The sequence below is a fragment of the Streptomyces sp. HUAS TT11 genome (genome assembly GCF_051553595.1).
Classification (GTDB): domain Bacteria; phylum Actinomycetota; class Actinomycetes; order Streptomycetales; family Streptomycetaceae; genus Streptomyces.
Genome location: NZ_CP196184.1, coordinates 7,521,493 through 7,576,161 on the forward strand (window position 1 = coordinate 7,521,493; position 54,669 = coordinate 7,576,161).

Annotated in this window: 59 protein-coding genes (2 of these 59 cut by a window edge); 34 read left to right on the forward strand and 25 right to left on the reverse strand. The window is 71.7% G+C overall.

The window, feature by feature from the left end:
• Both ACSHXN_RS33660 and ACSHXN_RS33665 read left to right on the forward strand, forming a co-directional pair.
• A protein-coding gene (locus ACSHXN_RS33660; protein WP_355132958.1) for an EamA family transporter crosses the window boundary here: on the forward strand, positions 1-1,002 show its 3' portion. It extends 6 nt beyond the left edge of the window; 1,002 of the gene's 1,008 nt are visible here — the last part of the coding sequence; its start codon lies off the left edge, out of view; it ends in the stop codon at positions 1,000-1,002.
• 179 nt (positions 1,003-1,181) lie between these two features.
• Positions 1,182-2,132: a DMT family transporter gene (locus ACSHXN_RS33665; protein WP_355132956.1), complete on the forward strand. Its 951-nt coding sequence runs from the start codon at positions 1,182-1,184 to the stop codon at positions 2,130-2,132.
• A gap of 41 nt (positions 2,133-2,173) precedes the next feature.
• On the opposite strand, the gene ACSHXN_RS33670 is transcribed toward ACSHXN_RS33665, so the two are convergent.
• Together ACSHXN_RS33670 and ACSHXN_RS33675 are read right to left on the reverse strand one after the other, a co-directional pair.
• The gene (locus ACSHXN_RS33670; RefSeq protein ID WP_355132954.1) at positions 2,174-2,806 is read right to left on the reverse strand and encodes an FMN-binding negative transcriptional regulator; all 633 of its coding nucleotides are present in this window, start codon (positions 2,804-2,806) and stop codon (positions 2,174-2,176) included.
• Positions 2,806-3,492 (reverse strand): pyridoxamine 5'-phosphate oxidase family protein, encoded by a 687-nt coding sequence (locus tag ACSHXN_RS33675; protein WP_356111102.1) that lies wholly within the window; start codon positions 3,490-3,492, stop codon positions 2,806-2,808. The genes ACSHXN_RS33670 and ACSHXN_RS33675 overlap by 1 nt, the downstream gene beginning before the upstream one ends.
• 36 nt (positions 3,493-3,528) lie before the next feature.
• Between ACSHXN_RS33675 and ACSHXN_RS33680 the strand changes: the two genes are divergently transcribed.
• Positions 3,529-4,860 carry an aminotransferase class I/II-fold pyridoxal phosphate-dependent enzyme gene (locus ACSHXN_RS33680; RefSeq protein ID WP_438304799.1) on the forward strand — a complete coding sequence of 444 codons (1,332 nt, stop codon included), beginning with the start codon at positions 3,529-3,531 and terminating at the stop codon, positions 4,858-4,860.
• Positions 4,861-4,899: 39 nt separating this feature from the next.
• On the opposite strand, the gene ACSHXN_RS33685 is transcribed toward ACSHXN_RS33680, so the two are convergent.
• Positions 4,900-5,886 (reverse strand): DMT family transporter, encoded by a 987-nt coding sequence (locus tag ACSHXN_RS33685; protein WP_361249871.1) that lies wholly within the window; start codon positions 5,884-5,886, stop codon positions 4,900-4,902.
• Positions 5,887-5,959: 73 nt separating this feature from the next.
• Between ACSHXN_RS33685 and ACSHXN_RS33690 the strand changes: the two genes are divergently transcribed.
• Positions 5,960-6,868 (forward strand): LysR family transcriptional regulator, encoded by a 909-nt coding sequence (locus ACSHXN_RS33690; protein WP_355132946.1) that lies wholly within the window; start codon positions 5,960-5,962, stop codon positions 6,866-6,868.
• Between the two features lie 42 nt (positions 6,869-6,910).
• Here the strand turns inward: ACSHXN_RS33690 and ACSHXN_RS33695 are convergent, their stop codons facing one another.
• On the reverse strand, positions 6,911-7,378 hold the full coding sequence (locus ACSHXN_RS33695) for a pyridoxamine 5'-phosphate oxidase family protein (RefSeq protein WP_356111108.1): 468 nt from the start codon (positions 7,376-7,378) through the stop codon (positions 6,911-6,913).
• 162 nt (positions 7,379-7,540) lie between these two features.
• Here ACSHXN_RS33695 and ACSHXN_RS33700 point away from each other — a divergent pair, with 162 nt between their 5' ends.
• Complete coding sequence (locus tag ACSHXN_RS33700) at positions 7,541-8,209, forward strand: cysteine hydrolase (protein ID WP_355132942.1); 669 nt, start codon at positions 7,541-7,543, stop codon at positions 8,207-8,209.
• Here the strand turns inward: ACSHXN_RS33700 and ACSHXN_RS33705 are convergent.
• Positions 8,202-8,690 carry a Rieske (2Fe-2S) protein gene (locus ACSHXN_RS33705; RefSeq protein ID WP_355132940.1) on the reverse strand — a complete coding sequence of 163 codons (489 nt, stop codon included), beginning with the start codon at positions 8,688-8,690 and terminating at the stop codon, positions 8,202-8,204. The two genes, ACSHXN_RS33700 and ACSHXN_RS33705, sit on opposite strands and share 8 nt — an antisense overlap.
• A 399-nt stretch (positions 8,691-9,089) precedes the next feature.
• Positions 9,090-10,901 (reverse strand): pectate lyase, encoded by a 1,812-nt coding sequence (locus ACSHXN_RS33710; protein ID WP_438304803.1) that lies wholly within the window; start codon positions 10,899-10,901, stop codon positions 9,090-9,092.
• A gap of 361 nt (positions 10,902-11,262) precedes the next feature.
• Between ACSHXN_RS33710 and ACSHXN_RS33715 the strand changes: the two genes are divergently transcribed.
• From ACSHXN_RS33715 to ACSHXN_RS33750, 8 genes are all read left to right on the forward strand, one after another.
• Positions 11,263-13,095, forward strand: a complete 1,833-nt coding sequence (locus tag ACSHXN_RS33715; protein ID WP_361159476.1) for a serine hydrolase — start codon at positions 11,263-11,265, stop codon at positions 13,093-13,095.
• 119 nt (positions 13,096-13,214) lie between these two features.
• The gene (locus ACSHXN_RS33720; protein ID WP_355132934.1) at positions 13,215-13,991 is read left to right on the forward strand and encodes a HipA family kinase; all 777 of its coding nucleotides are present in this window, start codon (positions 13,215-13,217) and stop codon (positions 13,989-13,991) included.
• Entirely contained in the window at positions 13,988-14,371 is a 384-nt protein-coding gene (locus ACSHXN_RS33725; protein ID WP_355132932.1) for a DUF3037 domain-containing protein, read from the forward strand. Before ACSHXN_RS33720 ends, ACSHXN_RS33725 begins: the two co-directional genes overlap by 4 nt.
• A 160-nt stretch (positions 14,372-14,531) precedes the next feature.
• The gene (fabG, locus tag ACSHXN_RS33730; RefSeq protein ID WP_355132930.1) at positions 14,532-15,293 is read left to right on the forward strand and encodes a 3-oxoacyl-ACP reductase FabG; all 762 of its coding nucleotides are present in this window, start codon (positions 14,532-14,534) and stop codon (positions 15,291-15,293) included.
• A 19-nt stretch (positions 15,294-15,312) separates the two neighbouring features.
• Positions 15,313-16,074, forward strand: a complete 762-nt coding sequence (locus ACSHXN_RS33735) for an SDR family oxidoreductase (RefSeq protein WP_355132928.1) — start codon at positions 15,313-15,315, stop codon at positions 16,072-16,074.
• 262 nt (positions 16,075-16,336) lie between these two features.
• Positions 16,337-17,917, forward strand: a complete 1,581-nt coding sequence (locus ACSHXN_RS33740; RefSeq protein WP_356111121.1) for an ABC transporter substrate-binding protein — start codon at positions 16,337-16,339, stop codon at positions 17,915-17,917.
• 85 nt (positions 17,918-18,002) lie between these two features.
• Positions 18,003-18,686, forward strand: coding sequence for a uracil-DNA glycosylase (gene ung, locus ACSHXN_RS33745; RefSeq protein ID WP_355802757.1), 684 nt, complete (start codon positions 18,003-18,005; stop codon positions 18,684-18,686).
• Between the two features lie 162 nt (positions 18,687-18,848).
• The gene (locus ACSHXN_RS33750; protein ID WP_355132922.1) at positions 18,849-19,406 is read left to right on the forward strand and encodes a hypothetical protein; all 558 of its coding nucleotides are present in this window, start codon (positions 18,849-18,851) and stop codon (positions 19,404-19,406) included.
• A 783-nt stretch (positions 19,407-20,189) separates the two neighbouring features.
• Here ACSHXN_RS33750 and ACSHXN_RS33755 read toward each other — a convergent pair.
• Positions 20,190-20,780, reverse strand: coding sequence for a TetR/AcrR family transcriptional regulator (locus tag ACSHXN_RS33755; protein ID WP_355132920.1), 591 nt, complete (start codon positions 20,778-20,780; stop codon positions 20,190-20,192).
• 95 nt (positions 20,781-20,875) lie between these two features.
• Here ACSHXN_RS33755 and ACSHXN_RS33760 point away from each other — a divergent pair, with 95 nt between their 5' ends.
• The gene (locus tag ACSHXN_RS33760) at positions 20,876-22,060 is read left to right on the forward strand and encodes an FAD-dependent monooxygenase (protein ID WP_438304807.1); all 1,185 of its coding nucleotides are present in this window, start codon (positions 20,876-20,878) and stop codon (positions 22,058-22,060) included.
• 10 nt (positions 22,061-22,070) lie between these two features.
• Positions 22,071-22,982, forward strand: coding sequence for a Gfo/Idh/MocA family protein (locus ACSHXN_RS33765; protein ID WP_355132916.1), 912 nt, complete (start codon positions 22,071-22,073; stop codon positions 22,980-22,982).
• Here ACSHXN_RS33765 and lnt read toward each other — a convergent pair.
• The 3 genes from lnt to ACSHXN_RS33780 all read right to left on the reverse strand — a co-directional run bounded on the left by lnt (position 22,900) and on the right by ACSHXN_RS33780 (position 25,979).
• Positions 22,900-24,474: an apolipoprotein N-acyltransferase gene (gene lnt / locus ACSHXN_RS33770; protein ID WP_355132914.1), complete on the reverse strand. Its 1,575-nt coding sequence runs from the start codon at positions 24,472-24,474 to the stop codon at positions 22,900-22,902. The two genes, ACSHXN_RS33765 and lnt, sit on opposite strands and share 83 nt — an antisense overlap.
• A 90-nt stretch (positions 24,475-24,564) precedes the next feature.
• On the reverse strand, positions 24,565-25,050 hold the full coding sequence (locus ACSHXN_RS33775; RefSeq protein ID WP_355132912.1) for a nuclear transport factor 2 family protein: 486 nt from the start codon (positions 25,048-25,050) through the stop codon (positions 24,565-24,567).
• A gap of 173 nt (positions 25,051-25,223) precedes the next feature.
• Positions 25,224-25,979, reverse strand: a complete 756-nt coding sequence (locus ACSHXN_RS33780) for a hypothetical protein (protein WP_438304810.1) — start codon at positions 25,977-25,979, stop codon at positions 25,224-25,226.
• A 321-nt stretch (positions 25,980-26,300) separates the two neighbouring features.
• Between ACSHXN_RS33780 and ACSHXN_RS33785 the strand changes: the two genes are divergently transcribed.
• Positions 26,301-27,041 (forward strand): glucose 1-dehydrogenase, encoded by a 741-nt coding sequence (locus tag ACSHXN_RS33785; RefSeq protein WP_355132908.1) that lies wholly within the window; start codon positions 26,301-26,303, stop codon positions 27,039-27,041.
• Positions 27,042-27,100: 59 nt separating this feature from the next.
• On the opposite strand, the gene ACSHXN_RS33790 is transcribed toward ACSHXN_RS33785, so the two are convergent.
• The 4 genes from ACSHXN_RS33790 to ACSHXN_RS33805 all read right to left on the reverse strand — a co-directional run bounded on the left by ACSHXN_RS33790 (position 27,101) and on the right by ACSHXN_RS33805 (position 29,896).
• Positions 27,101-27,280, reverse strand: coding sequence for a hypothetical protein (locus ACSHXN_RS33790; protein ID WP_059126633.1), 180 nt, complete (start codon positions 27,278-27,280; stop codon positions 27,101-27,103).
• 193 nt (positions 27,281-27,473) lie between these two features.
• Positions 27,474-28,046, reverse strand: a complete 573-nt coding sequence (locus ACSHXN_RS33795; protein ID WP_355132906.1) for a HEAT repeat domain-containing protein — start codon at positions 28,044-28,046, stop codon at positions 27,474-27,476.
• Between the two features lie 353 nt (positions 28,047-28,399).
• On the reverse strand, positions 28,400-28,663 hold the full coding sequence (locus ACSHXN_RS33800; protein WP_355132904.1) for a hypothetical protein: 264 nt from the start codon (positions 28,661-28,663) through the stop codon (positions 28,400-28,402).
• Between the two features lie 357 nt (positions 28,664-29,020).
• Complete coding sequence (locus tag ACSHXN_RS33805) at positions 29,021-29,896, reverse strand: undecaprenyl-diphosphate phosphatase (RefSeq protein WP_355132902.1); 876 nt, start codon at positions 29,894-29,896, stop codon at positions 29,021-29,023.
• Between the two features lie 345 nt (positions 29,897-30,241).
• On the opposite strand from ACSHXN_RS33805, the gene ACSHXN_RS33810 reads away from it, so the two are divergent.
• Genes ACSHXN_RS33810 through ACSHXN_RS33820 form a run of 3 tightly spaced genes read left to right on the forward strand, consistent with a single transcriptional unit; the run spans position 30,242 to position 33,155 of the window.
• Positions 30,242-31,513, forward strand: coding sequence for a Gfo/Idh/MocA family protein (locus ACSHXN_RS33810; protein ID WP_438304815.1), 1,272 nt, complete (start codon positions 30,242-30,244; stop codon positions 31,511-31,513).
• Entirely contained in the window at positions 31,510-32,439 is a 930-nt protein-coding gene (locus ACSHXN_RS33815) for a PmoA family protein (RefSeq protein WP_356295441.1), read from the forward strand. The genes ACSHXN_RS33810 and ACSHXN_RS33815 overlap by 4 nt, the downstream gene beginning before the upstream one ends.
• Positions 32,433-33,155 carry a cupin domain-containing protein gene (locus ACSHXN_RS33820; RefSeq protein WP_355132896.1) on the forward strand — a complete coding sequence of 241 codons (723 nt, stop codon included), beginning with the start codon at positions 32,433-32,435 and terminating at the stop codon, positions 33,153-33,155. The genes ACSHXN_RS33815 and ACSHXN_RS33820 overlap by 7 nt, the downstream gene beginning before the upstream one ends.
• Positions 33,156-33,161: 6 nt before the next feature.
• On the opposite strand, the gene ACSHXN_RS33825 is transcribed toward ACSHXN_RS33820, so the two are convergent.
• A complete protein-coding gene (locus ACSHXN_RS33825; RefSeq protein ID WP_355132894.1) occupies positions 33,162-33,632 on the reverse strand; it encodes a winged helix-turn-helix transcriptional regulator in 471 nt (156 codons plus the stop codon).
• Between the two features lie 115 nt (positions 33,633-33,747).
• On the opposite strand from ACSHXN_RS33825, the gene ACSHXN_RS33830 reads away from it, so the two are divergent.
• Positions 33,748-34,917 carry a thiolase family protein gene (locus ACSHXN_RS33830; protein WP_355132892.1) on the forward strand — a complete coding sequence of 390 codons (1,170 nt, stop codon included), beginning with the start codon at positions 33,748-33,750 and terminating at the stop codon, positions 34,915-34,917.
• Positions 34,918-34,921: 4 nt separating this feature from the next.
• Here the strand turns inward: ACSHXN_RS33830 and ACSHXN_RS33835 are convergent, their stop codons facing one another.
• A complete protein-coding gene (locus ACSHXN_RS33835; RefSeq protein WP_355132890.1) occupies positions 34,922-35,731 on the reverse strand; it encodes a TVP38/TMEM64 family protein in 810 nt (269 codons plus the stop codon).
• A 390-nt stretch (positions 35,732-36,121) separates the two neighbouring features.
• Here ACSHXN_RS33835 and tuf point away from each other — a divergent pair, with 390 nt between their 5' ends.
• Together tuf and ACSHXN_RS33845 are read left to right on the forward strand one after the other, a co-directional pair.
• Positions 36,122-37,291 (forward strand): elongation factor Tu, encoded by a 1,170-nt coding sequence (tuf, locus tag ACSHXN_RS33840; protein ID WP_355132888.1) that lies wholly within the window; start codon positions 36,122-36,124, stop codon positions 37,289-37,291.
• Positions 37,292-37,408: 117 nt separating this feature from the next.
• Entirely contained in the window at positions 37,409-38,254 is an 846-nt protein-coding gene (locus ACSHXN_RS33845; protein WP_355132886.1) for a spermidine synthase, read from the forward strand.
• A gap of 55 nt (positions 38,255-38,309) precedes the next feature.
• Here ACSHXN_RS33845 and ACSHXN_RS33850 read toward each other — a convergent pair whose 3' ends face one another.
• Entirely contained in the window at positions 38,310-39,311 is a 1,002-nt protein-coding gene (locus ACSHXN_RS33850) for a hypothetical protein (protein ID WP_355132884.1), read from the reverse strand.
• Between the two features lie 247 nt (positions 39,312-39,558).
• On the opposite strand from ACSHXN_RS33850, the gene ACSHXN_RS33855 reads away from it, so the two are divergent.
• Entirely contained in the window at positions 39,559-40,011 is a 453-nt protein-coding gene (locus ACSHXN_RS33855) for a DUF4442 domain-containing protein (protein WP_438304818.1), read from the forward strand.
• Positions 40,012-40,302: 291 nt separating this feature from the next.
• Positions 40,303-41,427, forward strand: coding sequence for a VanZ family protein (locus ACSHXN_RS33860; protein WP_355802791.1), 1,125 nt, complete (start codon positions 40,303-40,305; stop codon positions 41,425-41,427).
• A gap of 177 nt (positions 41,428-41,604) precedes the next feature.
• On the opposite strand, the gene ACSHXN_RS33865 is transcribed toward ACSHXN_RS33860, so the two are convergent.
• A complete protein-coding gene (locus ACSHXN_RS33865) occupies positions 41,605-42,075 on the reverse strand; it encodes a GNAT family N-acetyltransferase (protein WP_355132878.1) in 471 nt (156 codons plus the stop codon).
• Between the two features lie 329 nt (positions 42,076-42,404).
• On the opposite strand from ACSHXN_RS33865, the gene ACSHXN_RS33870 reads away from it, so the two are divergent.
• Positions 42,405-43,055, forward strand: coding sequence for a DedA family protein (locus ACSHXN_RS33870; RefSeq protein WP_355133011.1), 651 nt, complete (start codon positions 42,405-42,407; stop codon positions 43,053-43,055).
• Between the two features lie 3 nt (positions 43,056-43,058).
• Here the strand turns inward: ACSHXN_RS33870 and ACSHXN_RS33875 are convergent, their stop codons facing one another.
• Complete coding sequence (locus ACSHXN_RS33875) at positions 43,059-43,592, reverse strand: gamma carbonic anhydrase family protein (protein WP_438304820.1); 534 nt, start codon at positions 43,590-43,592, stop codon at positions 43,059-43,061.
• A gap of 105 nt (positions 43,593-43,697) precedes the next feature.
• On the opposite strand from ACSHXN_RS33875, the gene ACSHXN_RS33880 reads away from it, so the two are divergent.
• The gene (locus ACSHXN_RS33880; RefSeq protein ID WP_355132874.1) at positions 43,698-44,462 is read left to right on the forward strand and encodes an acyltransferase; all 765 of its coding nucleotides are present in this window, start codon (positions 43,698-43,700) and stop codon (positions 44,460-44,462) included.
• A gap of 1 nt (position 44,463) precedes the next feature.
• Here ACSHXN_RS33880 and ACSHXN_RS33885 read toward each other — a convergent pair whose 3' ends face one another.
• Complete coding sequence (locus ACSHXN_RS33885; RefSeq protein WP_355132872.1) at positions 44,464-45,321, reverse strand: DMT family transporter; 858 nt, start codon at positions 45,319-45,321, stop codon at positions 44,464-44,466.
• 93 nt (positions 45,322-45,414) lie between these two features.
• Here ACSHXN_RS33885 and ACSHXN_RS33890 point away from each other — a divergent pair, with 93 nt between their 5' ends.
• Positions 45,415-45,987, forward strand: a complete 573-nt coding sequence (locus ACSHXN_RS33890; protein ID WP_355132870.1) for a helix-turn-helix domain-containing protein — start codon at positions 45,415-45,417, stop codon at positions 45,985-45,987.
• Positions 45,988-46,030: 43 nt separating this feature from the next.
• Positions 46,031-46,585, forward strand: coding sequence for a YbaK/EbsC family protein (locus ACSHXN_RS33895; protein ID WP_355802794.1), 555 nt, complete (start codon positions 46,031-46,033; stop codon positions 46,583-46,585).
• Between the two features lie 40 nt (positions 46,586-46,625).
• Here ACSHXN_RS33895 and ACSHXN_RS33900 read toward each other — a convergent pair whose 3' ends face one another.
• Complete coding sequence (locus tag ACSHXN_RS33900) at positions 46,626-47,711, reverse strand: cation diffusion facilitator family transporter (protein ID WP_438304823.1); 1,086 nt, start codon at positions 47,709-47,711, stop codon at positions 46,626-46,628.
• Positions 47,712-47,770: 59 nt separating this feature from the next.
• Between ACSHXN_RS33900 and ACSHXN_RS33905 the strand changes: the two genes are divergently transcribed.
• Positions 47,771-48,160, forward strand: coding sequence for an ArsR/SmtB family transcription factor (locus ACSHXN_RS33905; RefSeq protein WP_355132864.1), 390 nt, complete (start codon positions 47,771-47,773; stop codon positions 48,158-48,160).
• Between the two features lie 212 nt (positions 48,161-48,372).
• Here the strand turns inward: ACSHXN_RS33905 and ppk2 are convergent, their stop codons facing one another.
• The 4 genes from ppk2 to ACSHXN_RS33925 form a co-directional block, all read right to left on the reverse strand.
• The gene (gene ppk2 / locus ACSHXN_RS33910) at positions 48,373-49,260 is read right to left on the reverse strand and encodes a polyphosphate kinase 2 (RefSeq protein ID WP_355132862.1); all 888 of its coding nucleotides are present in this window, start codon (positions 49,258-49,260) and stop codon (positions 48,373-48,375) included.
• Between the two features lie 19 nt (positions 49,261-49,279).
• A complete protein-coding gene (locus ACSHXN_RS33915; protein WP_331268184.1) occupies positions 49,280-49,513 on the reverse strand; it encodes a hypothetical protein in 234 nt (77 codons plus the stop codon).
• Positions 49,514-49,532: 19 nt separating this feature from the next.
• A complete protein-coding gene (locus tag ACSHXN_RS33920) occupies positions 49,533-50,687 on the reverse strand; it encodes an inorganic phosphate transporter (protein ID WP_355132860.1) in 1,155 nt (384 codons plus the stop codon).
• 288 nt (positions 50,688-50,975) lie between these two features.
• Positions 50,976-51,533, reverse strand: coding sequence for an NAD(P)H-dependent oxidoreductase (locus ACSHXN_RS33925; RefSeq protein WP_355132858.1), 558 nt, complete (start codon positions 51,531-51,533; stop codon positions 50,976-50,978).
• Positions 51,534-51,703: 170 nt separating this feature from the next.
• On the opposite strand from ACSHXN_RS33925, the gene ACSHXN_RS33930 reads away from it, so the two are divergent.
• The 5 genes from ACSHXN_RS33930 to ACSHXN_RS33950 form a co-directional block, all read left to right on the forward strand.
• Complete coding sequence (locus ACSHXN_RS33930; protein WP_355132856.1) at positions 51,704-52,363, forward strand: TetR/AcrR family transcriptional regulator; 660 nt, start codon at positions 51,704-51,706, stop codon at positions 52,361-52,363.
• Between the two features lie 19 nt (positions 52,364-52,382).
• Positions 52,383-52,943, forward strand: coding sequence for a DinB family protein (locus tag ACSHXN_RS33935; RefSeq protein ID WP_438306518.1), 561 nt, complete (start codon positions 52,383-52,385; stop codon positions 52,941-52,943).
• 150 nt (positions 52,944-53,093) lie between these two features.
• A complete protein-coding gene (locus ACSHXN_RS33940) occupies positions 53,094-54,104 on the forward strand; it encodes a cation diffusion facilitator family transporter (protein WP_438304827.1) in 1,011 nt (336 codons plus the stop codon).
• Positions 54,105-54,183: 79 nt separating this feature from the next.
• Entirely contained in the window at positions 54,184-54,639 is a 456-nt protein-coding gene (locus tag ACSHXN_RS33945; RefSeq protein ID WP_355132852.1) for a MarR family winged helix-turn-helix transcriptional regulator, read from the forward strand.
• Positions 54,636-54,669: the 5' end (the start) of an ABC transporter ATP-binding protein gene (locus ACSHXN_RS33950; RefSeq protein ID WP_355132850.1), read on the forward strand. The gene runs 821 nt beyond the window's last position; only the first 34 of its 855 coding nucleotides appear in the window; its start codon is at positions 54,636-54,638; its stop codon lies off the right edge, out of view. Before ACSHXN_RS33945 ends, ACSHXN_RS33950 begins: the two co-directional genes overlap by 4 nt.

The following is a 54,669-nucleotide window of genomic DNA, read 5'->3' on the forward strand; positions in this document are numbered from 1 at the left end:
GTGCATACGTCTCAGGGGACTCAGGGCGGCCGCGGCAGGGGAGTCGGGCTCGGACTCGCCGTCGTGTCGGCGATCGCCTTCGGTGGATCGGGTGTCGCGGCCAAACCACTGATCGAGGCGGGGCTCGACCCGCTCCACGTGGTGTGGCTACGGGTCACGGGCGCCGCGCTCGTGATGCTGCCCCTCGCCCTGCGCCATCGCGCCCTGGTGCGTACGCGTCCCGCGCTGCTCGCCGGGTTCGGTCTGCTGGCCGTGGCCGGTGTCCAGGCCTGCTACTTCGCCGCGCTCTCCCGCATACCCGTCGGTGTCGCCCTGCTCATCGAGTACCTCGCGCCCGCCCTCGTCCTCGGCTGGGTGCGCTTCGTGCAGCGGCGGCCGGTGACGCGTGCCGCGGCCGTCGGCGTGGTTCTCGCGGTCGGCGGACTCGCCTGCGTCGTGGAGGTGTGGTCGGGTCTCGGCTTCGACCTTCTCGGGCTGCTCCTCGCCCTGGGCGCCGCCTGCTGCCAGGTCGGCTACTTCGTCCTGTCCGACCCGGGCGCCGAGGGCGGTGAGGAGGCTCCCGACCCGCTCGGAGTGATCGCATACGGCCTGATCGTCGGGGCCGCCCTGCTCACCGTCGTCGCCCGTCCCTGGAGCATGCGCTGGTCCGTCCTGACGGGTACGGCGGACATGAACGGCACCTCGGTGCCTGCCGTGCTGCTGCTGGCATGGATCGTCCTGATCGCCACGGTCCTCGCGTACGTCACCGGGGTGGTGTCCGTGCGCCGGCTCTCGCCCCAGGTGGCCGGGGTGGTCGCCTGCCTCGAAGCGGTCATCGCGACCGTGCTCGCCTGGGTGCTGCTCGGCGAGCACCTCTCGGCACCGCAGATCATCGGCGGCGTGGTCGTCCTGGTCGGAGCGTTCACGGCCCAGTCGTCCGCGCCCGTGAAGGCATCGGCCGAGCCTGTGACGGGCGCAGGCGGCGCCGAAAGGGAGTTGTCGGCGCGCGGAACGGCCGCATAGGGTGCCGGTCATGCATTCCGACGCACTCGTTCTTCCGCCTCCGGCCGCCTGAGGCGGGCTCTCCGGAATCGTGCCCGGCGGATCGCCCGGGCGGAACGGTGCTGCCCGCAGAAGAAGTCCACGGACCCCGACGCTCCGGGGTCCCTTCCCGAACTTCTGCACCTCTGCGGAGAGAACTCGTGTCGCATCCTGCCTCCGGCCTGCCCGTCGGGCGAGGCCTTGTGTATCTGATCGTCGCCGGTGCCGCCTGGGGCACCGCGGGCGCTGCCGCCTCACTGGTCTACCGGACCAGTGACATGGGGCCGGTCGCCCTCTCCTTCTGGCGCTGTGCCACCGGGCTCGTCCTGCTGGCCGCCGTCCGCCTCGTACGCCCGCGCACCCGTGCGGCCGCGTCCGAACCGCTGCGCCGCAAGGCGCTGCGGGCCGGTGCCACCGGGGCCGGGCTCGCCGTCTTCCAGACCGCCTACTTCGGGGCCGTCTCGGCCACCGGTCTCGCCGTGGCGACCGTCGTCACCCTCGGCGCCGGTCCGGTGCTCATCGCCCTCGGCGCCCGGCTCACCATGGGGGAGCGGCTCGGCCGCGGCGGGACGACCGCCGTCGCCGGGGCGCTCGCCGGGCTCGGGGTGCTGGTGCTGGGCGGCGGGGGTACGACCGTCCGACCGTGGGGCGTGCTGCTCGCGCTCGTGTCGGCGGCCGGGTACTCCGCCATGACGCTGCTGACCCGCTGGTGGGGCCGGGACGGCGGGGTCGACGTCTTCGGCACGACCGTCTCGGCGTTCGCGGTCACCAGCCTGTGCCTGCTGCCGTTCGCCCTGATCGAGGGTCTGGTGCCGCACACCGGGCAACCGGGCGCCCTCGTCTGCCTGGTGGGGTACATCGCCGCGGTGCCCACGGCACTCGCCTACGCCCTGTATTTCGCCGGCGCGTCCGTCGTACGGTCCGCGACCGTGTCCGTGATCATGCTTCTCGAGCCGGTCAGTGCGGCGGTCCTCGCCGTCGTCCTCCTGGGTGAACGGCTCACGGCGGCCACCCTCGTCGGCACCGCGCTGATGCTCGGCTCGGTGGCGGGGCTCGCGACGGCGGAGGCACGTCGGGCACGGGCGCCGGGGGAGGAGCCCGTCCTCGTATGACGGGAGGGTGCGGGGTCCGGCACCGGACCCCGCACCCCGACTCACCCTTCGCGCCTGCGCAGCAGATGCTCGCGCGCGACCCGGTCGCGTGGACCGTTGCGCGTCGCCAGCCCGTCCGCGATGCGGTCCTGGATCTCTTCGGGCTTCCGCCCGGCGTACTTGAACTTGGCCCGCACACCCGTCACTTCGAGCCGCAGGCCGCGGATGCCGGGCAGCATGCGACCGTAGGGCGCCGCACCCGCCGCCGCCCGGGCGGACCCGCCGTCCGGCTGGAAATGGCGCGTCTGGCGGTTCAGCAGTTCGGCCTTCTCGGCGGGATCGTCCACGACATGTGCGGTGCACCGCAGTTGGACCGCGGCGTAGAAGCTGGTGGGCACACCGTGCTCGGACGGGCCGTCCGGCGGGGCCTGCCAGGGACCGGGCACGAACACATAGTCGTCGACCACGCTCAGCAGCACCTCCGGGTCCGCCTCCAGGGCGGCCCACAGCGGGTTCGGACGGGCCAGATGGCCCACCACCTCACCGCGGTCCGGGTCGTAGACGAAATGCAGCGGCTGGACGTACGGCGGTTCGCCGGGCGGGCCGTTCACGGCGAGCTGGCCGAAGTCGCGGCCGACGAGCCAGCGCTGCCACTCGCCGTCGTCCTGCGGAGCGTCCCACGGATGGATCAGCATCACAGCACCGCCAGATAGTCCGGAAGGGCGGTGCCGGGTGCCAGGCCCGCGTCGGGAACCGGGGCGCCGTACTCGGTGCGCACCGGGACCACGCCGGCCCAGTGGGGGAGCGCGAGGTCCTCGGGCTCGTCGCTGATGCCGCCGGTGCGCACCTTGGCGGAGACCTCGTCCAGATCAAGGCGGATCACTGCGGTGGCGGCAAGCTCCTTCTTGTTGGCGGGCCGTGAGTCCCCCGAGCGGCCGGGCACGACGTGGTCCACGATCACATCCAGGGCGACCCGCTTCTCCTCGGAGTCGTCGACCTGGCGGGCGATGCCGTGCACCACCACGGACCGGTAGTTGATCGAGTGGTGGAACGCCGAGCGCGCCAGGACCAGCCCGTCGACGTGCGTCACCGTCAGGCACACGGCGAGCCCCGGGTCGGCCCCGCCCGTCATCCGCAGGGGCCGCGAGCCGGTCGAGCCGTGGACGTAGAGGCGTTCGCCGAGGCGGCCGTACAGCGTGGGCAGGACGACCGGCGCACCCTCGCGCACGAAGCCGAGGTGGCACACATAGCCCTCGTCGAGTATCGCGTGCACCAGCTCCGTGTCGTACGACGCCCGGTCCGCGGAGCGCGTGGGGACGGTGCGATCCGTGGGTGCATAGGCGGTGGCGCGCGACGACGCCGGATCGTGGGTCCCGTGCATTTGCGCTCCCTGTTGCACTAGTGCAAAATCTACTTTGTGCTAGGAGGATATCCGATCCAGGGGCGGCGTGCAGCCGAGATCGCGGCCAGCGTCGAGCGTGCGGTGGGTGCGGGGGAGTTGGAGCCGGGCCGGCTCCTGCCGCCGCTGCGCGAGGTGGCCGTCGAGCTGGGTGTGAACCCCAACACCGTCGCGGCCGCGTACCGCATCCTGCGCGAGCGGGGGGTCATCGAGACCGCCGGGCGCCGGGGGAGCCGGGTGCGGTCCGCCCCCGCCACGACGGGGCGGGACCACATTCGTGTGGATGTGCCCGCGGGCGTGCGCGACGTCTCCAGCGGCAATCCCGATCCGGTGCTGCTGCCGCCGCTGGCGCCGGCCTTCGCTGCGGCCGCGGCCCGGGGCGACCGGGAGCCGGTCCTCTACGGCGACGTCGCCGTGGATCCGGAACTCGCCCGCATCGCCCGGGCGGACCTGGACGCCGACGGGGTGCCGGACGGCCCGCCGGTCGTCGTCTCGGGATCGCTCGACGCCGTCGAGCGCGTGCTCACCGCTCATCTCAAGCCCGGGGACACCGTCGCCGTCGAGGACCCCGGTTGGGGCAGGACCCTCGACCTCGTCCCGGCGCTGGGGCTGCGCACGGTTCCGGTCGGCGTCGACGACGATGGGCCGCTCCCCGACGATGTGCGCAGTGTCCTGGAGGCCGGCGCGCGTGCCGTCATCGTCACGGACCGGGCGCAGAACCCGACCGGCGCCGCGGTGAGCGCGCGGCGGGCCCGTGCCCTGAGGTCCGTGCTGCGGGAGCATCCGCGGACCCTGCTCATCGAGGACGACCACGGTCATGGGATCGTCGACGTCCCCCTTCACCCGCTCGCCGGAGTCACCCGGCACTGGGCGTTCGTGCGCTCGGTCGCCAAGGCGTACGGGCCCGATCTCCGCCTGGCCGTGCTCACCGGGGACGGCGTCACCGTCGACCGGGTCCGGGGAAGGCAGCGGCTGGGGCCGGGCTGGGTCAGCCTGCTGCTGCAACGGGCGGTCGCGCGGCTGTGGGCCGACGGTGCGGTGGACCCGCGGGCCGTGGCGGCGGCGTACGGAGGACGGCGTGACGCGCTGATCGACGCGCTGGCGCGGCGCGGTGTCGCGGCCCACGGGCGCAGCGGGATGAATGTGTGGGTTCCCGTGCCGGACGAGACGGGTGCGGTCGCCCGACTGCTGCACGCGGGCTGGGCCGTCGCCCCGGGTGCGCGCTTCCGGATGAGCGCGGCGCCCGGTATCAGGATCACCGTCTCGACGCTGACCGCGGAGGAGACCGGGCACCTTGCGGACGCCGTGGCCGCCGCCCTCGGGCCCGCCCCCGTCCGAAGCTACGTGTAGTCGGGGGCGGTGCCGCAGTCCTTCCCGCGGCCGGGCGACTTACGGCGTCGTCCGCTCCGTCGCACCCGGCGGCTGTGCCCGGTCCCGCACGGTGGACTTCGACCGGGCCTGGGTCAGTGCCGCACCCGCCAGCACGACGACCGCCCCGACCGGGGTCGACCAGGTCAGCGACTCGTCGAGGATCGCGACCCCTGCCGCGGCCGCGATGACGGGGATGAAGTACGTGACCATCTGCGCCGTCGTCGGGCCGACCTCGGCGACCAGGCCGTACTGGATGAGCACCGCGAGACCGGTGCCCAGCGCGCCGAGCGCCGCGACCGCGAGCAGCGGCACGACCGGCAGGCGGCTCGGAAGGGTGGTGAACAGCGGGGTGACCAGGGCGAGTTGGACGGTCGCCAGCAACAACTGCGCCCCGGTCAAGGACAGGTGGGAGTGGCCGGTGCCCGCCAGGGTGCGGCGGACGTAGATCCAGCCGACCGGGTAGCTGAGCGAGGCCAGCAGGGCCATCACCGTGCCTGTCACGTCCAGCCCCTGGAATCCCTGCCAGGCGCCGAGCACCGTCAGCACGCCGAGGAAGCCGAGGCCGAGGCCCGCGACCCGGCGCCGGGTGGGCCGGTCCTCGGAGAGCGCCACCAGCGAGAGGACCATGCCCCACAGGGGCGAGGTCGCGTTGCAGATGCCCGCGAGCGTCGACGGGATCGTCAGCTCCGCGTAGGCGAACAGCGAGAACGGCAGCGCGTTCAGGAGGAACGCCGCCACGGTGAGGTGGCCCCAGGTGCGGGCGCCGCGTGGCAGTCGCTCGCGTTTGACGGCCATCGCCGCCGCGAGCACCGCCGTGCCGAACAGCAGTCGGCCGAACGTCACCTGGAAGGGGGCGTACCCCTGCGTGCCGACCTTGATGAACAGGAAGCTGAAGCCCCAGATCAGGGAGAGGACGGCGAAACGGATCCGCCAGTCGAGGGCCGCCCGGCGACCCGGGGGGACGGTGGTCGCGGTGTCGGCGGGTCGGGTCGCGGCGATGCTCATGACGTCACCTTGGCGCATGCCACCTCGTAGCACAATCGAGAATTCGCTGGAGGAATCTCGTAGCATTGCTTATATGTTGAACCTCGAGCGCCTGCGCACCCTCGACGCCCTCGCCCGGCACGGATCGGTCAGCGGCGCGGCCGAAGGGCTGCACGTGACGACCTCGGCCGTCTCCCAGCAGCTCGCCAAGCTCGAGCGGGAGGTGGGACAGCAGCTCCTGGCGAAGAACGGGCGAGGGGTAAGGCTCACGGACGCGGGCCGGCTGCTCGCCGATCACGCGGCGCGCATCCTCTCCCAGGTCGAACTCGCCCAGTCCGATCTGGAGGCGCAGCGCGGTCAGGTGGCCGGCGAACTGCGGGTGTCGGCCTTTCCGACCGCCGCGCGCGGGCTGTTCCCGGCCGCGCTGGCCACGCTGCGGGCCGGCCATCCGGCACTGCGGCTGCGCTCGTGCGAGCTCGAGCCGGAGGCCGGGGTGGCCGGCGTGGTCCGGGGTGATCTCGACCTCGCGGTCGTCCTCGACTGGTACAACAAGCCGATGCCGGTCCCCGACGGACTGGTGAAGGCGGCGATCCTCGACGATCCGGCCGACGTGGCGATGCCCGTGGGCCATCGGCTCGCGGACCGGACCGAGGTGGATCTCGAGGATTTCGCCGACGACGAGTGGATCACCTGGGGCGAGGGGGAGTTCTGCCACGAGTGGCTGATGTTCACCCTGCGCTCCAAGGGCGTAGAACCGCGCATCGGACACCGTGCCGGCGAGACGCACACACAGCTCGGGCTGGTCGCCGCCGGGCTCGGTGTGTGCATCGCGCCGCTGCTCGGGCGCGATCCGATGCCGGCCGGGGTCGTCACCGTGCCGGTGCGGCAGCGGGTGCGGCGGCACGTCTACGTGGTGTGGCGGGCCGACGCCGACCGCCGCCCCTCGATCCGCGCGGCGGTGCAGGCGCTGCGGACCGCGGCGCAGGCCGTGTCGGCGGGGTGAGCGGCCCGGGAAGGCCCGGCCACCGAGGACCCCACCGGACCGCTACACGGGACCCAGCTTGCGGAAGTCCCAGGAGACGATCTTCTGCGGCGTCAGCCGGATCCACGCGTGGCGGCCGTCGTACGGCATGTCCTCGATGCCGAAGTTCTTTCGTGCGAACAGGGTCTCCGGCACATCGAGCTCGGCACACAGGTCCCCGGTACGCGGGACCTCGCCCACGAACTCCGCGACGCCGGACAGCTCCGCGCCCCTGAGCTGCCCGTACTCCTCACCCGTGTCGACCACGACGGCGATCCGCGGGTCGCGGCGCAGTTCGGCCCAGCGCTTGCTGCGCACCACGGAGTACAGCCACAGCGAGGTGCCGTCCCAGGCGAACCACAGGGCGCTCACATGCGGGGTGCCGTCGGCCGACACGGTCGCCACCCGGCAGGTGCGCTGGGCGGTGAGGAAGTCGTCCAGCTCACCGCGCGTCATCATGATCTTCCGGCCCCGGCGCTGCGTGTCGGTCATGCGCTCTCCCTCTTCTTCTCCCACGTCGTGCCAGAGGCGTCATCTGACATCACGTCAGAAAAGAATGGGACGTACTCCGCCCACCCGCAATGGTGCTTCTTCCGTCCGCACGCGGCGATCGCTACGCTCGCCGCCCGACCGCCGACGACAAGGGGAGCCACGGTGCCGTACCGACAGCTCAGCCAGGTCCTCGATCCCCGGACCACCGTGCTGCTCACCGTGGAGTGCCAGCAGGGTGTCGTGGGCCCGGACAGCGCACTGCCCGAACTCGCCGAGCAGGCGCGCTCCTCCGGCGCGCTCGTCAACGTGGCCCGGCTGGTCGCCGCCGCGCACGAAGGCGGGGTGCAGGTGATCCACGCGATCGCCGAGCGGCGCCCGGACGGCCGGGGAGCGAATCACAACGCCCGCCTCTTCCACGCGGCCGGGCGACTTCCGGTCCAGCAGCTCTCCGGCACCACGGCCGTGCGGGTCGCGGCGCCCATCGAGGTGCGGGAGGAGGACTTCGTCGTCCACCGGCTGCACGGCCTGTCGCCCATCGAGGGCACCGAGGTCGACTCCCTGCTGCGCAACCTGGGTTGCCGCACCCTGGTCGTCACCGGTGTGTCGGCCAATGTGGCGATCCCGAACGCCGTCTTCGACGCCGTCAACCGCGGCTACACGGCCGTCGTGCCCGCGGACGCCATCGCGGGGGTGCCCTCCGACTACACCCCCGCGATGGTCCGCAACACACTCGCGTTGGTCGCCACGGTCGCGACCACGGACGAGGTACTGGCCTGTCTCAGTCCGCGGCGGTGTGCGTCGCGGGCCGGAGAGGACCGCGGCGTCACGTGAGCTTGATCTCGTCCCCGGACACGGAGATGTTCGCGGCGGCCAGCGGCTGGGTCGCGGGCCCCTTCTGCACACTTCCGTCGGTCGCCGAGAAGTGGCTGCCGTGACACGGGCAGACGATCACGCCGTTCGAGATGTCGTTCACCGCGCAGCCCTGGTGGGTGCACTTGGAGGAGAACGCCTTGAACGTGCCTGCCGCCGGCTGTGTCACCACCACTCCCTGGTCGGCGAACACCTTGCCGCCGCCCTCGGGGATGTCGGCGGTCTTCGCGAGGACGGTGCCGTCGGTGCCGGCCGCGGCGTTCTCGCCCCCGCCCGAGGTGCCGCTGCTCGCGGTGCTGTCACTCTGCGACGTACTCGGGGCCGAGCTGTCGCCGGAGTCACCGCACGCGGTCAGCGCCGCGGCGAGCCCCGTCACACCGACCGCCGCCATGACGGTCCGGCGGGCGGGTGCCGAGCCGGGCTGAAGCGCTTCGCTGGTCATGCTGACGTTCCCTTCCACGGATGTTTCGTACCTCTGGACGGAGGTACGGCCTTCGAACAATGACCGTTCAGCCACCGTCCAGATCTTGACCGCTTCGAGATCAGGCGGGCGTGAGGCACGGCTGCGGTACCGCTGTCAGAGGGACGGCGAGCCCACGTCCGGGGGTGGTTCGTGACCGCGCGCGGCGCGGGTCTCCGAGGGTTCAGGACCGGCTCGGGCCGTGAGACCACCGCCCGGGCGGGGCCTCCGGATCGAGGGGAGCGCGGGCACCTGGCCTGTCGCGACCGGCGGGTACGCCCCCGCGACGTCTCCGCACGGAAACGTCCACCCCGCTCGTGCGCGGGGTGGACGGACCGTAGGGGTGTGCTTCCTTCTTCGTGTCGCGGTGGCGCGACCGGCTCAGCCCGCGGGCCGCGTCACATAGCCGATCAGCTTGGCCATGTTGGCGACGTAGGCCGCCGAGCTGATGCCCAGCGGGGCCTCCCGCGGCTCGTACGGGGGCTCCGCGGGCGGATCCTGCGGGTTGTACGGCGAGGTGTCGCGGAGATCGCCGACGTTCCTGCTCATGTACGCCTTTCCGTCGTACGGCCTGGGGGTGCCCGGCCCTTCGTAGGGGTTGGTCACCGCGTCCAGCGGCGTGAGCCAGTGGCCGCGGTCGCCGAGTCCGGCGACCAGGGCGGTCGCCTCGGCGTCCGACACCACCGGCATCGGAAACGGTGCGTCACGCAGCAGGTCGGAGAGCTGGATGTCCCGCAGGGAGAAGTACCGGGGCAGGGGGATCGGTGCGCCGCCGGAAAGGGGTGACCGGGCGCGCATCGCGGCCACCTCGGCCGGTGACATGGACGCCAGCTGCTCGTATCCGGCACGCAGTCCCGCGAGGTCGATGGAGCGGCCCCCGGAGTAGTGGCTCAGCGTGTCGTGGTGGTCGTGGTCGTGGTAGTAGGCGCCGTTGCGGATGTTGGAGCCGAAGCGGTGCACGAAGCGTGCACGGTTGCTGCCCAGTTCGACGAAGGTCGGGTGGGTGCGCCCGGCCAGCAGCGGGTTCTCGTCGATCTGGCGCTGCGTCAGCCGGCAGCTTTCCAGCCAGTCAAGTGCTTCCGGGACCCGGCCGAGGTATCTGCGGTCGCCGGTCAGCCGGAAGTAGTGGAACAGCTGCTGGACGTTGGTCTGGGTGGTGTGCGTCGTGAGCGCGCGGGGTTCGTAGGAGCGGGCGCCGGCGGGTGCTCCCGCGGGCCTGCCGTGCTTGGCCCGGGACAGATGCTGAAGTCCCCAGCCGGCCTGCGGACCGGGCTGCTGCATCCGGCGCAGACACTCCATCGCCCGGCGGGCGGGACCGGTCAGATCGTGCCGGCCCAGCGCGGAGACGCACATCAGCAGGAACTTGATGTTCTCGCCGAGCACATCGTCGTTGAAGGTGACGTGCTGGGTGTACTCGCCGTCCTCCATCCCGTGGGTCACGTCGCCGGGGAGCCACGGGGGCCGCCGCTCGGGCCACGGCATCCTGCTGACCGAGCCGTGGTGAGCGGGATGGCGCTGCGGCCAGCCGCCGTCGGCCGCACCCCCGCCGAACTGGGCGGCCAGCACGAAGTCGATCGCACGGTCCAGGGCGCGCTCGAACCGCCGATCGCCGCGCTCCACGTACAGCCGCAGGATCAGCTGGGCGGCGGCGGAGGTGCCCGCGTCGTCGAAGGTGGCGTTTCCGTAGTAGTGCTGGAACTCCTCCAGGCGCCAGCCGTTCGCGCCGATGGTCGAGTACCAGTCCCTGAGGGACTTCTCGCCGGCGAAGTCATGGATGTAGTTCCAGCCGCCGACCGGCAGTTGGGCGTCCACGAGGGCGAGACCGGTGCGCTCCGCGGCCCGGTAGAACACCTCCTCACCGGTGGCGTGGTAGGCGTCGAGCATGCTGTGCCCGACGGACGGGGTGCCGGGCGGCTGGACCCAGCACATGGTGCGCTTGGCCTCCATCTCGCCCCATGTCACCGACAGGTCCGGCAGATAGTTCCAGACGTAACCGCCCCGGTAGGAGACGGTGCCGTCCATGTACGTGGCGGCTCTGCTCATCGCGCGGATCGTCTCGGTCCGCTGATCGTTACCGGTCGGGGCCGTGCCGGCGGTCGATGCCGAGGCCGTTCCCGGGTGGGTCACGGCGGGCAGGGCGATCAACGGGGTGACGGCGAGTCTGCTGAACGTGCGGCGGCTCAGGTTCTCCACGAAGTGCCTTCCTCACGTATGCGTAGTCCGGAAGGTGCGTGCGGCTTCGGAGGCGCAGCGGCTGCACCCCGCTGTCCTGCCGGCGCCGCGGGATCGCCCGGTCCACCGACATGAACTCGGGCGCTGTGTTGCCTCGGTGGACGGTAATGAGTGCGTCAACGTCGGACAAGTATGTGGACGGCATTTTGATAGAAGAACTCTCGAGTCGAGGCCGGTCCGTCGTGCGGAGCGCAACAGGAACGGCGCTTCGGTGCTGCGGTCGGCAACCCGCCTGTGACGCACGGGGATTGACAGAGCACGAGTTCCGGAAGGAAAGTTTCAGACCGCAGGGGTCGGAGTGAAAACTTCTTTCGGAGGTCCGATGGAGCAGGTGGAACGGCCCGGAGAGTCCGGCGGTCCCGGTCGGGGCCCGCTCAGCCGGCGCCGGTTCGGGACGGGGATGCTGTCCTTCGGCGGGGCGCTGGTGGTCGCCCCGCTGGGAACCGGGTCCGCCACGGCGGACGACAGCGGCCGTGCGGCGAACGTGCCGCTACGGCCGGGCGGCCACGGGACGACTCTGCGACACGGTTCCGCGGCGCGGGCCGGACTGCTTCCGGAGCACGTGGACGAGGTCACCGCCGTGGCCGAGCGGTACCTCGGACCGTCGCCCAGGCATCCGTACTGGGCCGGCGCCGTGGTGCTCGCCGGACGTGGGGGAACGGTCGCCCTGGAGAGAGCCGTCGGCAAGGCCGTTCGGTACCAGGACTACGACTCCGCGACCGACACCGCCGTCGAGTTCCCGCCCGACCAGCAGATCGACGCGACGCCCGACACGGTGTACGACCTGGCCTCGCTGTCGAAACTGTTCACCTCGCTCGTCGCCGTGCAGCTCATCGAGTGCGGCCGCATCGAGCTGGAGGCCCCCGTCGCCCGCTATGTGCCGGAGTACGCGGGAGGCGGCAAGCAGGACATCACCGTCCGGCAGTTGCTCACCCACACCTCGGGGCTCCAGGCCGACATCGCCTTCTACAAGTTCGGCAGCCGGCAGGAGATGCTGCAGGCGCTGTGGGACGAGAAGCCGGTCAACGCGCCCGGGACCGTCTATCTGTACTCCGACCTCAGCATGATCTCCCTCCAGCAGGTCCTCGAGCGGGTCACCGGCAAGCCGCTCGACAGGCTGGTCGCCGAAGGGATCACCCGGCCGCTGGGCATGACCGCGACCCGCTACAACCCGCCCGCCTCCTGGAAGCCGCGCATCGCGGCCACCGAGGTGGCGCGGCTGCCCTGGTCCGGTCTCGACCGGGGACTGGTGTGGGGCGAGGTGCACGACGAGAACGCCTACGCGTTCGACGGCGTCGCCGGTCACGCGGGTGTCTTCTCCCGGGCCTGGGACATGGCCGTGCTCGCGCGGACCCTGCTCAACGGCGGTGTGTACGGCGGCGTGCGCATCCTGAGCGAGAAGTCGGTGGACCTGATGTTCTCCGACTTCAACACGGCCTTCCCCGGTGACAACCACGGCCTGGGCTTCGAGCTCTACCAGCACTGGTACATGGGTGCGATGGCCACCCCGAGTACCGGGGGGCACACGGGCTTCACCGGGACCAGCATCGTCCTCGACCCCACGACGGACTCCTTCCTCGTCATCATGGGCAACTCCGTTCACCCGGTGCGCACCTGGCGGTCCGGTTCGGCTCCTCGCGTGGCCGCGGGCGACCGGTTCGCGAGGGCCGTTCCGGTGCGGCCCGCCCACGGCGGCACGGCGTGGTTCGGCGGTATGGCGAGCGCGACCACCGCCACGCTGACCCTGCCCGAGCTGGACACCTCGGCAGGGGCACGGCTCACCTGCGATCTGTGGTGGGACACCGAGCCCGGCTCCGACACGTTGCGCGCGGAGACGTCCACCGACGGCGGTGCGACCTGGCGGCCGCTGCCGTTCACCACCCGGGCGCCCGGTGGCGCCGGGCCGGTGGCCCACGACGACGGTGCCGTGACCGGCTACAACGGCCGCGTGTGGCATGCGCTCGACGCCGTGCTCCCCGCCGGTGCGTCCTTGCTCGTGCGCTGGCGGTACACCACCGACTCGCTCTATGTGGGGCGCGGGGTGTACGTCGGGGCGCTGACGGTACGGACCGGGCGCGCGCTGCTGTACTCGGACGCCCGCCCCGGCGACAACTCCCGGGTGCAGTCGGTGGGCTGGACACGCGAGCGGGACTGAGTCCGGAACCGGTCCGGGCCGGCCGCCGCGCCCGCGTCGGCGCGCGGGGCCCGGCCCCGGGTCCCTGGCCGCCGCCACTGCTCGGAACGGTGGCCCGGGCGACCGGATAGCCTGGGGAAATGCTCAAGGAAGTGACGGCGACCCGCTACATCACGCCTCTGCGTGAGGGCGGTTCGCTGCCGGGACTCGTCGAGGCCGACGACCTCGGGACGTACGTCATGAAGTTCAGCGGCGCCGGACAGGGCCGCAAGACGCTCGTCGCCGAGGTCGTCTGCGGTGAACTCGCCCGCCGTCTCGGCCTGCGGGTGCCCGGCCTCGTGACCATCGGTCTCGACCCGGTGCTGGGCCTCGGCGAGCCCGACCAGGAGGTGCAGGAGCTGCTCAAGGCGAGCGGCGGGCGCAACCTCGGCATGGACTTCCTCAGCCGCGCCATCGGCTTCGACCCGCTCGCCTTCGCCGTGGGCTCCGAGGAGGCCGGCCGCATCGTCTGGTTCGACGCGCTCGTCAACAACGTGGACCGCTCCTGGCGCAACCCCAACCTGCTGATGTGGCACGGCGACCTGTGGCTCATCGACCACGGAGCCACGATGATCTGGCACCACAACTGGCGCGGCGCCGAGAGGTCCGCGGCGCGGCCCTACGACGCCTCCGATCATGCGCTGGCCCCCTTCGCGCCGGACGTGGCGAGCGCCGCCGCCGCATTGGCGCCGCTGGTCACCGAGGAGCTGCTGGCCGAGGTGACCGCCGGGATCCCGGACGAGTGGCTGGCCGGCGAGCCCGGCTTCGACAGCCCGGACGCGTTGCGCCGGGCGTACGCTCGGCCGCTGCTCGCCCGCGCCGCCGACGTCCACGAACGCATCCAGGGCATCGAGACCGAGCGGGGGGCCGGCAAGTGAACGGGCGGGACGTCTTCGAGTACGCGCTGCTGCGGGTCGTGCCGCGGGTGGAGCGGGGCGAGTGCATCAACGCGGGGGTGCTGGTGTACTGCCGCGCCAAGTCCTTCGTCGGCGCCCGGACGTACCTCGACGAGCGAAGGCTGCTGGCGCTGGATCCCGGCGCGGACGTGCCCGGTGTGCGTGCCGCGCTGCGTGCCGTCGAGGGTGTGTGCGCGGGCGGGGCGGCGGCCGGGCAGGCGGCGCACGACGATCCGGGGCGGCGTTTTCGCTGGCTGATCGCGCCCCGTTCGACGGTGGTGCAGCCCGGGCCCGTGCATACGGGGCTGACCGCCGATCCTGCGGCCGAGGCGGAGCGGTTGCTGGACCTCCTGGTGAGGTAATGGATCACATGCGCCGGGTGTGCCGTTGACACCGGGTGCCAGGGCTTCTAGCGTCACGTCTGCTGAAGGTACTAAGCGGTCGCTCACCTGATGGGCGTGCCGCGGGAGCCGCAGAGTTTCCCAGGCGTTCCAGGCTTTCCAAGGGCGAGGAGAAGCAGCAATGTCCACCACTGAGCAGCGGGTCGCGGTCGTCACCGGCGCCGCGCGCGGCATCGGCGCCGCCACCGCCGTACGACTGGCCGCCGAGGGTCATGCCGTCGCGGTGATCGACCTCGACGAAGCGGCATGCAAGGACACCGTGGAGAAGATCACCTCCGCCGGTGGCAGGGCCATCGCCGTCGGCTGCGACGTCTCGGACGAGGCGCAGGTCGAGACGGCCGTCGCGCGTATCGCCGAGGAGCTGGGCGGTCCGACGATCCTCGTCAACAACGCGGGTGTGCTCCGCGACAACCTGCTGTTCAAGATGAGCGTCGCGGACTGGGACACCGTCATGAACGTCCACCTGCGGGGCGCCTTCCTGATGTCGCGCACGGTACAGAAGCATATGGTCGACGCGGGCTTCGGACGTATCGTCAACCTCTCCTCGTCCTCGGCGCTCGGCAACCGCGGCCAGGTGAACTACTCCGCGGCCAAGGCCGGTCTCCAGGGCTTCACCAAGACCCTGGCCAAGGAACTCGGCAAGTTCGGCATCACCGCCAACGCCGTCGCCCCCGGCTTCATCGCCACCGAGATGACCAAGGCGACCGCCGACCGGGTCGGCATGGGCTTCGAGGACTTCAAGGCGGCGGCGGCCACCCAGATCCCCGTGCAGCGCGTCGGGGAGCCCGACGACATCGCCAACGCGATCGCCTTCTTCACGGGCGAGGCGGCCGGCTTTGTCTCCGGCCAGGTGCTGTACGTCGCCGGCGGACCGCTCGACTGAGCCACAGGAGCACGGACACATGACTGAACTGCCCCCTCTCTCCGGCAAGGTCGCCCTGGTGACGGGCGCAAGCCGGGGCATCGGCCACGGCGTCGCCGAGGCCTTCGTCGCCCGCGGCGACCGCGTCTGCATCACGGGACGCAACGAGGACGCCCTCAAGGAGGCCGTCGAGAAGCTCGGCGCCGACCGCGTCATCGGCGTCGCAGGCAAGGCGCACGACGAGAACCACCAGGCCCTGGCCGTGGAACGCACCATGGAGGTCTTCGGCCGGGTCGACTTCCTGGTCAACAACGCCGGTACCAATCCGGTGTTCGGCCCGATCGCCGACCTCGACCTGAACGTGGCGCGCAAGGTGTTCGAGACGAACGTCGTCTCGGCGCTCGGCTTCGCCCAGCGGACCTGGCACGCCTGGCAGCGCGAGAACGGCGGCGCGATCGTCAACATCGCGTCGGTCGCGGGGCTCTCCGCCTCGCCGTTCATCGGCGCGTACGGCATCAGCAAGGCCGCCATGATCAACCTGACCGTGCAGCTGGCGCACGAGTACGCGCCCCTGGTGAGGGTCAACGCGATCGCGCCGGCCGTGGTGAAGACCAAGTTCGCCCAGGCGCTGTACGAGGGCCGGGAGGCGGAGGCCGCCGCGGCCTATCCGCTCGGCCGGCTCGGGGTGCCCTCGGACATCGGCGGCGCCGCGGCGTTCCTCACCTCGGACCAGTCCGACTGGATCACCGGCCAGACGCTTGTCGTCGACGGCGGCATCTTCCTGAACGCCGGGGTCGGATGAGATGAGACGGGTCCCGCGCCCGTGACGGGCGCGGGACACCGGGTCGGGGCCGAGGGGCCGGCCCGCGGCTCTTTCGCGCAATACCCGGGTGCCGTCTGGACGGAAGTGACGCCCGTGCCGGTGAAGGCAAGACACACAGACGGATGACAACGTCGTCATGGACGCCCCGATGCACGCGCCCCGCCGAAGCGGGTCCGGCCGCCCGGGGGCTGCGGTAGGGTCTGCCGCCCACCCCTGGTACGGCAGATCGAGGAGCGTGCGCGTGTTCAACCGCAACCGTTGTCGGCGTCGACTGGCGGCGATCGCGTCCCTGTCCCTGGTGGCCGGTTGCAGTGCGCTCTCCTCGGGGTCCGCCGACGAGAAGAGACCGATCGTCGTGGGCACCACCAGCTCCCCGACCACCCTGGACCCGGCCGCATCCTGGGACAACTCCTGGGAGCTGTTCCGCAACGTCTACCAGACCCTCCTGAACTACCCGGACGGCGCGACCGAGCCGGGTCCCGACGCCGCGGAGCAGTGCCGCTTCACGGATGCGACGGCTCTGGTGTACCGATGCGTGGTGCGCGAAGGGCTGACGTTCTCCAACGGGCACAAGCTCGACGCCCGGGCCGTGAAGTACTCGTTCGACCGGATCAGGCGCATAGCCGTGCCCGGCGGCCCGGCGGGTCTGCTGGGCAGCCTCGACCGGGTCGAGGCCAAGGGCGACCGCGAGGTGGTCTTCCACCTCGGCAAGCCCGACGCCACCTTCCCGTTCGTCCTCGCCACGCCCGCCATGTCGATCGTCGACCCGGCCGACTACCCGGCCACCGAGGTGCGCCGGGACGGCGAGGTCACCGGTTCCGGTCCGTACACGCTGGCGTCCTACCGGGACGGCAAGGAGGCAAGGCTCTCCGGGAACACGCGCTACCAGGGCTACGCCGAGCGCAGGAACGACGCGGTCACCATCCGCTACTTCCAGGACTCGGGCGCCATGGTCCAGGCACTCAGGGGCAGGAAGATCGACGTCACCTACCGCGGTCTCGGTGCCTCCGACATCGTCGCTCTCCAGGGACACTCGTCCGACGAGGACATCCGGCTCGTGGAGAACTCGGGGATCGAGATCAGCTATCTGGTGTTCAACCCGAAGGACCCCTGGGCCGGCAGGGCGGCCGTCCGCAAGGCGGTGGCCCAGGTCGTGGACCGGGCCGCGATCGCCCACAACGTCTACAAGGACACCGTCGACCCGCTCTACTCCATGATCCCGGCGGGACTGACCGGCCACACCACAGCCTTCTTCGACGACTTCGGGGAACCCAGTACCGCCAAGGCGCGCACGATCCTCTCCCGGGCGGGCATCACCGGGCCCGTGCCGCTCACCCTCTGGTACACCACCGACCGCTACGGCTCGGAGACCGCTCCCGAGTTCAAGGAGCTCAAGCGGCAGCTCGAGCACTCGGGCCTCTTCCGGGTCACCCTTGAGGGCCGCCCCTGGAAGTCGTACGTGGAGGGCTACCAGAAGGGCGAGTACCCGGTCTTCGGGCGCGGTTGGTTCCCCGACTTCCCGGACCCCGACAACTACATCGCCCCCTTCGTCGGCGAGCAGAACGCCCTCGGCACGCCCTATCCGCAACCGCGGATCACCGGAGTCCTGCTGCCGCAGTCGCGGCGCGAGAGCGACCGTGCCAAGGTGGTGGACGCGTTCGAGCAGGCCCAGCAGATCCTGGTGGACGACACCAGACTGCTGCCCCTGTGGCAGGGCAGGCAGTTCGTCGCGGCGAGCGAGGACATCTCCGGCGGGGAGCGGGCGCTGGACCCGTCGACGATCATGATGATGTGGGAGCTGTACCGCAAGACGAGCTGGTAGCCCCCACCGGGCACCGGAGCTCGTTGTCAGTGGTCGCCTGTAGGTTCTGAGGCCTGGAAGTGACCGCACATCGGAGGAAGTTGACGTGACCGACATCGCCATGCTGCCGGAGTCCTGGCGGGGCGTACTGGGCGACGAACTGCAGCAGCCCTACTTCAAGGAGCTCGTGGAGTTCGTCGAGGAGGAGCGCGCCAAGGGTCCCGTCTACCCTCCGCGTGAGGAGGTCTTCGCGGCTCTCGACGCCACGCCGTACGACAAGGTGAAGGTCCTCGTCCTCGGCCAGGACCCGTACCACGGCGAGGGCCAGGGGCACGGTCTGTGCTTCTCCGTGCGGCCGGGTGTGAAGATCCCGCCCTCCCTGCGAAACATCTACAAGGAGATGCACGAGGAGCTGGGCACGCCGGTCCCCGACAACGGCTATCTGATGCCGTGGGCCGAGCAGGGCGTCCTGCTGCTGAACGCGGTGCTCACGGTGCGCGCGGGCGAGGCGAACTCGCACAAGGGCAAGGGCTGGGAGAAGTTCACCGACGCCGTGATCCGCGCCGTCGCCGGCCGGCCCGACCCGGCGGTGTTCGTGCTGTGGGGCAACTACGCGCAGAAGAAGCTGCCGCTGATCGACGAGTCACGGCATGTCGTCGTCAAGGGTGCGCACCCCTCGCCGCTGTCCGCGAAGAAGTTCTTCGGCTCGCGCCCGTTCACGCAGATCAACGAGGCGGTGGCCCGGCAGGGACACGAGCCGGTCGAGTGGACCGTGCCGAATCGGGGATGAGCCCCGGGGCGGGGCCGTGCCCGCTCCGGCCCCGCCCGTCGGCCCACGGGCCCCGCATCGTCACCGTCCTGGCCCAGCGCCCGTACGGAGCCGCCTGACCGCGATTGCCGGTGGCGGCGGTTAGCGTCGTGGTGAGGGAGGGTGACGAGCGCGGAGGAAGCCGTGGTGAAGCGACAGGAGCAGGCGGCGCCGGACGCCGTCATGACCCGGATCGGGCAGGGCGTCATGTTGCACCACGGCGGAGACCGCGAAGAGGCCCGGGACCGTTTTCTGCGTCTGTGGGCGGAGATCGGCGAGGACGGCGATCCGCTGTACCGCTGCACGCTGGCGCACTACATGGCGGACACGCAGGACGACCCGGCGGACGAGCTGGCCTGGGATCTGAGGGCGCTGTCCGCCGCCGAGGAATTCACCGACGAGCGCCTCGCCGGCCACGACGGGGTGCTCGCGGTGCGTGCGTTCTACCCCTCGCTCCATCTGAACCTGGCGGCCGACTACATCAAGCTCGGCCGCTGCGAGGCCGCCCGGGTCCATCTGGGCCGGGCGCGCGGTGCGGTGGGCGCCCTGGACGACGACTCCTACGGCAAAGGGGTCAAGGCCGCGATCGTACGTCTGGAGCTGCGGCTCGCCGAGCGGTGGCCGAGGGGCGGCGCACCGGAGCCCGGCCCGCCCGACGGCCCCGGCGGGGACACCCTGGGACCGCAGAGACGGCGCCCTTGAGGCGACCGGCTGCGCGCGTCACGAAAGGGACGGCGATCGGCCCGGCATGCATCCCGGGTCGGCGAGTACCTACGGGACAACACGAATCTCGACATGGGCCCGCCCGCTCGGACGCTCTCCCGGGCTCAACGCCCGTAGGCGCTGCGGCAGATCCTCGCCTCGGGGCTGTCGGGTCGCCACCCTCCGTACCTGCGGCCGAGCGCGCACACGTCCGCGTTCCTCGGGAGCTGCCCGGAGACGGTCGGCGGCAACCGTACCGGACCCCGTGGGCCGGTCGGCCGCGATTGCGGGCCGGCGGGCGGGTGGGGCCGGGCGGCGGGCGGAGCGATGCCCGGTGCGGGCGGGGCCGCGCGGTTCGGGGCGGTCCTGAACGGTGAGGGAGGCTCGGAGGGCTCGACCATCTCCAGTGCCTCCCGGGCCGGGGCCTGGACGACTCGGGGGTCCGTGCTGCCGTCGGGGCGCGGTGCCGAGGGTCGTGTGGGGGAGGGCGGCGGTTCGGAAGCCGGCGGTCGCTGGACGGTCACACAGCCGGTGAGGGCCGAGACGGCCACGGTGACCAGGAGCGCGGCGGTCGTCGTCGTTCGATGCACCCGCGCAACTCTGCAAGGTCATGGCCGGTTTGGGGAGCTGACAGGCACAGGATGCCCCGCATGGGTGATCTCCCGCCCCCTACGGAGGGTCCGCGTCCATCGCGGCTGACGCCGGTCCGCCCGGTTGCCGCCGGCCGGTCCCGGCGCCGTCACCCGTTCCCGCGGCATCCGTCACCCGTTCCCGTGGCGGCCGTCAGCTGTGGAGCATGCCGGCGAGCAGTTCCCGCAGGCCGGCACGCACCTCGTCCGGGGTGGGCACGTCGGCGGTGAAGGAGCCCGCGACGCACGAGAACATCAGCCCGTCCAGCCAGGCCACGAGCGACAGCGCATGGCGGTCCGGGTCGGCCGAACCCAAGGCCGTGACCAGGGCGTTGAGCTGGTCACGGAAGCGGGCTCCGGCCGCGTCGAAGTGCCGGCGCAGCTCCGGCCGACGTGTGGCCTCCAGGGCCAGTTCGTACCGGGCGAGAGTCAGCGCGCGGTGCCGGGTCAGGGCACGGTGGGCGGCCAGGGCCAGCGCGTCCACCACCTGGTCGGGTCCACTCGTGGGAGCGGGCATCTCGTGCGGCGCGAGCACCCGGGCCTCCCGGTCGGCGAGGCGCCGCACCGCGAGCTCCAGCAGCGCCAGCCGGGTCCGCGCCAGATTGGAGGTCGAGCCCTGGGGCAACCCCGCCCCCTCGTCGACCGCCCGGTGCGTCAGCCCGCGCATGCCGCGCTCGGCGAGCAGGGAGAGCGCGGTGTCGGCGATGAGGTCGGTGCGGGAGGAGCCTTCGGTACGTGCGGACATGAACGCCAACCTATCCGTGGCACTACGTCTGTAGTAGAGTCGCCGTATCTGTTCACTACAGATGTAGTTTGGCATGCGCGGCACAAGGAGGGGCCATGGCACCGGCGTCACGGGTCGTCGTCATAGGAGGCGGTGTCGGAGGGCTGACCGCTGCGGCGGCTCTGCACCGGTCCGGCCGCCAGGTCACCGTTCTGGAGCGGGCCGGCTCGCTCGATCCGGTGGGCTCCGGCATCTCGCTGGCCCCGAACGCCCTGCGCGCCCTGGATGTCATCGGGCTCGGGGACGAGCTCCGCGACCTCGCCGCCTGGCAGGGGAACGGCGGGCTGCGCACTCCGTCCGGGCGCTGGGTCGCGCGCCTCGCCGCCGCCGATGCGGCCGAGCGCCTCGGCGGACCGATCGTGCTGCTGCACCGCGCCACCCTCGTGAACACCCTGGCGGCACAGCTCCCGCCGGGGACGATCCGTACGGCGTCCGCCGCGAGCCTCGTCGACCCCGGGGACACCACACGCCCGGCCCGCGTCGCCACTCCCGACGGCGAGTTGGAGGCGGACCTGGTGGTGGCCGCCGACGGCATCCACTCGGCCGTACGTCGTGCGCTGTTCCCGGAGCACCCCGGGCCCCTCTACACCGGGTTCACCACGTGGCGGCTCGTCTCGGCGCCGCCCGGCGTGGAGTTCGCACCGCACGAGACATGGGGCCCGGGCCGCTTCTGGGGCACACAGCCCCTCAAGGACGGCAGGGTGTACGCCTACGCCGCGGCCGTCTCTCCCGCCGGCCTGCACGCACCGGACGACGAGAGGGCCGAACTCGTGCGCCGGTTCGGGGACTGGCACGACCCGATCCCCGCCCTCATCGCCGCGGTCGGCCCCGAGGAGATCCTGCGGCACGACGTGCACCACCTCGCCGAGCCGCTGCCCGCGTTCCACTCGGGCCGGGTCGCACTGCTCGGGGACGCGGCCCACGCCATGCCGCCCCAGCTCGGCCAGGGCGGCAACCAGGCCGTCGAGGACGCGATCGTGCTCGCCCATCACGGCGAGGACCTCGCCGCCTACACCGCCGCCCGGCTGCCTCGCACGACGGTGGTCGCCCGCAAGGCGGTCAGGGCCGCCGGTGTGGGTCTGACCCGCAGCCGTTCGGGCATCGCCGTCCGCAACGCCGCGATCGCCGCGTTGTCCCGGGTCGCCCCCGGGCTCCTCCTGCGCGGCTTCGAGGACATCGCCGGCTGGCGTCCGCCGCAGCAGCCGTATGCTTCCGGCAAGGCACCGGTCCGCAACCCCTAGGAGACACCCCGTGAAGGTCGGCTGCATCGGACTCGGTGATATCGCGCAGAAGGCGTATCTGCCGGTGCTCGGGATGCAGCCGGGGCTCGAACTGCATCTGCAGACCCGCACTCCGGCGACGCTCGGGCGGGTTGCCGACGGCCTGCACCTCCCGCCCGCCCAGCGGCACGCGGACCTCGACGGACTGCTCGCCCAGGGCCTCGACGCCGCGTTCGTGCACGCGCCCACCGGCGCCCACGCCGAGATCGTCACACGGCTGCTGGAGGCGGGCGTGCCGACGTACGTGGACAAGCCGCTCGCCTACGAACTCGCCGACTCCGAGCGACTGGTGGGGCTCGCGGAGGAGCGCGACGTCAGCCTCGCGGTCGGCTTCAACCGGCGCCACGCGCCCGGGTACGCACAGTGCGCCGAGCACCCGCGCGAGCTGATCCTGATGCAGAAGAACCGGGTCGGACTCCCCGAGGAACCGCGCACCATGATCCTCGACGACTTCATCCACGTCGTCGACACCCTTCGGTTCCTGGTGCCGGGCCCGGTCGACGACGTGACGGTGCGCGCCCGGGTCCAGGGCGGACTGCTGCACCATGTGGTGCTCCAGCTGACCGGCGACGGTTTCACCGCGCTCGGTGTGATGAACCGGCTGAGCGGTTCGGCCGAGGAGGTACTGGAGGTCTCGGGCCAGGACTCCAAGCGGCAGGTGCTCAACCTCGCCGAGGTCGTGGACCACAAGGGCCAGCCGACCGTGCGCCGGCGCGGGGACTGGGTGCCGGTGGCCAGGCAGCGCGGCATCGAGCAGGCCACGCTGGCCTTCCTCGACGCCGTCCGCGCGGGCAAGGTGCTCAGTGCCCGTGACGCACTGGCGACTCACGAACTGTGCGAGCGGGTGGTGGCTGCGGTGCAGGAGCGCCCCGTCGCACTCTGAGCGCGCGCAGACCCTCGGCCGCGCACAGCCCGGCGAGGACCAGCAGGGCCCCGTGGACGGGCCAGTCGCCGAACCTGACGTACGGGGTGACGCCCCGGGCGAGCGGAACGTCGTAGACCTCCGACGCGCTGCGATCGGTCCCGAGCCAGGAGCCGACGCGTGCGCCGGTAGGACCGTAGACGGCGGAGACACCGGTGAGGGTGGCGTGCACCATCGGCCGGCCGGTCTCGGCGGCCCGCAGCGCGGCCAGCGAGGCGTGCTGCTGCGGCGCCCAGCTGTGCTGGAACGTCGACGTGGAGGACTGGGCGAGCAGCACCTGTGCGCCGTCCTCGGCGAGATGGCGGCTCATGTCGGGGAACGCGGACTCGAAGCAGACCATCGGTCCGATGCGCAGCCCGTGCCCGACGTCCATGACCACCTGCTCGGTGCCGCGCCTGCGGTCCTCGCCGGCCGCCCTGCCCACGGAGGTGGCCCAGCCCAGCACGGAACGTGCCGGTATGTACTCGCCGAACGGGACGAGCCGCATCTTGTCGTAGCGCTGCCCGGTCGGGCCGTCCGGTCCGACCGGGACCGAACTCTTGTATATGCCCGGTTGATCGGAGCGCCGCGCGTCGACGTTGACCAGGATCTCGGCGTTCACCAGCCGGGAGAGCGCCGCGATCCGGTGCGCCAGATCGGGCCGCTGCGCGAGGTCGAACCCGACGCTGCTCTCGCCCCACACGACCAGGTCCAGACGCTGTCCGGCGAGCGCGCGGGTCAGCTGCTCCTCCCGGTCGAAGCGTCTCGTCCCGCTGTCCGCGCCGCTGACGATCCCCGGCTGCACGACCGCGATCCGCATCCGCCCGTCGGGGTCCGGTTGCGGCGCCCAGGCCCAGGCGGCCGATGTCGCGACGGCCGTGGCCACCAGACCGGCCACGGCGGGGACCCGTGAGGCGCGTACCGAGACCAGTACGGCGACGGCCACATTGACCACCACCACCAGGAAGCTCAGCAGCCACACACCGCCGATCGAGGCGAGCCGCAGCGCGGGCTGCACCTGCCACTGGCTCGACCCGAGCAGGCCCCAGGGGCCTCCGAGCCCCTGCCAGGAGCGGACGAGCTCCACCAGGAGCCAGCCGGACGGCAGCACGACGAGGGCGGCGCCGACCCGGCCGGGCGTCGGTGTCGCGGCCAGGAAACGCCGCACCAGCCAGCCCCAGGGCGCCCAGAGTGCGCCGAGCAGCGCCGCTATGACGAACGTGAACACGTTCAGGCTCGGGAACAGCCAGTGGTGCACGGCCACCATGAAGCCGAAGCCGCCGAGCCAGCCGTCGTACAGGGCGCGCCGGCCGGTCGGGGCCGTCCGGATCAGCAGGATCCAGGGGACCAGGCAGACGTAGGCGAACCACCACCAGGAGGGTGCCGGGAAGGCGAACATGGGCAGCGCGCCCGCGAGCGCGGCGGCGGCACCGCGCCGGAAGCGGGAGGCGAGCCAGTCGCTGGGCATCCTCATACGGCGCATCCCTCCCCGGTGCATGTCTCCAGTGTGCGCGCCGCGGAAGATCTCCGACAGAGGGCATGGAGGTGTGCGGGAAGGGCTCGGTCAGGGGCCGGACTCCTGACCGCGTGGACGCGGCATGCGGCGCCATTTCTCCTCGACGACCACTTCGCGCAGCCGCCAGCCCTCGTCCGTGCGCAGAAACGCGAACGTGTACCGTCCGCCGCAGACGAAGTCCGGCTCGGCCGGCTCACCGTCCTTCGTCGCGAACCGCATGGGATTGACATAGTCGGCCCGGATCCCGGCCGTGTCGCCGACGTCGTGCGCCAGGGCGCCGAATCGGACCCGCCGGTTCACGATCAGGTGCTGGCGCATCGGGAACAGGTGCAGCGTCGCCTCCAGCCATTCGGCGACCTGCCCCGCTTCCCCCTCGATGCCGCCGGCCGACCGGTAGTCGGCGCGCCCGTCCGCCGTGAACAGCCCTCGGTACGCCGTCCAGTCGCCGTCGTCCACGGCCACCGCGTACTCGGTGACGAGTCCGTCGAGGGCCAGCCGGTCCATCACGGTCGCGAGTTCCACGCGCTGGGTCATCGGTTCAGTGTTGGGGACGGAGGACGCGCAGCCAAGAGGTGTGCCGAGGGTTCAGGACATGGCGGACCGCCTGACCGCGGACGGCGGGGCAGGCGGTCCGGCCGGCCCGGGACGCCGTGATCGCCAGGCCCGATTCCGGCGGGCCGGTGATCCGAGCGCTCCCGGGAGCGTGATCACCACTCGTAGTGGTGGCGGTCGATGACGCGGAAACTCCCCGCGACGGCGTTGTCCAGGAGGAGGCCTGCGAGGCCGCCCCCGAAGCGGCTTCCGTAGCCTCCGTCGCCGTAGTCGTTGTTGCCGGTCACGACGCCGAAGGTGCTGCCGTAGGGGCCCACGGTGGCAACCGGGGAGCCGTTGTCGCAGTTGAAGCCGCGGTAGACCTCGACGATCTTGTCGCTGTCGTTGTCGACACTGAAGCTGGTGGAGCCCAGTCCGCTGGCCGCGGGGACACAGCCGTCGACGGCGGCGGAGAACGACCGCTCGTTGAAGTAGATCCTTCCGATCCTCTTCTGGCGGTATCCACGGTCCCCACCGCCCGCACGGTCGTCGTGGTCGTCGTTGTTTCCCCCGTATCCGCCGCGGTCGTCGTTGTTCCCGCCGTTCCCGTAGTTGTTCCCGCCGTTGTTTTCGTTGTTCCCGCCGTTGTTCTGGCCGTTGTTCTGGCCGTTGTTCTGGCCGTTCCCGCCGTTGTTCCCGTTGTTTCCGCCGCCCGAGGTGTCGCCACCTTGCGGGGCTGCGGCCGGGACGGCCTCCAGCGGAGCCATGGCCGTCCGCAGGGACGGGGCCGCCTTGTGGGCCGCGGGGGCGGCTCGCTCGGCGGATGGGGCGGCCTTGGCGGATTCGGCGGTGGAGGCGTAGGTGATTCCGGCGGTGACAAGGACCGCAGCGCCCACTGCGGCGGCGGTCACGGAGATGGTACGCGTCGGCATGTCAGTTCCTTCTCTCGCAGAGACGCCGGCCGGGCAGCCGATCTCCGATGAACGTACTGATAGCAACTTTTGGCTGCCATATCGGATATGCCCCCGGAGTGATCTCGTGCGGCCGGTCGGGTGCAAACGCGGCCCTGACGGCGTGTCGCGAGTGCGCCGTCCGGGCCTGGAGCTTTGTCAGGGGCGGCCGCCCGGAGCCGAACTCCGCTGCCGCGCGGTGCTGTTGCCGGGCGGGTCCTCCTCGCTCGCCGCCCGGAATGAGCCCGCGGTGTGCGACCGTGCGATGATCCGTCCACGTGTGTTCGGCAGGAGGAGACATCCATGACGCGTCCCGTCACTGTGGTCACGGGCGGAAGCCGGGGGATCGGCGCCGCGACGTGTGTGCGGCTCGCGTCGGAAGGACACGACGTGGCGCTCTCGTACGTACGGGACGACGCTGCGGCCGAGCGGACCGCGACCGCCGTACGCGCCGCCGGCGGACGGTGTGTCACCGTGCGGGCCGACACCTCCGACGAGCCCGACGTGGACCGTCTCTTCGAGACGGCAGCCCGGGAACTCGGAGCCGTGACGGGCCTTGTGAACAACGCGGGCGTGACGAGCCCGCCGGGCCGGCTGGTGGACGCCGACACCGCCGATCTCCGCCGCGTCGTGGAGGTCAACCTCCTGGGCGTGCTGCTGTGTTCACGCCGCGCGGCCCGGATGATGATCCGGCGGAAGAGCGGGGTCATCGTCAATGTCTCCTCGGCCGCGGCGACGCTGGGCAGCCCCGGCGAGTACGTCCACTACGCCGCGTCCAAGGCCGCGGTCGACGCCCTGACCGTGGGTCTCGCCAAGGAACTGGGTCCGGACGGCATCCGCGTCAACGCTGTGTCGCCGGGGATCGTCGACACCGAGATCCATGCGGCGATGGGCGATCCCGAGCGTCCCCGCCGTGTGGCCCCCACCGTTCCGCTGGGCCGGCCCGGCCGGGCGGAGGAGATCGCCGCGGCGATCTGCTGGCTGATCTCCCCGGAGTCCTCGTACACCACTGGTGCCGTGCTGAGGGTGTCCGGAGGACGGTGACGGCCGGAGCGAGGCTCTGACGGCGGTCTGATCGTCTTCGGCGACGGCGAGTGGGCCGCTCAGGCCGCCTCGATGATCTCGCCGCGCATCGCTTCCGCCCACTCCACGACCAGCAGCTCGTACTCCGCGCGTTCCTGAGCCGACAGCGTGCCGCCGGCCCGCAGCCACAGCGCACGGATCCGCTCGTTCACATCGTCGGCGGACCGTGCGGAACCAGGGCTCATGGAATCGGGGGACATGCGGACAAGCCTAGGGGCAAGGGCTGACAGCACGCTACCGCGCGGCTACGCGCGCAGTATGTGGTTGGTCACGATCGCTTCTGTGGGCGGGAGTTGGGGGATTGTGTCGCGGAGGGGGAACGAACCGTGACGCGGTGACCGGATCGTGCCCGAGCCGGGGCGCGCCCCCCGGGCCCGGCTGCTCACCCCGACCTCATGAATCCCGCGTGCGGCCCGAGCGTGTCCTCCGTGCGTCCGGCGGGAGGGTTCGTTCGTGGATGGTTCCGCCGGGTGCGAACCAGCCTGCCTTCTTCCGCACCGCGGGGTCCGGGTCGGCGGCGCGGGACCGCTGAAGCGCGGCGGCGGCGCGTGCGTCGGAGTGGGCGAACTTGCCGACGAGCTCGGCGGCTCTCGCCCTGACGTGCCGGTCGGGGTCCGTGGCCAGATGGCGCAGTGCGGGGTCGAGGACCCGGTCCGCGCCCGGAGCGCAGGTGTCGCCCTTGCACCGGTCGCACGCCAGGGCGTGGAACGCGGCGATCCTGACCCGCGGGTCGGGGTCGTCGACCATGGTGACGAGGGCGTCCATGGACTCGATGTCGACCAAATGATCAAGAAGGCGGCAGCAGCCCTCGCGGACGGCCGGATCCTCGTCGTACAGGCCGGCCCGGACGGCACGCACCGCGTCCGTCCCGCGGCGGAGCAGTTCCCGATACGCCGCGACCGTGCGCTGCGGGTCACCCAGGCATGCGACGAGGGCGTTGTTGTCGGTTCTGACGAAGCCGAGCATGAGTTCAGTGTCGAGTGCCCCACCGGGCAACGGCAAAGGGATTTCGGCCGCGTGGCGGGCGCCGGTGTCCCGGACGGACACTTCCGCGAGGACAGGACGCTGCACGACGCGCCGTCACAGCCGTGACATCCGAGCCGATCCTCACTCGGCCGGGATGGTGACAGGCGCGTCAGGTGGGGCATAGCGTCGCCTGTGCGGCAGTCGAACGGCCCGGCCGTGAGGCCGGGCGGGGGCGCAGAACGCGTCCCTGCCTCCCCCGTACGGCTGCCGCTTCGTCATGCGGTGGGTCGGACGTGGCCGCCTGGCCGCAAGGGGGGCGAGGAGCCGAGGCGAAGGCGACCGGCCCGCATCGCTCACTCGGTGTTCCCCTCGTCCGGGTCCACCGGGTTGTTGCCGTAGAAGCCGTCCAGTTGCACGTTCAGTTCGGCGAGGTCCGGGTGCTCGGCCAGATCACGGATCTCGGCCTGCGTCAGCACGTCCACAAGGCGACGCATCGAGCGTGAGGCCAGCATGGCCGCGGCGGTCCTGTCCAGTTCGGCGGCGCGCTTGCGGTGCAGTTTGGCCAGGATGCGCAGTTGGCGGGCCCTCAGCTCGTACGGGTCGACACTCTCGCTCATGCGGCCACCTCCTCGCGGCTCACCGGGTGCGGCCGGAACGAGGCGGGCAGACGGGCCGCCGTCGCAGATGCCGGTCGCGTCGCAGGCGGGAGCGCGGTCGCCGGTACGCACAGACGCGGGACGAGCCGAGGGGGTTCCGCCTTCGGTGGCACCCCGGCCGCGTGTCGGTCGACCTGGTGCCGGGCACGGCCGATGTTCGGGTGGGGGCGATGGCTCATGAGGGCGGCTCCTCGGTGTGTGCGTGACCGTCGCGCCATGCTCCCACTCGAACGCCGAAGCCGCAGAGCCGAACTTGTCGGCGCGGCCCCGTCACATGCCTCACACAGGATGCCGCGAGCCTCCTCCGCCCCTTCCTTGCTAGCCCGCGGACTCCGCGGCGTGCGGGCTGAGGACGCCCGCGGTGACCAGGGCGATGATGGCCACGCCCAGGGCGATCCGGTACCACACGAAGGGCATGAAGGACTTCGACGAGATGAACTTCATGAACCAGGCGATCACCGCGTAGCCCGAGGCGAACGCGATCACCGTTGCCAGCAGGGTCGGTCCCCAGCTCACATGTCCCGACTCCGCGGCGTCCTTGAGTTCGAACACGCCCGAGGCGAGGACGGCCGGAACGGCCAGCAGGAAGGAGTAGCGGGCCGCCGCCTCGCGCTGGTAGCCGAGGAACAGGCCGCCGCTGATCGTGGCGCCGGAGCGGGAGACGCCGGGAATCAGCGCCATCGCCTGGCAGAGACCGTAGACGAGTCCGTCCTTGGTGTTCAGGTTTTCGAGCGTCTTGCGCTGCTTCGCCGCCCGGTGCCTGCCGCCGGTCTCGTCCCGCGCCGCGAGCCGGTCCGCGACACCGATGATCACGCCGACGACGATCAGCATGGTCGCAGTGATCCGCAGATCGCGGAAGGGACCCTCGATCTGGTCCTTCAGCGTCACGCCGAGCACCCCGATGGGTATCGAGCCGACGATCACCAGCCAGCCCATCTTCGCGTTGTGGTCCTGCCGCATCTCCTTGTCGAACAACGAGCGGAACCAGGCGGAGACGATGTTCGCGATGTCCTTGCGGAAGTAGATCAGCACCGCGGCCTCCGTGCCGATCTGAGTGATCGCGGTGAAGGCCGCCCCGGGGTCCTTCCAGCCCGCGAAGGCCGCGGTGAGCCGCAGATGGGCGCTGGAGGAGACGGGGAGGAACTCGGTCAGCCCCTGGACGAGCCCGAGGATGAGGGATTCAAGCCAAGACATGGAGTGACGGGGTCCAAGCGCTGATCGTGGAAACGGCGGCGGGCGCACCGAACGCCGGCTGCCGTGCCGAAGCCGTCGATCAAGTGCGCAGGGCCGCAGCGTAGCGCCCCGGCACGGCGGTGCCTGCACCGGGGCTTTACCAACGCTTGGGGCGCTCGGGCCGAACCGCGCGCGCCGGAGCGCTCCACCCGGCCCGGGTCAGGGGCGGTACACGGTGTTGACCACCCCTCGGACGGGTGCTTTCGTAACACCGGGGAGAAAGCGCTTGCCACCCCGCAGTCCTCGGAACTCGACACGCGTTGACCGACGTCCGACGTCATGTCCGATGGAGCGCTGATCACGACCATGCCCACTGCTCGCGATGCGTCCCCAGCCGCCGAAGCCACCGGTCCCGACACCACCCAGGACCCGAAACCCGACGAAGTTCCCGGCCCGGACCCGCGTCCGGGCCGTCCGACGTCCCCGTTCGCCGGCCGGCGCATCAGGGCCGCCGTCGTGGGCGCCGGCGGCATCGCGCGCGGCTCCCATCTGCCCGCGCTCGCCCGGCTCGGCGCCGAGGGCGAACTCGAGATCGTCGCCGCGGTCGACATCGACACGGACGCGGTCGGGCGGCTCTGCGCGGAGGGCGGGATCCCGCACGCGTACCGCGACCTCGACCGCATGCTCGCGGAGCGGCGGCCCGATCTGGTCGTCGTCTGCACGCCGCCCGCCCTGCATCGCGACCAGACCGTCGCGGCGCTGCGGGCCGGTGCCTGGGTGTGGTGCGAGAAGCCACCGGTGCCCGCGCTGGCCGACTTCGACGCCGTCGAGGCGGAGGAAGGGGCGAACGGCGGCCCGTACGCGGCGATCGTCTTCCAGCACCGCTTCGGCTCCGGTGCCCGGCACGTCAGGCGGCTGCTCGCCGGACGGGCCATGGGCCGACCGCTGGTGGCGCACTGCCAGACCACCTGGTACCGCGACGCGGCCTATTACGCCGTTCCCTGGCGCGGCCGGTGGCGGAGCGAGGGCGGCGGACCCGCCATGGGGCACGGGATCCACCAGATGGACCTCCTGCTGGACCTGCTCGGTGCCTGGAGCGAGGTGCGGGCCATGGCCGGGCGCCTGGTGCACGAGGTGGAGACGGAGGACGTCTCGACGGCGCTCGTCCGCTTCCGGAACGGCGCCCTCGCCACGGTCGTGAACAGTGTGCTCAGCCCCGAGGAGACCAGCCGCATCCGCATCGACTGCGAGCGGGCCACCGTCGAGCTGACCCATCTGTACGGGCACCGCAACGGCGACTGGCGCATCACGCCCGCGCCCGGGGTGCCCGAGGAAGAGGCCGCGGGCTGGCGGGACTTCGGCGCCGACGTGCCGAGTTCCCATCTGGCGCAGCTGCGCGAGCTGGTCACGAGCATGCGCGCCGGTGAACGGCCCCGCAGCAGCGGCGCGGACGGGCGGTCCAGCCTGGAGCTGATCACCGCCCTGTACAAGTCCGCGTTCACCGACACGACCGTGCGCGCCGGGGACATCGGTCCGGGCGACCCCTTCTACACGGCCCTGCACGGAGGCGCCCCCGGCTGGGCGCCCACGGGGAGCGGCGCGTCCGTGGCGGGACCGTGCCGGGGGGTTTCCGCATGACCGCGAAACCGCGCGTCGTGCACACGCACGGCGACCGCATCACGCTCACCGAGCCCACGACCGGCGTCGAACTGTTCGCCTACGTCTACGCCCCCGAGTCGGCCTGGGAGGCACCCAAGCCGTATCTGCACCCGATGCGGACGCTCGCCGGCGACATCGTCACCGGCTACCGGCCCCACGATCACCGCTGGCACAAGGGGCTGCAGCTGACCGCCTCGCACCTGTCCGGGCAGAACCTGTGGGGCGGCAACACCTACGTCCACGGCGAGGGGTATCTCGCCCTGCCTGAGCTGGTCGGCTCGATGGCGCACGCCGGCTTCGACGAGATCACCGCGGACGACGGCGGTGCGGTCATCGCCGAACGCCTGACCTGGCATCCGCACGGCGGTGCGCTGTGGGCCGAGGAGGAGCGCCGCATCGAGGTCCACGACGTCGACGCGGCCTCCCGGTCCTGGGCGCTGACCTGGACCTCCTCGATCACCAATCGCCGCGGCGAGGCCCTGGGCTTCGGCAGTCCGACCACGGCGGGGCGGGAGTCGGCCGGCTACACCGGGCTGTTCTGGCGTGGGCCACGGGCCTTCCGCGGCGGCCGGGTCATCGGGCCCGATCCCGGCGGGCCCTGGCCGATGGGGCGCCAGGCGCCCTGGCTCGCATACGCGGGAGAACACGACGGCACCGACGGGCAGGCCACACTCGTCTTCGTGCACGCCCCGGAGAACGATCACCTGGGGGAGCGGGGCACCCACCCCGCCCACTGGTTCGTCCGCACCGAGCCCTTCGCGGCGCTCGCCCCCTCCTGGGCCTTCCACGAGGAGCTGGAGCTGGCCCCGGGCGACACGCTGCGCCGGCGCTACCGCGTGGTGGTGGCGGACGGCGCCTGGGAGCGTGAGCAGGTCGCGGCCTACCTGGAGGAGCACCCATGGTGAGCTCCGGCGGGTTCACGGGACTGCCGGGCGCCGTGGCCGTCTCGCAGCTGTCCGTCTACGACTGGCCCGCCGCCGACGGCCTGTGCGGTGGAACCCCCCATCTGCATCTGACCTGTTCGGAGGCGTACGTCGTGGTCGGCGGCCGTGGTGCGGTGCAGACGCTGACGACGTCCGGCTTCGAGGTCACCCCGCTGGAGCCCGGCACCGTGGCCTGGTTCACGCCCGGCACCGTCCACCGGCTGGTCGACGAGGACGAGCTGCGCATCACCGTGCTCATGCAGAACGGCGGGCTGCCGGAGGCGGGCGACGCCGTTCTCACCCTGCCCGCGGAGTACCTGGCCGATCCGGAGGCCTACGCGGCGGCGACGGTGATCCCGGCGGGCGCACCCGAGGCGGAGCGCGAGCGGATCGCGCGGGCCCGCCGGGATCTGTCCCTGGAGGGCTTCCGGGCGCTGCGCGAGGCGGAGGGCCCGGAGCCGCTGGTCGCCTTCCACCGGGCCGCCGCCGCGCTGGTGCGGCCGCGGCTGGCCGAGTGGCGTGCGCGGTGGTCCACGGGTGCGCGGGCCGCGGCGGTGGCGACGGGTGAACAACTCGACCGTCTGGAGCGCGGCGACGTCTCTCACCTCGCCGAGGCGGTCGTACGGGCCCGCCGGCCGTCCGCCCTCGGGAAGTTCGGGATGTGCGGGCGGCTCGACGTGTACGAGGAGACGTCGTAGGCGGTGCTAGGCCGCGGTCGGCCCGGACACCGTCCAGCCCGGTGCCTGGGGGTGCGCCGTCTTCTCGCCGCGGCGGACCTCCTCGCCGCAGGCGGAGCAGGTGAGGACCGGAACCAGTTCGCTGCCGCACTTGTGCTCGATCACCATGGGGCGATCGCCGTCCTTGCGCAGATGGCGGTCGCCCCACGCCATGAGCGTCATGAGGACCGGCTCCAGCTCGAGGCCCGCCGCCGTGGGCAGGTACTCGAAGCGCTGCGGGCGCTCGCTGTACCTCCTCTTGGTCAGGATCCCCGCCTCCACCAGGCGCTTCAGCCGCGTCGCCAGGATGTCCCGCGGTGCACCGATGTTGCGCACGAGCTGGTCGAAGCGTCCGTTGCCGAGGCAGACCTCGCGCATGACGAGCAGGGAGTACTTCTCTCCGACGAGGGCCAGCGTGTCGGCGATCGAGCAGGGGCGTGGGTCTTTGGAGGCGGCCATGAGCCCATTCTAGGTATGGGTTTGTTTTTCCAACTCTCAGCGTTATGGTGGATCCGGATTTCCTACTCACCGGTAACAGTCACACCGGCACACGCCGGGCAAGGAGGCCCGCACCATGCGCGACGCCGTGATCGTCGAAGCCGTACGCACCCCGGTGGGCAAGGGCAAGCCGAACGGCGCCCTCGCCCACGTCCACCCCGTGGAACTCCTCGCGCACACGCTGCGCACCCTCGTCGAGCGGTCCGGAGTCGATCCGGCCCTCATCGACGACGTCATCGGGGGCACCGTCGACCAGGTGGGCGAGCAGGCCATGAACACCACCCGGTACGCCGTCCTGTCCGCGGGCTTCCCGGACACGGTGCCCGCTACCACCGTGGACCGGCAGTGCGGTTCGTCGCAGCAGGCGGTGCACTTCGCCGCGCAGGGCGTGATCTCGGGGGCCTACGACATCGTCGTGGCCTGCGGTGTGGAGTCCATGAGCCGGGTGCCGATGTGGTCCAACGTGCCCGCCGGCAAGGACCCCTTCGGGCCCGGCGTCGCCGAACGCTACCCGGACGGGCTGGTCCCGCAGGGCATCAGCGCCGAACTGATCGCCGCCAAGTGGTCCATCACCCGAGAGCAGATGGACGCCTTCGCCGTCTCCTCGCACCGCAGGGCCGCGGCCGCCTGGGAAGCGGGCCTGTTCGACGCCGAGACCGCCCCCCTGGAGGGACTGGTCCGCGACGAGTGCATCCGGCCGTCCAGCAGTGCCGAGATCCTCGCCGGGCTCAGGCCCGCGTACTACGACCCCGGCTTCGCCGAGCGGTTCCCCCAGATCGAGTGGAACGTCACTGCCGGCAACGCGAGCCCCATCAACGACGGCGCGTCGGCCGTGCTCATCATGTCCGGCGAGACCGCGGCCCGTCTCGGTCTGCGCCCGCTGGCCCGCCTGCACAGTTTCGCCGTGACGGGCTCCGACCCCCTGCTGATGCTCACCGGCGTCATCCCCGCCACCGAAAAGGTGCTCCGCAAGGCGGGGTTGACCCTCGACGACATCGATCTGTTCGAGGTGAACGAGGCCTTCTCCAGTGTCGTCCTGGCCTGGCAGCAGGAGACCGGGGCCGACCTCGCGAAAGTCAATGTGCACGGCGGGGCGATCGCCGTCGGCCACCCGCTGGGCGCGAGCGGAACCCGACTGACCACGACCCTGGTGCACGCACTGCGCGCACGGGGCGCCCGCTACGGGCTGCAGACGATGTGCGAGGCGGGCGGCCTCGCCAACGCCATGGTCCTCGAGGCGGTCTGAGCCCTCAGTGCCCGCGCAGGTGGTGGCGCTTGCGCCAGGCCACCACCACGCCCGCCAGCGCGGGCACCGTGATGAAGGCCATCGCGATCAGGAAGACGGGCGAGGTCGGCGTGCCGGCACGGGCGCCGGCGACGACGTACGCGGCGGTGTTCGGGATCGAGCCGAGCGCCGTCGCGAGCAGGTAGGGCGTCCACCGCATCTGTGAGACGGCCGCGCAGTAGTTCACCCCCCAGAACGGAAGGCCGGGAAACAGCCGTGCCGCCATCATGGAGCGGAAGGCGTGCCGGCTGAGCTGCCCGTCGGCCGCTTTCAGCCAGCGGCCCCGCAGCAACGGGCGCAATGCGTCCTGTCCGAGTGCCCGGCCGAGCCCGAAGGAGATCGCGGCCCCGAGCACCGTGCCCACGAGCGCCGTGCCCGTGCCCAGTTCCGAGCCGAACAGCGCGCCGGCCGCGAGGTTGAGCAGCGGGCGCGGCACGAACGCGACCGTGATCAGGCCGTAGGCCAGCGCGAAGACGGCGGCCGCCGCGGCGCCCCCGAACTGCGGCGGCCAGCCGTGCGTCACCAGGCGCTGCGGCTCGAACACCAGCATGCAGGTCGCGGCGGAAGCGAGCAGCACCAGCAGCAGGGACAGCCGTGACCACGGTGAGAGCAGTACCCGGGTGCACCGGGCGGCGAATCCGACCGGTGGAACGACCGCGGGCGCGGCGGTGGGCGGCGCGGCGGCCTGGGGAGAGGTCGTGGTGGCGGGCTCCGTGGCGGCGGCCTGGGCCCGGGCCGTGGCGGTGCCCCCAGAGCGGGTGGTGGCATCGAGCATTCGTCGACACTAACCGACCGATGTGTCTGATCGCCGTCTGGTTCGTCTCCCCGGCGTCACTGTTCGGGAAGCCTTCATCCCGCCGTCGACCCGTCGAACTCGGCTGCCTGCGAAAACCATTCGACGCCGGTCGCGGCTTTCGGCGATGATCTGCCACATGTTCCGGTTCGCCTTCGTCCTCACGGCATCCGCTGCCGCGGATGCTCCGAAGGCTGCCGTCCTGATCCTCGTGGCCGCCGTCGACGGCGCCCGAAGCTGACCCTCCCCGGATCGTCCGGCGGACCCCGGAGGGGGAGGGTCGGCAGGTTCCTGGGGTCCCCGTCCCGGCCGGTTCTCCCACCGCCGGGGCCGTCACTCGGCACCACTCTGAGAAGGCTTCGAGGTACAGCCATGCCCAAGACGGCATACGTGCGCACCAAACCGCATCTGAACATCGGCACCATGGGCCATGTGGACCACGGCAAGACCACGTTGACCGCCGCCATCACGAAAGTGCTGGCCGACCGCGGCACCGGCACGTTCGTGCCGTTCGACCGCATCGACCGCGCCCCGGAGGAGTCTGCGCGGGGCATCACCATCAACATCGCCCACGTCGAGTACGAGACCGACACCCGGCACTACGCGCACGTGGACATGCCGGGCCACGCCGACTACGTGAAGAACATGGTCACCGGGGCCGCTCAGCTCGACGGAGCGATTCTCGTCGTCTCCGCGCTGGACGGGATCATGCCGCAGACCGCCGAACACGTGCTGCTCGCCCGGCAGGTGGGCGTCGACCACATCGTCGTCGCCCTCAACAAGGCCGACGCCGGCGACGAGGAGCTCACCGACCTCGTCGAGCTCGAGGTCCGCGAGCTGCTCTCCGCACAGGGATATCCCGGCGACTCCGTACCGGTGGTACGCGTCTCCGGGCTCAAGGCCCTGGAAGGGGACCCGCGTTGGACCAGTGCGATCGAGGCGCTGCTCGACGCCGTGGACACCTATGTGCCCATGCCCGAGCGGTATCTGGACGCCCCGTTCCTGCTGCCGGTGGAGAACGTGCTCACCATCACCGGCCGCGGCACGGTCGTCACGGGCGCCGTAGAGCGCGGCACGATCCGCGTCGGCGACCGGGTCGACGTGCTCGGGGCCGGTCTGGAGACGGTCGTGACGGGCCTGGAGACCTTCGGCAAGCCGATGGAGGAGGCGCAGGCCGGCGACAATGTGGCCCTGCTGCTGCGGGGAGTGCCGCGCGACGCGGTCCGACGCGGGCACATCGTCGCGGCGCCCGGCAGCGTCACACCGAGCCGGCGCTTCACGGCGCGCGTGTACGTGCTGTCCGGGAGGGAGGGCGGCCGGACGACACCGGTGTCGACCGGATACCGGCCGCAGTTCTACATCCGCACCGCGGACGTGGTCGGCGACATCGACCTCGGTGAGTCGGCCGTCGCTCGGCCCGGCGACACGGTGACCATGGCGGTGGAGCTCGGCCGGGACGTACCGCTGGAGCCCGGCCTCGGCTTCGCGATCCGCGAGGGCGGCCGGACGGTCGGCGCGGGCACGGTGACAGCCGTGGAATGAGGGACCGGTCCCGCCGGGTGGGGAACCGCGCGCCGTCACGGGACGGTGGCGCGGTCCCCCGCTTCCCGCGGGGTTGTCGCGGTGCCCGGCAGCGACGGATCCCGGCACAATGGAGTGGTGAGCGAGCCCATACCCGTCACCCGCACCGTCGATCACGGCGTCGCCAAGCTGATGCCCGACGTCGACCGGGAGCGCGCCTGGCTGCTCACGGTGGACGGGGCACCGCAGTCGTACGTCGACCTGGACGAGCCGACGCATCTGGAGTTCGAGTACGCACGACGGCTCGGGCATGTGCTCGACACGGTCGCACCGCCGGGGCGGCCTCTGGACGTGCTGCACCTCGGCGGAGGCGCGCTCACCCTGCCGAGGTACGTGGCGGCGACCCGGCCCGGCTCCCGGCAGGACGTCGTCGAGGCCGACCGGGCCCTGCTGGAACTCGTCGTGGAGCAGCTGCCCCTGCCCGCCGGCTCCGGCATCACGCTGCACCCGGCCGATGCCCGAGCCTGGCTGGAGGCCGCTCCCCCGGACAGCGCCGACATGGTGATCGCGGACGTCTTCGGCGGCTCCCGCGTGCCCGCCCATCTGACGACGGTGGCGTACGCGCGCGCCGCTGAACGGGCGCTGCGTCCGGACGGCGTCTATCTGGCGAACCTGGCCGACGCCGCGCCTTTCGGCTTCCTGCGCTCCCAACTCGCCACGTTCGCCGAGGCCTTCGAGGAACTCGCACTGATCGCCGAGCCGAGCGTGCTGCGTGGACGGCGCTTCGGCAACGCGGTGCTCATCGCCGCCCACCGGGCGCTCGACGTGGCGCCGCTGTCCCGCCGCACCGCTGCGGACGCCTTCCCGGCCCGGGTCGAACACGGCGAAGCGCTGCGGGACTTCATGGGCGACGCCGGGCCCGTGCACGACGAGAACGCGGTCGCGTCACCGGAACCGCCCGACGGGGCCTTCACCATCGGCTGACGGCGGCTCGACCTCCACCGGGTGCCACGGTTCGAGCGGCACCCGGTGCGTGGGCTCAGGACGCCGTCGGGTCGCCGTGCAGGCGTACCGTGCTGAGGATCTTCAAGATCGTCGCGTCCGGGACCTCGTCCTTCACGCCCGTGGCGCCGTACAGGCTCCAGGCGACGAAGTCGCCGGCGGAGTTCTTGAAGCCGAACGTGACGGCCTTGCCGTCGGAGGCGCATGTGCCCTTCTGGGGCGTGTTCTTGGACCGGGCCCAGGCGATGCTGCCCTGTATGCCCGCCGCGGTGGTGTACGGCTTGGCCTTCTTGTCGAAGGTGATGCTCTTCTTGTCCGGCTGCGTGTAGCCGCCGTACACCCACCAGGCAACCTGGTTCACCGCCACCTCATCGGTGGACTTGGCCCCGCTCGCGCCCTTGGTCCCGGTCCCGGCGAGCGCCTTGTCGTCGGTCTGCCCGTCCTTGTTGTCGTCGGACGTGCACCACTTCTCCTTGAGGAACGCGGGCGCGGACATGGTGATCAGCGGCTTGCCCTCGGCCTTGGGGTTGTCGTCCTCGAACCCGATCAGCAGCCCCGGCGACTTCACGTCCCACTCCGGCGGCACGTCGAAGGCCGTGCCCCACTTGGGGTTGACGACGACTTTCCAGCCCGGGACGGTCGGCTTCTCGCTCTCGCCGCCGCGCGGGTTGTCGGACGTGGACGTCGAAGGGGTCGCGCTCTGCGAGGCACTGGTCGACGGCTTTGTGTCGTCGCCCCCGGCCTTGTCGTCCTTGTCGCCTCCGAGAACCAGGAAAGCCGTGACGCCCGCGGTGACGACGACGGCCGCCGCCGCCACGATCGCGACGACCTTGGTCCGGTTGCCGCCGCCACCGGGCGGCTGCGGTGCGCCCACGGGCGTGGGCGGCCCCCACTGCGGCCCGCCGGGCTGCTGGTACGGGTTGGGCTGCTGATAACCCGGCTGCTGATACGGGTTCGGCTGCTGGTACCCCGGCTGCTGGTAGGGGTTCTGGTTCTGCGGGTTCTGCTCGCCCCCGGGCGGCTGCTGTCCTGGCCACATGGGCCATAACCCTAGTGCCGCCTGTGACACGTTTCGGTCACTGCCCATCGTCAGACCCGTACCGGAAAAGGGAGTTGAGCACATCGACGTGCACCGGGAATCGCGGGGCGCCGTCGCCGGTCCGCACGGTGGCGCCGGGCGCCTGCCCGTCGCGCCACGACGGCCGCACGGCCCTCCACGAAGAGACCCGGTACGCGATCGGTCCGTGCCCTGGCCAGAGGTCGCTACCGATGGGTAACATCCAGCCATGAGCGCAGACCAGACGTCGATCGGCGAGATGCTCGCCGCCACGGTGCCGATGGCCAGGACCCTCAACCTGGAGTTCCTGGAGACCACGCCGGAGAAGGCCGTGGTGGCCCTGCCGGACCAGGGCGAGTTCCACAACCACGTCGGCGGACCGCACGCCGGTGCGATGTTCACGCTGGGGGAGTCGGCGAGCGGCGCGATCGTGCTGGCCGCCTTCGGTGAGCAGTTGTCGCGTGCCGTGCCGCTGGCCGTGAGCGCCGAGATCGCCTACAAGAAGCTCGCGATGGGCCCCGTCACCGCGACCGCGACGCTCGGCCGTCCCGCCGCCGAGATCATCGCCGAACTCGACGCCGGCCGGCGCCCCGAGTTCCCCGTCACCATCGCCGTCCGACGCGGGGACGGCGCCGTGACCGGGGAGATGACCGTGGTGTGGACGCTGCGCCCCAACAGCTGACACGGCAGGACAGGACACCGAAGGGCCCCGGCCGGGGGAGGGCGACTCCCGGGCGGGGCCCTTCGGCGTGCCGGCGTAGAGCTCCATGACGGGGACCGGCCCGCGCATCCTCCGCCGTACGCAGTCGACCGAACCTCGGTCCTGTTGTGGCCCGACCCCACCCGACCGCCCGTTACAGCTTGGTCATGTGTTGAGCCAACCGCCATGACCTGTGGGCGCCATGGTGATCTCCGATGCGCCGGATCCCGTGCGTCGTCGATCGATCTCCTCGCGCTCGCGAAAGGCACGACATTGTTCGCTCTCGTCTTCGGAGGGCACCTCGTGTACGTCCTCCTCGTCGCCCTCGTCTCGGCGTCGGTGCTGGGGGTCGTCACGCTCCTCCTCCGTGACCGGACCGACCGGCCCTGGGCCTACGGGGCGTGGGCGGCCATGACGACGGCCACCCTGTTCCTGACGCTGTGGCTCCGGCCCGTGGGTACGGGAGTGGTGAGATGCACGATCAGCAAGGACCTGTGGGAGCCGTTCGGGACGGCCCAGGGCTGGATGAACGTCGCCCTCTTCGTGCCGATCGGCTTCTTCGGGGTGCGTGCGGCCCGGCGGCCGATGCCGCCGCTGCTGCTGACCGTCCTGCTGGCCTGCGGGATCGAGACCGCCCAGGCGTGTCTTCCCGTCATCGGCCGCTACTGCGACTCGAGCGACCTGATCACCAATGTCGTGGGCGGCGCCGTGGGCGTGGGCCTCGGGGTCCTGTCCCTGCGCCTCGCCGGTTCGCGGCTGTCGCCCTGGCCCGGTCGCAGCCGCGGGTGGCCGGTCGTGGCCGGGGCGGGATTCGCGGCCGTCGCCTGTGTGATGGCGACCGTCGTCGATGTACGGGTCGTCGATCACGCCGAGCCGAGCAGGGAGGCGTCCGCGGAACAGCGCACGGTGATCGGTCAGGCGGTCCGCACGGCGCTCGGTGACGATTTCAGGGTCGTCAGCGTCTCGGACAACACGCCGTGCGGCGTGGACGGCGTGAACGAAGAGGTGTGGGCCGAGCTGAAACCCAGCGGAATCGCCTCCCTGAGCTGGCCCGACCGCGACCGGTTCCAGATCGACGTGTCGGTGGGTCCCGAGGCCACGGACGCGACGGCCGGGTACACCATCCCGGGCTCCGCCGGAGCCGTGCCCGACGAGGCGGCCGCCGAGCGGGCCGCAGGCCGGTACGTGGCCCTGCGCTACCCCACCGCCGACCGGAAGCGACCGGCGGTGGAGCGCGCCGGCGACGGCGGGGACGGGACGTGGACCGTCACCTACCCTTACCACGACGACCGGATGCCGTCCGTGACGTCGCTGCGGGCGACCGTCGACTCCGCCGGACGACTCCGCGGCGTCCGCCTGGCCGCTGCCGCCGACAGCGCCCGCGGTGACTGCCGCTGACGGCCTCGCCGAATCGGCCCCGCGGCGGGCGGCGGCCCCGGCCGTCGGCATGGGCCCTGCCGGCGGCCGCGGGTGGCGCGGGGCGACACCCGTCGCCGCGCCGGTGCGGGGTGTCGACCCCGGGGAGGCCGGGTGATCAAGGCATGGCGCCGGGCGGGCCGCCGTTCGCGCCCGGGCTCACTGTTCGGAGAAGCCGAGCCGCAGAACGATCTCGTCGTCGTCGAGCTCACCCGTGGGCACGAACCCGAATTTCCGGTAGAAGGGCCACGGTTCGCCGTCGCCGGGTTCGTAGCTGGTCAGCAGCTCGGTGGCGCCGTCCTCGCGGACCAGGGTGATGACCTGCGCGAGCGCCTCCCGGCCGATCCCCTGGCCCTGGTACCGCTTGTCGACGAGCAGACGCCACAGGAAGTGCCGCCCCGCGTACGGGCCGGTCGGCGGCTTCCACGACAGCATCACGAAACCGACCGGCTCGTCGCCGCGGTACACGGCCCGGTACCAGGGTCTGGCCTCCGGGTCCTTTGCCGCCTGCTTGAGCGACTTGGACACGGAGGCGACGAACTGCTTCTGGTCGTGCCGGACGTGCAGCGCGCGAACGGCTTCCCGGTTGTCGTCGGTGATCTCCCGTAGGTGCACGCCTGGGGAACTCATGCCACACCTCTTCCGCATCCGGCATCTGCGCCGTCCGGGCCTGTGCGAGAAGCCGCCACCGGGCGGCGGTCCCGTCCGTCCGGGCTGCCGAGGACCCGATTCTGGACGTTTTCGCAGCGTATGCGACACAGGCGCTCCGGAGCGTGACGGGCGCGCCGGGGCGTGATCGAGCACCGGGCGCCGAGACCGCTGCGCACCGTGGATCCCCGTGGGCGAGGGCGTGTGCAAAGGGGCCGAGCAGGTAGGCTTCCCGGGGTACGTCCGAGGGGGAAGCGCGCCGCCGTCGCGCACGACACGGATGGCGCAGAGTGGAACGGGAGGAGCCGGCGTTGCACGTCCAGGAATGGCTCGACACGGTGCCCGCGGCCGCGGTCTACGCCGTGGTGGCCCTGGTCATCGGCGTGGAGAGCCTCGGTATTCCGCTGCCCGGCGAGATCGTCCTGGTGTCGGCCGCGCTGCTGTCCTCCCAGCACTCCGGTATCAACCCCGTGGTCCTCGGCGCCTGCGCCAGCCTGGGTGCCGTGGTGGGCGACTCCATCGGCTACGCCATCGGGCGCAAGGGGGGCCGGCCGCTGCTCGCCTGGCTGGCCAAGCGGTTCCCCAGGCACTTCAGCGAGGGTCATGTCGCCACCGCCGAGCGCTCCTTCGAGAAGTGGGGCATGTGGGCGGTGTTCTTCGGCCGCTTCATCGCCCTGCTGCGGATCTTCGCCGGACCGCTCGCCGGTGTGCTGCGGATGCCGTACTGGAAGTTCCTGACCGCGAACCTGCTGGGCGGTGTGGTCTGGGCCGGCGGCACCACCGCGGTCATCTACTACGTGGGCGTCGTCGCCGAGTCCTGGCTGAAGAAGTTCTCCTGGCTGGGTCTTGTGGCGGCGGTGGTCATCGGGGTCGCGTCGATGCTCGTCGTGAGGCGCAGGGCGAAGAAGGCGACGCAGGAGAAGGAGGCGGCCGAGCGGGAGGCCGTCCCGGCCGCCGAGTGAGCCTCAGGGCTTTTCGTGCACCTCTCGGTGGGCCCTCGCCAGGTCCGCGTACATCGTTCCGTTCAGCGCGATCACCTCGCGCTCCTCGGCGGTCAGCTCACGCTTGACCTTCGCGGGCACGCCCGCCACGAGTGAACCCGGGGGCACCCGCATGCCCTGCGGCACCAGCGCCTGAGCGGCGACCAGGGAACCCGCGCCGATCACCGCGCCGTTGAGGACCGTCGCGCCCATCCCGATGAGACAGTCGTCCTCGACGGTGGCGCCGTGCACCACGGCGTTGTGCCCGACGGAGACACGCTCACCGACACAGACCGGGAAACCGGGGTCGGCGTGGAGCGTGCAGTTGTCCTGCACATTGCTGCTCGCCCCGACGGTGATCCGCTCGACGTCGCCGCGCAGGACCGCGCCGTACCAGACGCTCGCGCCCGCGTGCAGCGTCACGTCCCCGATCACCGAGGACGTGGGCGACACGAACGCCTCCCGGTCCACCTGGGGATCCCTGCCGCCGATGCCCGCGATCAGCGCCCTGTGCGTCATTGCCTCTCCTCCTGGTCGGTCCACCGGCACCGTACGCCATGGGTGGGGCGAAGATCACAGCCGTCCTGACGCATCGGCGCACCCGGCGCTGAGTACGGTGAGCGGGTGCTCAGGAGCAAGAACACGTTCTCGTCATGGCGTCACGGTCTCGCGCAGCGAGCCGTGCACGCGGGCTGGGCCTGGTTGCAGCGCACGGGCTCCGTGACCGCCGAGCACCCGGGCCGCTTCCGCTTCGGCGCGATGGGAACCAGTACCAGGCTCGCCTTCCCGCTGGGCACCGTCTTCGGCGAACCCTGGATCCATCTCGGCTCCCACTGCATCATCGGCGAGCAGGTCACGCTGACCGCCGGGCTGATGCCTGACCTCGACCTCGGCCCCGAGCCGATCCTGCGCATCGGTGACGGCGTCGTTCTCGGCCGGGGCAGCCATGTCATCGCCGACACCACGGTCACCATCGGCAGCGACTGCTACTTCGGGCCGTACGTCTATGTGACCTCCACGAACCACTCCTACGACGATCCGCAGCAGCCCATCGGCAAGCAGTGGCCGCGCATGGAGCCGGTGGAGATCGGCCCGGGGTGCTGGATCGGCACGGGCGCCGTGGTCCTTCCCGGCGCACGGATCGGGCGGAACGTGGTGGTGGCCGCCGGGGCGGTCGTACGTGGTGATGTGCCGGACCATGCCGTGGTGGCCGGGGCCCCGGCGCGGGTCGTGCGGCGCTGGACCCCGGAGACCGGATGGCAGCCGCCGCTCAGGACACCCGCTCCGGTGCCGATCCCGGACGGTGTCACGCCGGAGCAACTGCTCGCGCTCTCGGAGCTCGACGACGGTGCTGTCGCCCGGCTCGCGGAGCTGGACGCCGAGGCCTGACTCAGCCGGTGGCCAGCAGCACCGAGCCCACCAGGGCGAGGCCCGCGCCCGCCGCCTGCACCGGGCGCAACCGTTCGCTGAGAAAGCCCCGCGCGGCGAGTGCCGTGACGACGGGATAGAGCGAGGCGAGCACGGCGGCCACCGTGACCGGACCGTGCTGGGCGGCGAGGGCGTACGTGCCGTTGGCGGCGACGTCCGCGAGTCCGACGAAGGCCAGGGCGGGGACGGACCGCCAGGGGAGGCCTTCGTCCGGCAGGGCCGCGGCGCCCCTGCGCATGCCGATGTACAGGGCGGCACCGCCCGTGGCGACGTTCGCGAGGCGCTGCACGAACAGGGCCAGGAACAAGCCGGTCACCGTGGTCGACGCCTCGGCGATCAGCGCGAACACCGTACCGAAGCCGAGCGCCGCGACCAGGGTGAGCAGGATGGCCTGCCGCTGCACCGGCGCGCCTCTGAGCTGCGGTCCGCCCGCGAGGACCACGCCGAGGACGGCGACGGCGATCCCGGCGGCCTGGAGCAGCCCGGGGCGTTCGCCGAGGACGAGCCCGACGCCGATGGGCACGGCCACGCTCAAGGTGGCGAGCGGTGAGACGACGCCCATCGGGCCGAGGGCGAGCGCCTGGTAGAAGGAGAGCAGGGCGACGGGCCCGACCAGGCCGGCCGCGAGCGCGAACCAGAGCCGCGGTCCCGCCTCGCTCCAGCCGCCCGTGGCCAGCACGAGCGCGCCGAGGACCGCGGCCGCGATGGTCTGCGAGACGACCACCACCGTCAACGCGGGCATCCGCCGGGTCAGCAGCCCGCCGCCGAAGTCGGCCAGCCCCCACAGGAGGCTGGTGGCCAGGGCGAACAGTGCTGTCATGGGCCGCCTCGCAGTACAGTGCAGTGAACGATCAGGTGCACCACACCATAGTTCATTCTGATGGACTCTGTCATACACAATATTGGACGGAATGTGTCGGATCTCGACCTGCTGACCCAGTCCCTGGCGCGCAACGTCAAGCGCTGGCGGACCGAGCGGGGCTTCACCCTGGAGACGCTCGCCGCCCGGGCCGGAGTCAGCCGCGGCATGCTCATCCAGATCGAGCAGGCCCGTACCAACCCGAGCATCGGCACGGTGGTCAAGATCGCCGACGCGCTCGGCGTCAGCATCACCACCCTGCTCGACTACGAGCAGGGCCCCAAGGTCCGTATCGTGCCCGCCGACCAGGCCGTGCGGCTGTGGCGCACCGACGCGGGCAGCTACAACCGCCTCCTCACCGGGACAGAGGCCCCCGGACCGCTGGAGATGTGGGACTGGCGGCTGATGCCGGGCGACAGCAGCGCCTCCGATCCGCACCCCTCGGGGACGGTGGAACTCGTCCATGTCACCACCGGCGAACTGACCCTCACCGTGGACGGCGTCGAGCACCTCGTGCCGACCGGTGCGAGCGCCTCCTTCGAGGCGGACTCCCCGCACAGCTACGGCAACGACGGCGATGTGCCGACGGAGATGGTCATGTCGATCTCGGTGCCGCCCGTGCGCTGAGACGGCTCTCCGGCGCCCCGCCCGCGGCTGTTAGCGTGCGGACATGCGCGCACCCATCGGAGACTTCGACCACGCCACGCCCGCCCCCGACTGCCTGGACGAGCTGACCGCTCCGGTGGCGGCGGCCGTACGGGCCTGGAGCGGCGCCGTGCCGGCCGACCGGATCGTCTACGTCGACACCGAGCCGGACTGGGCCGACACCGCGGTCTTCCTGGAGCACTACGGCAAGGACCTGCTCGACCGGTCGGCCAACTGCGTCGTGGTCGCGGCCAAGCGCGGTGGCGAGACGACGCTGGCCGCCTGTGTCGTCCTCTCCGCCACCCGGGTCGATGTGAACGGCGTGGTCCGCCGTCAACTGGGCGCCCGCAAGGCCTCCTTCGCGGCGATGGACGTGGCGACCGGGGAGACCGGGATGGAGTACGGCGGCATCACGCCGATCGGGCTGCCCGACGGCTGGCCGGTGCTGGTGGACTCGGCGGTCGTCGACCTGCCGTATGTGCTGGTCGGCAGCGGCCGGCGCCGGGGCAAGCTGCTGGTGCCGGGGAAGGCGTTCGCGGAGCTGCCGAACGCCGTGGTGCTGGAGGGGCTGGGGGCCTGACCGCCGCACGGGATCGGGGCGTGCGCCGGTAGCCCGCCCGTCAGGCTGCCGGGCGACCGTGGTGGGCCAGGGCCCGATGGGGATCCGTCTCGCCTGGTGCCGGGGCCGGATCCGGGTGGATCAGGGCCGCGGTGAGTTTCGGGACGGCGTGCAGCAGGGCGTGCTCGGCCGCGACCGCGATGTCGTGCGCCCGGCGTACGCTCACCTCGCCGTCCACCACGACCGCCACCTCGGCGCGCAGCCGGTGCCCGATCCAGCGCAGCCGCAGTTCGCCGACCTCGCGCACACCCGGCACCGCGCGCAGCGCCTGCTCGGCCCGGTCCACCAGCGCCGGTTCCACGGCGTCCAGCACTCTGCGGAAGACCTCGCGCGCCGCGTCCCGCAGCACCAGGACGATCGCGGCCGTGATCGCCAACCCGACGAGCGGGTCGGCGAGTTGCCGGCCGAGCGCCGCGCCGCCCGCGCCCACCAGCACCGCGAGCGAGGTGCATCCGTCCGTGCGCGCGTGCAGCCCGTCGGCCACCAGGGCCGCCGAACCGATCGCCCGGCCCACCCGGATGCGGTGCCGGGCGACCCACTCGTTCCCGGCGAAGCCGATGACGGCCGCGACGGCGACGGCGGGGATGTGCTGCACGGGACGCGGGTCGAGCAGCCGCTCGACCGCCGCCCAGGCGGCGAACGCGGCGGACGCGGCGATGGTCAGCACGATCACGATGCCCGCGAGATCCTCGGCGCGGCCGAATCCGTAGGTGAAGCGGCGCGTGGCCGCCCTGCGGCCCAGGACGAAGGCGACGCCGAGCGGCACCGCGGTCAGGGCGTCGGCGGCGTTGTGCACGGTGTCGCCGAGCAGTGCGACCGACCCGGAGATCACCACCACGACCGCCTGCGCCAGGGCCGTCCCGCCGAGCACGGCCAGCGACACCCACAGTGCCCGCATGCCACGGGCGGAGGACTCCAGTGCGGAGTCGAGCTTGTCCGCGGTCTCGTGGGAGTGGGGCGTGAGGAGGTGGCGGAGACGGGGGAGGAGGCCGTGGCCGCGCGGACGAGGCTGACGGTGCGGGTGCTCGTGTGCGGGGTGGTGGGGGTGGACGTGCGCCTGCCCGTGCCCCGCGTGCTCGTGGCTCACCTGAGGACCCCTTTCGCCGCGATGTGGACGCGTTCCCCCTACGGAGCCATTATGTGCGTATGAGCGCACGCATGCACCTGTCACCTGCGCAACCGGCGCAGTCGCGCACGAAGGGCACGGCCGCGGGGCACCCCCGAACCCCCGGCGAGGAACAGTTCGCGCTGGCCGCCGAGCTGCTCGCCCTGCTCGGTGACCGCACCCGCCTCGCCCTGCTGCACTCCCTGAGCGGGGGTGAGGCCGACGTCTCCACGCTCACCGAGGCGTGCGGCGCGGCACGCCCCGCCGTCAGCCAGCATCTGGCGCGGCTCCGGCTCGCGGGCTTGGTCGACACACGCAAGGAGGGCCGCCGAGTGGTCTACTCGCTGCGCGACGGCCATCTGCGCCGGGTCGTGGACGAGGCGCTCAGCCTGGCCGACCACCGGCTCAGCAACCGCCCCGCCCACGACTGACGATCCGGTCCGCGCGCCGGCCGGTCCACCGCCGTGCGGGGGGTGAACGACGTCTCAGGGACCGTGAGGTCGGCGGCCCGCGCCGTGTCCGCACGGCCCGAGGCCCACGCGCACCGGCGGTCGGCGGACCGCACGACGAAGCGCCGGGTCCTGCGGACGCGCGGGGCCGTGGCCGCCGCGCGCCCGAGGGACCCGGCGCTCGGTCAGAGCGGTCAGTGGACGCTGTCGTCCTCGCCCGCCTCCAGCAGGTTCGCCGCGGCACCCACGATGCTGGGGTCGGGGCTGCCGACGATCTCCTCGTCCTTGTCGGTGTAGCCGAAGCGGGCGAGGACACTGCGCATCGCCTCCACGCGTGCCCGCTTCTTGTCGTTGCTCTTCACCACGGTCCACGGCGCGTACTCCGTGTCCGTCGCGCGGAACATCGAGACCTTGGCGGCGGTGTAGTCGTCCCAGCGGTCGAGGGAGGCCAGGTCCATCGGGCTCAGCTTCCACTGCCGCACGGGGTCGACCTGGCGGATCGTGAACCGGGTGCGCTGCTCGCTCTGGGAGACCGAGAACCAGAACTTCACCAGGTCCACGCCGTCGTCCACGAGCATCCGCTCGAACAACGGGGCCTGCCGCATGAAGCGGCGGTACTCGTCGTCGGTGCAGAAGCCCATGACACGCTCCACGCCGGCCCGGTTGTACCAGGACCGGTCGAACAGCACGATCTCGCCCTCGGTCGGCAGATGCTCGACGTACCGCTGGAAGTACCACTGCCCGCGCTCGCGCTCGGTCGGCCTCTCCAGGGCGACCACCCGCGCGCCGCGCGGGTTGAGGTGCTCGGTGAAGCGCTTGATGGTGCCACCCTTGCCGGCCGCGTCCCGCCCTTCGAAGACGATCACGAGTCGCCGGCCGGTCGCCTTGATCCAGCTCTGCAGCTTCAGCAGTTCGATCTGCTGGAGCCGCTTGTGCCACTCGTACTCCTTGCGCTCCATCCGCTCGTCGTACGGGTAGTTCTCCCGCCAGGTGTCCACGGGGCTGCCGTCGGGGTGCAGCAGTACCGGGTCGTCGTGATCGGTGTAGTCGACCCGCAGGCCATCGGTGACCAGAGGTGTCATCCGTCCTCCTCCCGCTCTGTCAGTGGAACTGCGGCACGATCAGATAGATTCCGTAACCCACGACCGCGGCGCAGGCCAGGAAGCAGAGCCCCGCCTGGGCCAGGCCGAGGGCGTGGGTGCCGCCGTCCCGCTCGCGGGCACTTTCGACCTGGGCGATGCCGAGCACGCCGAGTGCGAAGACGACGACCACGGCGACGGTGACTCCGATACTGACCGCGGTGACCTCTCCGAGGGCGGTCCAGTCAAGATGCATGGCCAGAGCTCTCCCTGCTTCAGGCGGCGGTGCCGACGCTCGTGGGGGTGGTGCCACGGAGCGTGACCTCGTGGCTCTCGTTGACATTGTGGGCGTGAATCGGGTTGCGGCGCGAGACGACCACGATGAACGCGGCGAGGGCGGCGGCGACCAGGGCGATCACCACGGTGCCGATGGTTCCGCCGTGCTTGACGACGCTCGCCGAGACGCCGCCGACCAGCGCGGCCGCCGGAAGCGTCACCAGCCAGGCGATCACCATGCGGCCGGCGGTGCCCCAGCGGACCTCGGCGAGCCGCCGCCCGAGGCCCGCGCCGAGGATGCCGCCGGAGCAGACCTGCGTGGTGGACAGGGCGAAGCCGAGGTGGGCCGAGGTCAGGATGACGGTCGTGGAGGCGGCCTCGGCGGCGAAGCCCTGCGGCGACTGGATGTCGGTCAGGCCCTTGCCCATCGTGCGGATGATGCGCCACCCGCCGAGATAGGTGCCGAGGCCGATGGCCAGACCGGCCGACGCGATCACCCATACGGGCGGGCCCGCGTCGTGACCGAGCGCGCCGGCCGAGATGAGGGTGAGGGTGATGACGCCCATCGTCTTCTGTGCGTCGTTGGTGCCGTGGGCCAGGGAGACCAGTGAAGCGGAGGCGATCTGGCCGATGCGGAAGCCCCGGGTCACCGACTCCTTGCGGGCTCGGGCGGTGATCCTGTACGCGAGGTACGTGGCCAGCAGGGCGGCGAGCCCGGCCACCACGGGTGAGGCGACCGCCGGGACGAGGACCTTCTCGACCACCTTGTCGAAGTGCACGCCGTCGCTGCCCGCACCCACCCAGACGGCGCCGACGAGGCCGCCGAAGAGCGCGTGCGACGAACTGGACGGCAGCCCGACGAGCCAGGTGAGCAGATTCCACAGGATCGCGCCCACCAGCCCCGCGAAGATCATCCCCGGGGTCACCCGAGTGTCGTCCACGATGCCGCCCGAGATGGTCTTCGCGACCTCGGTCGACAGGAACGCGCCGACGATGTTCAGCACACCGCTGATCAGGACCGCGGTTCTCGGCTTGAGCGCGCCGGTGGCGATGGAGGTGGCCATCGCGTTCGCGGTGTCATGGAATCCGTTCGTGAAGTCGAAGGCCAGCGCCGTGACGATGACGACGGCCACTAGGAACGTGATGTGGTCCATGTCACGATGCAAGCAATCGAAGACGACCTGCCGGAGAAGCACAGGCAAAGCCCGGGCATGCTTCTGATGGGCGATCAGACACCGAAACCGCAGCTGATCAGGGGTGTCGGAGCGGCTGCAAAGGGTATGTGAAGGGTTTTCGCGGACCACGCGGACGAGGGAACGGGCGCGCGCGGACGGCGGAGTGCCGGAGCGGCGGCACGGGGAAACGGCAGTGGGCCAGGACACGGGGTCCTGGCCCACCGAGAGGGCGTCGATCGCTGCCGGGCCCGATGCCGGCGCCGGCGATCAGGCGGCCGCGGGTGCGGCCTGCGTGAGCTGCTGGATGACCTTGGTCAGCCCCTCGACGACCTCGGCGTCGTCGGCCGGGTGGGTCTCGGCGAAGCGGATCACGGAGCCCGGGATGGAGAGCTTGGCCTCCTCGACGACGGTGCCGCCGGCGATCGTGACGGCCTTGCGGGCCTCGTCCTGCGCCCACACGCCGCCGTACTGGCCGTAGGCGGTGCCGACGACGGCGACCGGCTTGCCGGACAGGGCGCCGGCGCCGTGCGGACGGGACAGCCAGTCGATCGCGTTCTTGAGGACGGCCGGGATCGTGCCGTTGTACTCGGGCGAGAAGAGCAGCAGGGCGTCGGCCCGGCCGGCGGCCGCACGCAGCGTGGCGGCAGCGGCGGGCACGTTGCCCTCGACGTCGATGTCCTCGTTGTAGAAGGGGACCTCGGCCAGACCCTCCTGGAGTACCACCTCCACACCCTCGGGGGCGTGCTTCACGGCGGCCTCGGCGAGCTGACGGTTGTGCGAACCGGCACGAAGGCTGCCGACGAGGGCGAGGATGCGAACGGACATGGCGACACTCCCAGAATCTGCAATCAATACCACCGGACCGGGATGGACCGGGAGGAACCGGTAAGGCCCTTCGTTGAAATTTGTAGCACTCCAACCGGACCGCGGTCCACTTCTCGTGGAGTCTAAACGGACCCAGGTCCGAATCTCTTCCCGCCGCTAGGCTGAGGTTCATGACCGAGCAGCCTCCGCCCGCTCCCGTGCCGCCGCAGGCGGACAGCGAGGACCTCGCGGACCGCACCCTCACGCCACTCAAACCCACCCAGCTGCGCGCCGACGCCGCCCGCAACCGCACACGGCTGCTGGAAGTGGCCGAGCGTCTGGCCGCCGAACGCGGCATAACGAACGTCACCATGGAGGACATCGCCTGCGGCGCGGGCGTCGGCAAGGGCACGGTCTTCCGGCGGTTCGGGGACCGCGCCGGCCTGTTGGTGGAGCTGCTGAGCCACCAGGAGGAGAAGTTGCAGGCCGCCCTGATCTCCGGGCCGCCGCCGCTCGGCCCCGGGGCGTCCGCCGTGGAGCGGCTGCGCGCCTTCGGCATGGGCGTCATCCGTCACGAACACGCCCACCCGGACCTGTACATGGCCGCCCACGCGGACCCGCGGCGCCACCGGATGAGCCCGCCGTACCAGTTCCGGCTGACCCATGTGTCCATGCTGCTGCGCGAGGCCCGGGTCGCGGGCGACCACGAACTCGTCGCGCACACTCTGCTCGGCTATCTGGAGACGGTCCTCGTCGACCACCTGCTCACCCGGCGCGGCATGTCCGAGGAGCGGGTGGAGGCCGGCTGGGGCGATCTGGTGGACCGGTTCACGCACCGATGCGGCGGCTGACGCTGCCGCACGGCCGATGATGGTGTGCGTGACGTCCTTGACCCGAAGAGCCGAGATGTTCGTCCCCGCCGAGCGCGATCCCCGCACCCTCGGCCCCGCCACGGGCGGCGAGCGCGCCCTCCTCGTCGACTTCCTGGCCGCTCAGCGCGCCACGCTGGAACTCAAGTGCGCCGGCCTGGACACACGGCTGTCGCAGCGGTCGGTGGCACCGTCCACGCTCTCGCTGCTCGGTCTGGTACGCCATCTCGCCGACGTCGAACGTCGCTGGTTCCGGCAGGTTCTGGCGGGACGGGACGCACCGCCCCGGTTCTCCTCGCCCCCGGACCCCGACGGCGACTTCACCGGTGCCGTGCCCGACCCGGACGTCGTCTCCCGGGCCTGGGAGGCCTGGCGCGAGGAGATCGCCTTCGCCGAGGCGTTCGTCGCCGACGCACCCCGTCTCGACGTCGAGGGCCACGACTCCTGGCGCGGCACCGTCTCGCTCCGCTGGGTGCTCATCCACATGATCGAGGAGTACGCCCGTCACAACGGCCATGCGGACCTGCTGCGGGAGCGTATCGACGGGGCGATCGGCGTGTAGGCGACGCCGTACCCCACGCTGCCGCGTTTATGCAGGTCAGCGGCGTACTATCGGACATGACAACGGTCACCGGTGCAGCCTTTGCCGCAAGGCGCCGTTATGCGTTTCACTGCCGTCCAGGGACCCGATACGCGGGGGAAGGCGGACCACATGAGCGGCCACGGTCACGAGCACGGCCCCGGAGGGCACTCCGGGCACTCCCACGGTGTGTCGGCGGACGCCGACCGCCGCTGGCTCGGCCTTGCGCTCGCCCTGATCACCGTGTTCATGGCGGCAGAGGTGGTCGTCGGTGTCCTCGCCTCCTCCCTGGCCCTGCTCTCCGACGCGGCCCACATGCTCACCGACGCGGCGTCCATCGTGCTCGTGCTCGTCGCGATGCGGCTCGCCGCCCGCCCGGCCCGCGGCGGCTTCACGTACGGACTCAAGCGCGCGGAGATCCTCTCGGCCCAGGCCAACGGGCTCACCCTGCTCCTGCTGGGCGCCTGGCTCGCGTACGAGGCCGTGCGGCGGCTGATCGCCCCGCCGGCCGTGGCGGGCGTGCCGATGCTGGTCACCGCGCTCGTGGGCATCGCCGTCAATGTGGCCGCCACCTGGTGCATCTCACGTGCCAACCGCTCCTCGCTCAATGTCGAGGGCGCCTATCAGCACATCCTGAACGACCTGTTCGCCTTCGTCGGTACCGCGATCGCCGCGCTAGTGGTCGTCCTGACGGGCTTCGAGCGCGCCGACGCCATCGCCACGCTCGTGGTCGTCGCGCTGATGGTGAAGGCCGCGTACGGACTGCTGCGCGACTCCGGCCGCATCTTCCTGGAGGCGGCGCCCGCCGACGTCGATCCGGACGCACTGGGCGACCGGCTCGTCGCCCGTGCGGACGTTGTCGAGGTGCACGACCTGCACGTCTGGCAGATCACCTCCGGTCAGTCGGCGCTGTCCGCCCACGTGCTGGTCGAACCGGGCGGCGACTGCCACGCCGTGCGCCGCGACCTCGAGGACGTGCTGCGCGGCGGCTACGGCATCACCCACACCACACTTCAGGTCGACCACGCCGCCGAGCAGGTTCTTCAACTGGCCCTGCCGGGGGAGCGGGAGACGGCCGGCGATCCCGGGCACTGCGAGGACCCGCACGGCCCCGTCCACCGGGACGAGCCGCACCACCACTGACGAGGGCGACGGCAGTTCCTGCCACTGTCTTGACCCTCTCTTTCCCCCAATACCTCTGACACAGAGCTAATGTCGGGATGTGGAATCGGAAAGCCTTCCCGACGACCTGGCCGACGCGCTTCTCGGGGTGCAGCGGCTCATCCGGCGGCATCTGCGCCGCGGGATGACCTCGCCACCGCTGCGCGGGGCGGAGGTCGAGCTGCTGCGCCTGGTCGCGGCACGGCCTGGGATGGGTGTGTCGGAGGCCGCCAGGGAACTGCGTCTGGCGGGCAACTCGGTCTCGACGCTCGTCAACCACCTGGTCCGTGACGGCTATCTGGTCCGCGAGACGGACCCGGCCGACCGGAGGGCCGCGCGACTGCTGCCGACGGAGGCGGCCGAGGCGCGGCTGCGTGACTGGCGTGAGAGGCGCACGGCCCTGGTGCGCCGCCAGGTGGGCCACCTGGACGAGATGGATCGCAAGGCGCTCGAGGCGGCCCTTCCGGCGCTGCGCAAGCTGGCGGAGAACCTGCACGAGGAGGCCGAGGAGACATGACGCGGAACGCGAAGGACGGCGAGGCCCCGG

Bases quoted from the DNA above. Each gene is read 5' to 3' on its own strand.
- ACSHXN_RS33685 (WP_361249871.1), bottom strand. From the start codon at position 5,886: ATGAGCATCGCCGCGACCCGACCCGCCGACACCGCGACCACCGTCCCC.
- ACSHXN_RS33915 (WP_331268184.1), bottom strand. From the start codon at position 49,513: ATGCATCTTGACTGGACCGCCCTCGGAGAGGTCACCGCGGTCAGTATC.
- ACSHXN_RS33835 (WP_355132890.1), bottom strand. From the start codon at position 35,731: ATGCTCGATGCCACCACCCGCTCTGGGGGCACCGCCACGGCCCGGGCC.
- ACSHXN_RS33855 (WP_438304818.1), top strand. From the start codon at position 39,559: ATGAGCGCAGACCAGACGTCGATCGGCGAGATGCTCGCCGCCACGGTG.
- fabG (WP_355132930.1), top strand. From the start codon at position 14,532: ATGTCCACCACTGAGCAGCGGGTCGCGGTCGTCACCGGCGCCGCGCGC.
- ACSHXN_RS33670 (WP_355132954.1), bottom strand. From the start codon at position 2,806: ATGCTGATCCATCCGTGGGACGCTCCGCAGGACGACGGCGAGTGGCAG.
- ACSHXN_RS33755 (WP_355132920.1), bottom strand. From the start codon at position 20,780: ATGTCCGCACGTACCGAAGGCTCCTCCCGCACCGACCTCATCGCCGAC.
- ACSHXN_RS33820 (WP_355132896.1), top strand. From the start codon at position 32,433: ATGGTGAGCTCCGGCGGGTTCACGGGACTGCCGGGCGCCGTGGCCGTC.
- ACSHXN_RS33705 (WP_355132940.1), bottom strand. From the start codon at position 8,690: ATGACCAGCGAAGCGCTTCAGCCCGGCTCGGCACCCGCCCGCCGGACC.
- ACSHXN_RS33850 (WP_355132884.1), bottom strand. From the start codon at position 39,311: ATGTGGCCAGGACAGCAGCCGCCCGGGGGCGAGCAGAACCCGCAGAAC.
- ACSHXN_RS33865 (WP_355132878.1), bottom strand. From the start codon at position 42,075: ATGAGTTCCCCAGGCGTGCACCTACGGGAGATCACCGACGACAACCGG.
- ppk2 (WP_355132862.1), bottom strand. From the start codon at position 49,260: ATGACACCTCTGGTCACCGATGGCCTGCGGGTCGACTACACCGATCAC.
- ACSHXN_RS33875 (WP_438304820.1), bottom strand. From the start codon at position 43,592: ATGACGCACAGGGCGCTGATCGCGGGCATCGGCGGCAGGGATCCCCAG.
- ACSHXN_RS33815 (WP_356295441.1), top strand. From the start codon at position 31,510: ATGACCGCGAAACCGCGCGTCGTGCACACGCACGGCGACCGCATCACG.
- ACSHXN_RS33715 (WP_361159476.1), top strand. From the start codon at position 11,263: ATGGAGCAGGTGGAACGGCCCGGAGAGTCCGGCGGTCCCGGTCGGGGC.
- ACSHXN_RS33785 (WP_355132908.1), top strand. From the start codon at position 26,301: ATGACGCGTCCCGTCACTGTGGTCACGGGCGGAAGCCGGGGGATCGGC.
- ACSHXN_RS33720 (WP_355132934.1), top strand. From the start codon at position 13,215: ATGCTCAAGGAAGTGACGGCGACCCGCTACATCACGCCTCTGCGTGAG.
- ACSHXN_RS33775 (WP_355132912.1), bottom strand. From the start codon at position 25,050: ATGACCCAGCGCGTGGAACTCGCGACCGTGATGGACCGGCTGGCCCTC.
- ACSHXN_RS33810 (WP_438304815.1), top strand. From the start codon at position 30,242: ATGCCCACTGCTCGCGATGCGTCCCCAGCCGCCGAAGCCACCGGTCCC.
- ACSHXN_RS33940 (WP_438304827.1), top strand. From the start codon at position 53,094: ATGAGCGGCCACGGTCACGAGCACGGCCCCGGAGGGCACTCCGGGCAC.
- ACSHXN_RS33760 (WP_438304807.1), top strand. From the start codon at position 20,876: ATGGCACCGGCGTCACGGGTCGTCGTCATAGGAGGCGGTGTCGGAGGG.
- ACSHXN_RS33925 (WP_355132858.1), bottom strand. From the start codon at position 51,533: ATGTCCGTTCGCATCCTCGCCCTCGTCGGCAGCCTTCGTGCCGGTTCG.
- ACSHXN_RS33920 (WP_355132860.1), bottom strand. From the start codon at position 50,687: ATGGACCACATCACGTTCCTAGTGGCCGTCGTCATCGTCACGGCGCTG.
- ACSHXN_RS33690 (WP_355132946.1), top strand. From the start codon at position 5,960: ATGTTGAACCTCGAGCGCCTGCGCACCCTCGACGCCCTCGCCCGGCAC.
- ACSHXN_RS33895 (WP_355802794.1), top strand. From the start codon at position 46,031: ATGCGCGCACCCATCGGAGACTTCGACCACGCCACGCCCGCCCCCGAC.
- ACSHXN_RS33930 (WP_355132856.1), top strand. From the start codon at position 51,704: ATGACCGAGCAGCCTCCGCCCGCTCCCGTGCCGCCGCAGGCGGACAGC.
- ACSHXN_RS33695 (WP_356111108.1), bottom strand. From the start codon at position 7,378: ATGACCGACACGCAGCGCCGGGGCCGGAAGATCATGATGACGCGCGGT.
- ACSHXN_RS33805 (WP_355132902.1), bottom strand. From the start codon at position 29,896: ATGTCTTGGCTTGAATCCCTCATCCTCGGGCTCGTCCAGGGGCTGACC.
- ACSHXN_RS33885 (WP_355132872.1), bottom strand. From the start codon at position 45,321: ATGACAGCACTGTTCGCCCTGGCCACCAGCCTCCTGTGGGGGCTGGCC.
- ACSHXN_RS33795 (WP_355132906.1), bottom strand. From the start codon at position 28,046: ATGCTCGGCTTCGTCAGAACCGACAACAACGCCCTCGTCGCATGCCTG.
- ACSHXN_RS33735 (WP_355132928.1), top strand. From the start codon at position 15,313: ATGACTGAACTGCCCCCTCTCTCCGGCAAGGTCGCCCTGGTGACGGGC.
- ACSHXN_RS33800 (WP_355132904.1), bottom strand. From the start codon at position 28,663: ATGAGCGAGAGTGTCGACCCGTACGAGCTGAGGGCCCGCCAACTGCGC.
- lnt (WP_355132914.1), bottom strand. From the start codon at position 24,474: ATGAGGATGCCCAGCGACTGGCTCGCCTCCCGCTTCCGGCGCGGTGCC.
- ACSHXN_RS33790 (WP_059126633.1), bottom strand. From the start codon at position 27,280: ATGTCCCCCGATTCCATGAGCCCTGGTTCCGCACGGTCCGCCGACGAT.
- ACSHXN_RS33825 (WP_355132894.1), bottom strand. From the start codon at position 33,632: ATGGCCGCCTCCAAAGACCCACGCCCCTGCTCGATCGCCGACACGCTG.
- ACSHXN_RS33830 (WP_355132892.1), top strand. From the start codon at position 33,748: ATGCGCGACGCCGTGATCGTCGAAGCCGTACGCACCCCGGTGGGCAAG.
- ACSHXN_RS33780 (WP_438304810.1), bottom strand. From the start codon at position 25,979: ATGCCGACGCGTACCATCTCCGTGACCGCCGCCGCAGTGGGCGCTGCG.
- ACSHXN_RS33905 (WP_355132864.1), top strand. From the start codon at position 47,771: ATGAGCGCACGCATGCACCTGTCACCTGCGCAACCGGCGCAGTCGCGC.
- tuf (WP_355132888.1), top strand. From the start codon at position 36,122: ATGCCCAAGACGGCATACGTGCGCACCAAACCGCATCTGAACATCGGC.
- ACSHXN_RS33675 (WP_356111102.1), bottom strand. From the start codon at position 3,492: ATGCACGGGACCCACGATCCGGCGTCGTCGCGCGCCACCGCCTATGCA.
- ACSHXN_RS33935 (WP_438306518.1), top strand. From the start codon at position 52,383: ATGGTGTGCGTGACGTCCTTGACCCGAAGAGCCGAGATGTTCGTCCCC.